The 56,335-nt window shown below is 61.5% G+C and carries 54 protein-coding genes (1 of these 54 cut by a window edge); 11 read left to right on the top strand and 43 right to left on the bottom strand.

What is annotated here, in order from left to right:
* The 32 genes from ABJF10_RS01530 to ABJF10_RS01375 form a co-directional block, all read right to left on the bottom strand.
* Positions 1–136, bottom strand: partial view of a glycosyltransferase family 2 protein gene (locus ABJF10_RS01530; protein WP_348542746.1) — the 5' portion only. 743 nt of this gene lie to the left of the window's left edge; only the first 136 of its 879 coding nucleotides appear in the window; its start codon is at positions 134–136; its stop codon lies beyond the left edge, outside the window.
* Positions 133–1,278: a glycosyltransferase gene (locus ABJF10_RS01525; protein ID WP_348542745.1), complete on the bottom strand. Its 1,146-nt coding sequence runs from the start codon at positions 1,276–1,278 to the stop codon at positions 133–135. The genes ABJF10_RS01530 and ABJF10_RS01525 overlap by 4 nt, the downstream gene beginning before the upstream one ends.
* Before the next feature lie 10 nt (positions 1,279–1,288).
* Positions 1,289–2,212, bottom strand: coding sequence for an NAD-dependent epimerase/dehydratase family protein (locus ABJF10_RS01520; RefSeq protein ID WP_348542744.1), 924 nt, complete (start codon positions 2,210–2,212; stop codon positions 1,289–1,291).
* 1 nt (position 2,213) lies between these two features.
* Positions 2,214–2,942, bottom strand: coding sequence for an acyltransferase (locus tag ABJF10_RS01515; RefSeq protein WP_348542743.1), 729 nt, complete (start codon positions 2,940–2,942; stop codon positions 2,214–2,216).
* A gap of 5 nt (positions 2,943–2,947) precedes the next feature.
* Entirely contained in the window at positions 2,948–4,486 is a 1,539-nt protein-coding gene (locus ABJF10_RS01510; protein ID WP_348542742.1) for a hypothetical protein, read from the bottom strand.
* Entirely contained in the window at positions 4,483–5,127 is a 645-nt protein-coding gene (locus tag ABJF10_RS01505; RefSeq protein ID WP_348542741.1) for a serine O-acetyltransferase, read from the bottom strand. The genes ABJF10_RS01510 and ABJF10_RS01505 overlap by 4 nt, the downstream gene beginning before the upstream one ends.
* An 11-nt stretch (positions 5,128–5,138) precedes the next feature.
* Entirely contained in the window at positions 5,139–6,200 is a 1,062-nt protein-coding gene (locus tag ABJF10_RS01500; RefSeq protein ID WP_348542740.1) for a GNAT family N-acetyltransferase, read from the bottom strand.
* Entirely contained in the window at positions 6,197–7,378 is a 1,182-nt protein-coding gene (neuC, locus tag ABJF10_RS01495; RefSeq protein ID WP_348542739.1) for a UDP-N-acetylglucosamine 2-epimerase, read from the bottom strand. The genes ABJF10_RS01500 and neuC (ABJF10_RS01495) overlap by 4 nt, the downstream gene beginning before the upstream one ends.
* A 52-nt stretch (positions 7,379–7,430) precedes the next feature.
* Complete coding sequence (locus tag ABJF10_RS01490; RefSeq protein WP_348542738.1) at positions 7,431–8,105, bottom strand: class I SAM-dependent methyltransferase; 675 nt, start codon at positions 8,103–8,105, stop codon at positions 7,431–7,433.
* A 107-nt stretch (positions 8,106–8,212) separates the two neighbouring features.
* Complete coding sequence (locus tag ABJF10_RS01485; RefSeq protein ID WP_348542737.1) at positions 8,213–9,331, bottom strand: DegT/DnrJ/EryC1/StrS family aminotransferase; 1,119 nt, start codon at positions 9,329–9,331, stop codon at positions 8,213–8,215.
* A gap of 40 nt (positions 9,332–9,371) precedes the next feature.
* Complete coding sequence (locus tag ABJF10_RS01480) at positions 9,372–10,076, bottom strand: acylneuraminate cytidylyltransferase family protein (protein WP_348542736.1); 705 nt, start codon at positions 10,074–10,076, stop codon at positions 9,372–9,374.
* 8 nt (positions 10,077–10,084) lie between these two features.
* Positions 10,085–11,155, bottom strand: a complete 1,071-nt coding sequence (neuB, locus tag ABJF10_RS01475; protein WP_348542735.1) for an N-acetylneuraminate synthase — start codon at positions 11,153–11,155, stop codon at positions 10,085–10,087.
* A complete protein-coding gene (locus tag ABJF10_RS01470; RefSeq protein WP_348542734.1) occupies positions 11,152–12,339 on the bottom strand; it encodes a LegC family aminotransferase in 1,188 nt (395 codons plus the stop codon). The genes neuB (ABJF10_RS01475) and ABJF10_RS01470 overlap by 4 nt, the downstream gene beginning before the upstream one ends.
* Positions 12,329–13,315: a GDP-mannose 4,6-dehydratase gene (locus ABJF10_RS01465; RefSeq protein WP_348542733.1), complete on the bottom strand. Its 987-nt coding sequence runs from the start codon at positions 13,313–13,315 to the stop codon at positions 12,329–12,331. The genes ABJF10_RS01470 and ABJF10_RS01465 overlap by 11 nt, the downstream gene beginning before the upstream one ends.
* Positions 13,316–13,331: 16 nt before the next feature.
* The gene (locus tag ABJF10_RS01460; RefSeq protein WP_348542732.1) at positions 13,332–14,402 is read right to left on the bottom strand and encodes a nucleotidyltransferase family protein; all 1,071 of its coding nucleotides are present in this window, start codon (positions 14,400–14,402) and stop codon (positions 13,332–13,334) included.
* 13 nt (positions 14,403–14,415) lie between these two features.
* Entirely contained in the window at positions 14,416–15,084 is a 669-nt protein-coding gene (locus ABJF10_RS01455; protein ID WP_348542731.1) for a formyltransferase family protein, read from the bottom strand.
* 24 nt (positions 15,085–15,108) lie between these two features.
* Complete coding sequence (locus tag ABJF10_RS01450; RefSeq protein WP_348542730.1) at positions 15,109–15,777, bottom strand: PIG-L deacetylase family protein; 669 nt, start codon at positions 15,775–15,777, stop codon at positions 15,109–15,111.
* A gap of 1 nt (position 15,778) precedes the next feature.
* The gene (gene neuC / locus ABJF10_RS01445) at positions 15,779–16,948 is read right to left on the bottom strand and encodes a UDP-N-acetylglucosamine 2-epimerase (RefSeq protein WP_348542729.1); all 1,170 of its coding nucleotides are present in this window, start codon (positions 16,946–16,948) and stop codon (positions 15,779–15,781) included.
* A 1-nt stretch (position 16,949) separates the two neighbouring features.
* Entirely contained in the window at positions 16,950–17,603 is a 654-nt protein-coding gene (locus ABJF10_RS01440; RefSeq protein ID WP_348542728.1) for a class I SAM-dependent methyltransferase, read from the bottom strand.
* 17 nt (positions 17,604–17,620) lie between these two features.
* Positions 17,621–18,307: a WbqC family protein gene (locus ABJF10_RS01435; protein ID WP_348542727.1), complete on the bottom strand. Its 687-nt coding sequence runs from the start codon at positions 18,305–18,307 to the stop codon at positions 17,621–17,623.
* On the bottom strand, positions 18,304–19,377 hold the full coding sequence (gene neuB / locus ABJF10_RS01430; protein WP_348542726.1) for an N-acetylneuraminate synthase: 1,074 nt from the start codon (positions 19,375–19,377) through the stop codon (positions 18,304–18,306). The genes ABJF10_RS01435 and neuB (ABJF10_RS01430) overlap by 4 nt, the downstream gene beginning before the upstream one ends.
* A 23-nt stretch (positions 19,378–19,400) precedes the next feature.
* Positions 19,401–20,201 (bottom strand): SDR family oxidoreductase, encoded by an 801-nt coding sequence (locus ABJF10_RS01425; RefSeq protein WP_348542725.1) that lies wholly within the window; start codon positions 20,199–20,201, stop codon positions 19,401–19,403.
* The gene (locus ABJF10_RS01420; protein ID WP_348542724.1) at positions 20,198–20,926 is read right to left on the bottom strand and encodes an acylneuraminate cytidylyltransferase family protein; all 729 of its coding nucleotides are present in this window, start codon (positions 20,924–20,926) and stop codon (positions 20,198–20,200) included. Before ABJF10_RS01420 ends, ABJF10_RS01425 begins: the two co-directional genes overlap by 4 nt.
* Positions 20,923–21,894 (bottom strand): Gfo/Idh/MocA family oxidoreductase, encoded by a 972-nt coding sequence (locus ABJF10_RS01415; RefSeq protein ID WP_348542723.1) that lies wholly within the window; start codon positions 21,892–21,894, stop codon positions 20,923–20,925. Before ABJF10_RS01415 ends, ABJF10_RS01420 begins: the two co-directional genes overlap by 4 nt.
* Before the next feature lie 17 nt (positions 21,895–21,911).
* Complete coding sequence (locus ABJF10_RS01410) at positions 21,912–23,573, bottom strand: hypothetical protein (protein ID WP_348542722.1); 1,662 nt, start codon at positions 23,571–23,573, stop codon at positions 21,912–21,914.
* A gap of 18 nt (positions 23,574–23,591) precedes the next feature.
* Positions 23,592–24,509: a sulfotransferase gene (locus tag ABJF10_RS01405; RefSeq protein ID WP_348542721.1), complete on the bottom strand. Its 918-nt coding sequence runs from the start codon at positions 24,507–24,509 to the stop codon at positions 23,592–23,594.
* Positions 24,510–24,604: 95 nt separating this feature from the next.
* Positions 24,605–25,555 (bottom strand): hypothetical protein, encoded by a 951-nt coding sequence (locus ABJF10_RS01400; RefSeq protein ID WP_348542720.1) that lies wholly within the window; start codon positions 25,553–25,555, stop codon positions 24,605–24,607.
* Between the two features lie 37 nt (positions 25,556–25,592).
* Positions 25,593–26,945 (bottom strand): ABC transporter ATP-binding protein, encoded by a 1,353-nt coding sequence (locus ABJF10_RS01395; RefSeq protein ID WP_348542719.1) that lies wholly within the window; start codon positions 26,943–26,945, stop codon positions 25,593–25,595.
* Between the two features lie 4 nt (positions 26,946–26,949).
* Positions 26,950–27,813 carry an ABC transporter permease gene (locus ABJF10_RS01390; protein ID WP_348542718.1) on the bottom strand — a complete coding sequence of 288 codons (864 nt, stop codon included), beginning with the start codon at positions 27,811–27,813 and terminating at the stop codon, positions 26,950–26,952.
* 91 nt (positions 27,814–27,904) lie between these two features.
* Positions 27,905–28,801 carry a hypothetical protein gene (locus ABJF10_RS01385; RefSeq protein WP_348542717.1) on the bottom strand — a complete coding sequence of 299 codons (897 nt, stop codon included), beginning with the start codon at positions 28,799–28,801 and terminating at the stop codon, positions 27,905–27,907.
* A gap of 238 nt (positions 28,802–29,039) precedes the next feature.
* Positions 29,040–29,594: a transcription termination/antitermination NusG family protein gene (locus tag ABJF10_RS01380; protein ID WP_348542716.1), complete on the bottom strand. Its 555-nt coding sequence runs from the start codon at positions 29,592–29,594 to the stop codon at positions 29,040–29,042.
* Positions 29,594–30,208 carry a hypothetical protein gene (locus tag ABJF10_RS01375; RefSeq protein ID WP_348542715.1) on the bottom strand — a complete coding sequence of 205 codons (615 nt, stop codon included), beginning with the start codon at positions 30,206–30,208 and terminating at the stop codon, positions 29,594–29,596. Before ABJF10_RS01375 ends, ABJF10_RS01380 begins: the two co-directional genes overlap by 1 nt.
* A gap of 140 nt (positions 30,209–30,348) precedes the next feature.
* Here ABJF10_RS01375 and ABJF10_RS01370 point away from each other — a divergent pair, with 140 nt between their 5' ends.
* Both ABJF10_RS01370 and ABJF10_RS01365 read left to right on the top strand, forming a co-directional pair.
* Positions 30,349–31,680 carry a hypothetical protein gene (locus ABJF10_RS01370; protein WP_348542714.1) on the top strand — a complete coding sequence of 444 codons (1,332 nt, stop codon included), beginning with the start codon at positions 30,349–30,351 and terminating at the stop codon, positions 31,678–31,680.
* A gap of 93 nt (positions 31,681–31,773) precedes the next feature.
* Positions 31,774–32,754, top strand: coding sequence for a glycosyltransferase family 2 protein (locus tag ABJF10_RS01365; protein ID WP_348542713.1), 981 nt, complete (start codon positions 31,774–31,776; stop codon positions 32,752–32,754).
* A 314-nt stretch (positions 32,755–33,068) separates the two neighbouring features.
* Here ABJF10_RS01365 and cysC read toward each other — a convergent pair whose 3' ends face one another.
* Complete coding sequence (gene cysC / locus ABJF10_RS01360) at positions 33,069–33,680, bottom strand: adenylyl-sulfate kinase (RefSeq protein ID WP_348542712.1); 612 nt, start codon at positions 33,678–33,680, stop codon at positions 33,069–33,071.
* Between the two features lie 173 nt (positions 33,681–33,853).
* Here cysC and asnB point away from each other — a divergent pair, with 173 nt between their 5' ends.
* Positions 33,854–35,752, top strand: a complete 1,899-nt coding sequence (gene asnB, locus ABJF10_RS01355) for an asparagine synthase (glutamine-hydrolyzing) (RefSeq protein WP_348542711.1) — start codon at positions 33,854–33,856, stop codon at positions 35,750–35,752.
* Positions 35,753–36,059: 307 nt separating this feature from the next.
* Positions 36,060–37,214 (top strand): glycosyltransferase family 4 protein, encoded by a 1,155-nt coding sequence (locus ABJF10_RS01350; protein WP_348542710.1) that lies wholly within the window; start codon positions 36,060–36,062, stop codon positions 37,212–37,214.
* 122 nt (positions 37,215–37,336) lie between these two features.
* Here ABJF10_RS01350 and ABJF10_RS01345 read toward each other — a convergent pair whose 3' ends face one another.
* Positions 37,337–39,661 (bottom strand): autotransporter domain-containing protein, encoded by a 2,325-nt coding sequence (locus ABJF10_RS01345; RefSeq protein ID WP_348542709.1) that lies wholly within the window; start codon positions 39,659–39,661, stop codon positions 37,337–37,339.
* 368 nt (positions 39,662–40,029) lie between these two features.
* Between ABJF10_RS01345 and ABJF10_RS01340 the strand changes: the two genes are divergently transcribed.
* Complete coding sequence (locus ABJF10_RS01340; protein ID WP_348542748.1) at positions 40,030–41,175, top strand: vitamin K epoxide reductase family protein; 1,146 nt, start codon at positions 40,030–40,032, stop codon at positions 41,173–41,175.
* Between the two features lie 35 nt (positions 41,176–41,210).
* On the opposite strand, the gene ABJF10_RS01335 is transcribed toward ABJF10_RS01340, so the two are convergent.
* The 3 genes from ABJF10_RS01335 to ABJF10_RS01325 all read right to left on the bottom strand — a co-directional run bounded on the left by ABJF10_RS01335 (position 41,211) and on the right by ABJF10_RS01325 (position 44,747).
* Entirely contained in the window at positions 41,211–43,121 is a 1,911-nt protein-coding gene (locus tag ABJF10_RS01335) for an O-antigen ligase family protein (protein ID WP_348542708.1), read from the bottom strand.
* A 95-nt stretch (positions 43,122–43,216) separates the two neighbouring features.
* The gene (locus tag ABJF10_RS01330) at positions 43,217–43,474 is read right to left on the bottom strand and encodes a hypothetical protein (protein WP_348542707.1); all 258 of its coding nucleotides are present in this window, start codon (positions 43,472–43,474) and stop codon (positions 43,217–43,219) included.
* Between the two features lie 244 nt (positions 43,475–43,718).
* On the bottom strand, positions 43,719–44,747 hold the full coding sequence (locus ABJF10_RS01325; RefSeq protein WP_348542706.1) for an NAD-dependent epimerase/dehydratase family protein: 1,029 nt from the start codon (positions 44,745–44,747) through the stop codon (positions 43,719–43,721).
* 104 nt (positions 44,748–44,851) lie between these two features.
* On the opposite strand from ABJF10_RS01325, the gene ABJF10_RS01320 reads away from it, so the two are divergent.
* Positions 44,852–45,910, top strand: coding sequence for a glycosyltransferase family 4 protein (locus ABJF10_RS01320; RefSeq protein ID WP_348542705.1), 1,059 nt, complete (start codon positions 44,852–44,854; stop codon positions 45,908–45,910).
* 144 nt (positions 45,911–46,054) lie between these two features.
* On the opposite strand, the gene ABJF10_RS01315 is transcribed toward ABJF10_RS01320, so the two are convergent.
* Entirely contained in the window at positions 46,055–46,645 is a 591-nt protein-coding gene (locus tag ABJF10_RS01315) for a riboflavin synthase (protein WP_348542704.1), read from the bottom strand.
* Between the two features lie 26 nt (positions 46,646–46,671).
* Entirely contained in the window at positions 46,672–47,433 is a 762-nt protein-coding gene (locus tag ABJF10_RS01310; RefSeq protein ID WP_348542703.1) for a hypothetical protein, read from the bottom strand.
* Positions 47,434–47,641: 208 nt separating this feature from the next.
* Between ABJF10_RS01310 and ABJF10_RS01305 the strand changes: the two genes are divergently transcribed.
* Both ABJF10_RS01305 and ABJF10_RS01300 read left to right on the top strand, forming a co-directional pair.
* Complete coding sequence (locus tag ABJF10_RS01305; protein WP_348542702.1) at positions 47,642–48,028, top strand: hypothetical protein; 387 nt, start codon at positions 47,642–47,644, stop codon at positions 48,026–48,028.
* Complete coding sequence (locus tag ABJF10_RS01300; RefSeq protein WP_348542701.1) at positions 48,025–48,369, top strand: EamA family transporter; 345 nt, start codon at positions 48,025–48,027, stop codon at positions 48,367–48,369. The genes ABJF10_RS01305 and ABJF10_RS01300 overlap by 4 nt, the downstream gene beginning before the upstream one ends.
* A 206-nt stretch (positions 48,370–48,575) precedes the next feature.
* On the opposite strand, the gene ABJF10_RS01295 is transcribed toward ABJF10_RS01300, so the two are convergent.
* Genes ABJF10_RS01295 through ABJF10_RS01280 form a run of 4 tightly spaced genes read right to left on the bottom strand, consistent with a single transcriptional unit; the run spans position 48,576 to position 53,632 of the window.
* On the bottom strand, positions 48,576–49,997 hold the full coding sequence (locus tag ABJF10_RS01295; protein WP_348542700.1) for an aspartate aminotransferase family protein: 1,422 nt from the start codon (positions 49,995–49,997) through the stop codon (positions 48,576–48,578).
* Positions 49,998–50,041: 44 nt separating this feature from the next.
* Positions 50,042–50,530: a hypothetical protein gene (locus tag ABJF10_RS01290; protein ID WP_348542699.1), complete on the bottom strand. Its 489-nt coding sequence runs from the start codon at positions 50,528–50,530 to the stop codon at positions 50,042–50,044.
* A gap of 37 nt (positions 50,531–50,567) precedes the next feature.
* The gene (locus ABJF10_RS01285; protein ID WP_348542698.1) at positions 50,568–51,308 is read right to left on the bottom strand and encodes a hypothetical protein; all 741 of its coding nucleotides are present in this window, start codon (positions 51,306–51,308) and stop codon (positions 50,568–50,570) included.
* 2 nt (positions 51,309–51,310) lie between these two features.
* A complete protein-coding gene (locus ABJF10_RS01280) occupies positions 51,311–53,632 on the bottom strand; it encodes a hypothetical protein (RefSeq protein ID WP_348542697.1) in 2,322 nt (773 codons plus the stop codon).
* A gap of 132 nt (positions 53,633–53,764) precedes the next feature.
* Here ABJF10_RS01280 and ABJF10_RS01275 point away from each other — a divergent pair, with 132 nt between their 5' ends.
* The 3 genes from ABJF10_RS01275 (at position 53,765) to ABJF10_RS01265 (ending at position 56,284) form a co-directional block, all read left to right on the top strand.
* Complete coding sequence (locus ABJF10_RS01275) at positions 53,765–54,376, top strand: hypothetical protein (protein ID WP_348542696.1); 612 nt, start codon at positions 53,765–53,767, stop codon at positions 54,374–54,376.
* Positions 54,377–54,490: 114 nt separating this feature from the next.
* Positions 54,491–55,171, top strand: coding sequence for a hypothetical protein (locus tag ABJF10_RS01270; protein WP_348542695.1), 681 nt, complete (start codon positions 54,491–54,493; stop codon positions 55,169–55,171).
* A gap of 618 nt (positions 55,172–55,789) precedes the next feature.
* Positions 55,790–56,284 (top strand): hypothetical protein, encoded by a 495-nt coding sequence (locus ABJF10_RS01265; RefSeq protein ID WP_348542694.1) that lies wholly within the window; start codon positions 55,790–55,792, stop codon positions 56,282–56,284.
* The last annotated feature ends 51 nt before the right edge of the window (positions 56,285–56,335 follow it).

The raw sequence follows: 56,335 nt of genomic DNA, 5'->3' as shown, positions 1-56,335 counted from the left end.
CCGTGCTACCACCGTCGATCACGATGTATTCGAGGTTATCGTAGACCTGGCCAAGCACGCTGAGGATCGTCTGCTCGAGAAACGCTCCCTGATTGTAGGAAGGCGTGACGACGGTAATTTTCGGGAGCGGCGTCATCCGATGGCCTCGCAGCAAATCTTTTCCAACTGCCGGCCGTAGGCGCTGGCAAATTCGGACTCCGCGGCCAGCGCTTCGCGCTCCCGTGCCGGATCGGGCCGCCCTGGCAAACTCGACCAGCAACCGGCGATCACCTCCGCCAGCGCGGCGGCATCGTCCGGCGGGAAAAAACCCAAAGCCTTGGGGCATTGCTCGCGATGGACAGCGAGATCCGACACGATGACCGGGCAACCGATCGCCTTGGCATCCTGCAACGTGGTGTTCCAGCCCTCAAAACGCGAGGGCTGCACCACGGCGGCCGCCGTTTGGAGCAGAGCGGCCAAATCCTCGCGGGGCACTTTGCCGAGGATGAAACACTGCGGCCAAACATTCCCCCGTGTCGCCGCCTGCAGGGTTTCGGTCAGGGCGTCGTTGTGACGATCGCGGTAATCGGCGGGCAGGCCGGCCATGACCACCGGCACCGGCAATCCGCGCGACTTCAAAATCGCCAGGGCCTCCGGCACGATGCGGTGATTCTTGTGACGCCAGAATTGGTTGATCACCAAAAGGAAGCGCTCCGGCAGATGGTATTTCTCGCGAACGTCAACGGGGACACTCGGTGGCGGCTCGAAGGCGAACAAGGAGGGGAACGAAGCCACGCGCGCCGTTTCGGCCAAGGCAGGAAAGGCCTCCCCAAAATCCCGGCGGCAATCCTGGCTGGAAAACAGCATGCGCGCGGAGCGGCTGGCCAGCTTTTGAAAAGCCCGGTTCAACAAAGTTTTCTGCTCGTTGCTGTAAAGATTGCCAAGATGCAGATGCTGGAAATCCGGGATCCACCCGACCGCGCGGAGCGACGAAGATCCCAGAGCTTCGACGTCGGGCAGGATGACATCGACGCCCGCAAGCCGTGCGCCGACCGAAGTCATGCTGGTCTTTTTCCAGCCGGTCAGCTTTCGCAATGTCCATTCGCCGGGCAGGTGCGTCGGCTGCGGCGGTTGAAAACTTTGGAGGCACGCGGGCGCGCTCTCGGGATGCGCGGTCAGGAACACCACATTGGCGCCGATGGAATGGAGCGAGAGGGCCATCGTGCGGGAGACCACGCCTCCCGCCGCCCAACCACTCATCGCGAGATCCACCACGCCAATCAAAGGTTTGTCCTTCATCACACGCAGCTCACGATCCGGCGATCACCGCCCTGGCCCAAGTGGTCACCGCATCGATTCCGGATTCGAACGGAACGGTCGGTGCGAAGCCCAATGCGGCGATCTTCGTAATATCCGCGCGCCAACGCAGCGGGTTGCCCGGGGTCGCTCGTCCGTCAAAAGAAGGTTTGGCGGACGAGCCGAGCCTGGCGACCAAAAGGCCAGCCAGTTCGGCGATGGTTACCTCGCGACCACTGGAGAGGTTATAGATCTCACCTTCACACGGCGCGTTTTGGGTCAGGATGTGCAGGCCATGCGCGATATCGGTGGCATGAATGAAATCACGGCTCTCCGCGCCCGTGCCCCGCAACGCGAGCTTCCCCAGGGAGAGCACCTTTTCGCAGATATCCCACACCACTTGCCGGCGCAGACCGGGACCGTAAGCCGAGAAGATCCGGGCGCTGGCCGTCGGCAAACCATGGATGCGGGAAAATTCCTCGCAGAGTAATTCCGCCTGCCGCTTGTGGTAGCCGTAGGGCGAAAGAGGGCGAACGTCGTGTTTTTCGGTGACGGGCAGCGTTGCCGGGTCGCCGTAGACCGCGGCGCTGGACAAGAGCAGGAAGCGGCAGCGCGGAGCATGGCGGCGCAGGGCTTCGAGCACTTCAAAAACCAAGGCGACATTCCCGCGAAAATCCGCGGCGGGGTCGTCCATCGACAGCCCAACCGAAGCGCAACCCGCGCAATGAATGCAGGCTTGCGGCTCTTCAGCACGGAGCACTTCCGCCAGGCGGCTGTCGGGCAGCGCGACCTGGTGATAGGTGAGGTCGCTGATCCGCACCTTTTCCGGTGGGACTTCATCGATTCCGACCACGCGCCATCCTTCGCGAGCGAATAGCTGGGCGACATGCCGGCCCAGAAACCCCGCCACGCCGGTGATGATGACAGTCTTTCCCATATCAGAAATCTCCGAACGCTTTTCCGCTGGCCGCGCGCGCGCCTTTGATCGCAGGATGACGGCTGCGCAGATCGGCGAGATACTCCGCCTCCGTCGGCAGGAGACTGTCTCCATCGGCGGGATATTCCTCCGCCTTTACCCACGCCTTCCGCCGCAGATCGAAGCGTTTGATGATGCGGGCGGGCGAACCCACCATCATGCTGAAGGGCGGGCAATCGCGCGTCACCAGCGCACCGGCGCCAAGGATGCTGCCAAAGCCGATACGCACGTTCTTCAGCACGATGACGGAACTGCCAAACCAGCAATTCGCGCCGACTTCGATCACCCCATTCGCGGGAACACCGCTGATCGAAAACGGAGTGAATGGGGAACTCGAGTCATGATCCGCCCCTAGAAAATGGCAATCCGGTCCGGTGAGACAATAATCGCCGATCGTAATGCTCACGCCGGCAGTCAGAAAATTCCGGCGTCCGATGAAACAGTTGTCACCGATGGTCACCGCCGGGTCTGCCTGGTCGCGCTGGTTGACATTGATCCAGGTACCCTCGGCAATGATCGTATGGTGGCCGATGCGCACTTGCTGCCAGCCGAGCACGTGCACGGTTTCATCGATCAAGCTGCCTTCGCCCACATGCTGCCGGCGGTAATCGTTCGCGCGGCGCAGTTCGCGCCGGCGATTCCACCAGCGCTTCACACGCCGCACGTAGTCATAGGCGGTAGGCCGGGGCATGGATGTTATGGGGCTTCCAAAAGGCTCTCGTAGCGCAGCAGCGGGAGCCGGCGGCGGCTGACCAACGCCTCGCGCACGGTCAGCAAAGCCGGCTGACTCCAGAGCTCCTCGGGCGGGATCTCAACCCAGCGGGCAAACTCCGCCGGGGTCGGCGTGAAGTCGGTGCGCAGTTCCAGGCAGCGCTCGACGATATGATAAGCGAGGGCCGCGGAGTCGCGCTGCTCGGGAGTGACTTGCAACTGGCCGGCGAGCGCCTGGTCGATCAGCGCGAAATACTCTTCGGCAGAAGAAGCGTTCCACGTGAACCCGCAGGATTCGTAGTAGCAATGCGTCGAGAGAATGGCCGGCTTGCCGAGCAACGCCGCCTCGATGCCGACGCGCGAGGTATAGGGCAGGACGACCGCGGCGCAGCGGAGGAGGTCGTAGGTATTCACCGTGTCCTCCGCGAGGACGAGGGTCACCTGGTCGCGCACCGCGGGAAAGCGCGCGATCAACTGATCCCAATGGTCGTGGCCCTTGAACTCCTCGATCCGCTCGCAGGGATGCTGGCGAATGGAAAGGGTAACGCCGGGCCGCGTTTCCAGCCAGCCCAGGAGTGCTTCCAGCCAGGCGGTAATGGAAGGGAAAATTCGCTGCCGGCAGAGCGCCGCAGTGTCCGCGCGATAGTTCAGGGGCACGAGGATATCGCACCGATGCTGGACGGAAGCGGAAGCGGGTTGCGGTTGGAGGCGGTATTCGTCCCGCCCTTCCATGCGCACTTGCAAATTCTCCTTGGCGAGGCGGATCACTTCGTCGCGTTCGGCGGGGGCGCGGTCGAGGCGTTCCTTGATATCGCGGAAGGCGCCCGGTACATCGCCGAGATGCGCCGCCACTCCATCGTGCGCGAGATACATCGCCCCGGGCCCGCAGTCGAAGGTGGTGTAGGAAACGCCCAAATTTTCCGCGATCTGCACGTACAACCCGCTCGCGGCCCACACTCCGCCCGGGATGAGCACCCACGAGTAATCTCCTTCTTCGAGAACCTTCCGAACGCGGCCCGCGTGCTCGTACATCTCCACCGTGCGCTCCGGATTCGCGGCGAGAAAGGCGGGAGCACCGCCTTCGCTGCGAATCTGGCGGACCGCATTTTCGTAAAGCAAGAGGTCGAGAGCGTCGGTCCGCGGGGCGGAAGGCGCGGTGATCGCGGAGACATCCACATGATGGAAGGCAGCCGGGAGCCCCTTGAGGACCCGCTCGACCGCCTCGATTTCGCGGCCCCGCGCCGCGTTGAAAAAGACATTGCTGCGGTCCCACAGGAGCGTGACGTCGAACCCCTCGCGCCGGAGCATCCACGCGCATTCCAGACTAAAGAAGGGCACGGGCGTGCACATCCACGGCGTGATCAAGACGGCGACCTTGCCCGGACGTGAAACCGGCGGGAAGGGCGCGCTGAATTCGCGCATCCGCCGACTGAAGCGATCCGCCATTTCACCGAAGCCATCGGGTCTGGCGGGCTTGCCGCCAAGGCCCCGCCAAACTTTGCGCAAGATCGTCGTGGGGTTCATGGCTGATGCACTTTCACTTTCACCGCGGGCACGCCGGCGTAGGTCGAATACGCCTCCGCGTCGGTGAGCAGCACCGCATTCGCCGCCACACGCACGTGATCGCCGAGCGTGATTGTCCCGAACAATTTCGCGCCGGAAAAGACCGTGCAGTGATCGCCGATCACCATTTTCTCATCGGGCGAGTTGACGCGGCGCTGGCCGAGCGTGACGCCCTGGTAGATCGTAAAATCGCTGCCGATGCGGTGCCGCGGGCCGACGACGATACCCATGCCGTGCTCGACGTTCAGGCGTGGGCCGATGTCCGCGCTGTAATAAATCTCCGCGCCCGTCTTGGCCCGCATGAGATAGGCGAGATACGGCAGGAAGGGATGGGTGGCATCGTGGAGATAAAGTCCGCGCGCGATGCGGTAGAACAGCGTTGCCTGGACCCGCGCGTCGATTTCGATGACCTCGGCGACGACTTCGTCGAAGTCGCTCCGCGCGACCGTGGCCGGGTAACGGCTATGGACGTCGGTAGCGATTAATTCCTTTTCCTGCTCATAAAGCTCGAGCGCACGTCGCACCACTCCTTCCGGCGGGCGGGTAAAATGCGTCTCGAAGCTTTTGGCCAAAAACGCTTCCAGACCTTCTCTGCCGTTCATCGGTGCGGGGTTCAAGAGGACTGCCGGTAGGAGAGGAACCAGACGGGTTTCGAATCCGGGTGTTGTGTGCACCATTCGCTGACCAGGGTGTCGTATTGAGCGGGATCGACGACGAGGCGCGCGGTATGAAAGCGCTGCTCGAGGTTGCCGATCCTCTTCTTGAACGCGAACAGGCTGTCGTCCGGAGCCGGAGTACGGCCACCGCCGAGATGCAACGCCACGAGACCGCGCCGCGCCGCTTCTTCCGCCACGGAATGCAGGAGGAGATGGGAGGTGTTGCGATTGCCCTCCGTGACGCTGCGGGCGGCGAGATGGTAATGCGCCCAGCGTGGCCCCCAAAAAATCAGCGCGGCGCTGAGGGTCTCTCCGACATTGGTATCGCGCACCTCGGCGATGGAGATGTCGTAGGCAAACCGTTCGGCCAGCGTCTTGAAATAGATGCGAGAGAAAAAGTAATCCGACCCCGCTTCGAGCCGGGTCATCGTATCCCAATACATCCGGGCAAATTGATCGAGCAAGTCGGGCGTGCAGGGCAGCAAGGCCGTAACGAGTCCGCTGCGACGCGCCTGGGCGGCGTCGCGGCGGTGATTGCGCTGATGCGCCCCGGCAAAGGCCGCCTCCAAGCCACCACTCAAGTCCACCGACATCGTCGGGCGATCGAAGACGACGTCCCATGACGAATCAAAGAAGACTTCGTTGCCGAGCATCGGATGACTGCGAATGAACGCGGCCACGACCGATTGCTCCCGCCAGCAATCGCGAATGAGATTCCAGGCGGCACTCAAGAATTCCGGATGGGGATTCTTGAGGAGCGGTCCACCGTAGCCGTAGGCGCCCTGGATATCGAACAGACCCGGATGCTCCGGAATGGGATACACCAGATAGGGGAGCAGCATGACGGAATCACCGTCGCGCACGATGACGCACTGCACCTTTCCATCCGCCCGCGCTTCGTAGGCAGCCAGATAATCCGGCGAGAAATAAATATCGTCGTGCGGAGCGAACTCCGCCAAGGCCTCGCGCCAGCCGGCCTGGTTGACGAGATCACCGCGCTGCAATTCCACTTTGCTCATGAGGTCGTTTTCCCTGCGGAGATGCGCAAAGGACTTTCCTTGATCAAGAGTTCCGATCCCAAGGCCGTTGATTTCAAAATATTCACGATCCGGCCTGCGGCGTGGCCGTCCCCGTAGGGATTGGGCTGTGCCTTGAGTTTCACCCTCCAGGCAGGATCGAGGGTCCTAGTCACGGCCGCGCGGATTTCCGCGACGTCCCCACTCGTATCGATCACATTCCCCGCGCGCATGCGACCGCGCTGGCGATCACCCACATTGACCACGGGAAGTTGGAAAGAAGGCGCCTCCCAGATGCCGCTCGAGGAGTTTCCGATCATCAGGTCCGCGTGGCGCATTAAAGAGTAGAAGCGGAGCTGCCCGAGGCATTCGCGCAGAATCGAACCGGGACGTTCCTGGACGAATGTCTCGAGACGCCCGCGAAGAACCTGATGGCCGGCATCGCTGTTTGGCGCGGTGGCGATCACGGTTCCGGGTGTTTCTTTTAGCACCGCCAGGATTCCCTCGAGTTCGAGAAGCGCGGCCCCGGGATCGCGCGTGCTCGGGTGGTGCGTCAGTACGATGACCGGCGGCGTGAGGTCGATCTCAAGCTGGGTGGCGAGTTCCTCGCGCGACAGCAATTCCCGGCGATGAATGGCATCCAGCGCCGGATCCCCAGTGACATGAATGCGCCCCGGTGATTCGCCCATGGCGCGGAGCATGTCGGACTGCTCCTGGCTGGCGACGAAATGGAGATGGCTCATTTTCGATACCGCGTGGCGGACGACGTCGTCGATCGCACCTTCCGTCACCTCCCCGCCGGAGACATGGGCGATCGGGATATTGAACGCCGTGGCGGCCGACGCGGCCGCGAGCAACTCGAAGCGGTCACCGACGAGCAGCAGGATATCGGGCCGCTGGCGCGTGAAGACCTCGGCGAGCGCGGACGCGGCCACGGAGTTGCCTTTCACGATGGCCTCCGGCGAATCGGAGCTGATCAAAAAATCGATGCGCTCACTAGTCGGAAAGCCATCTTTTTCGATTTGCTCAATGCTACGGCCCGCCGTGAGGTGCGAGCCGCCGACGATCAATTGCAATTCGAGCGAAGGATCTGCGGTGATCGCCCACAGCACGGGCAGAATGCTGCCATACTCTGATCTAGCGAAAGTGCAGATTCCGATTTTTTTGGCGAATTGATTCATCGCGAGGACGAAGACCGCAGCCACCCGACCGTGCCCACAGGGGGATTCACGGTTAAGGCTTCCGCGCTTCGACGATCCATAATTCCACGAGCTTCTGTAGCGAGTCCGCGGTCCACGAGGCCTTTTCGACCGAAACATCCGTAAAGCGGCGGTAAAGCGCATCGATCTGCGCCTGGCCGAAGAAGAGCGAAAAGCCGCGCGCCTGCAATGGGCCCTCGGGAATATTGATAAAGCCGTTCTCCTCGACTTGCTCCCCCAAGCCGTAACCCCAGGTGCGGTCGGAAAAATTGGCGGATTGAAAATGGCCACCGGGTTTCAGCACCCGAAAGACCTCGTCGCAAACGAGCTGACAGTCGGCGTAGCGATTGGAGTAAAGGGAGGCATTGTCGATCACCGCGTCGAAATAGTCGTCGGGCCACGGGAGCTTCACGAAGTCGCCGGTGCGCAGGTCGGCGCTGACGCCCTCTCGCGAGAGATACTCCGCAGCTTTGCGGAGGCCGCTGGGCGAACCGTCGATGCCGGAAACGGCGAAGCCTTCCCGGGCCATAAACCAGGTACAAGCCCCGGGGCCGCAGCCGAGATCCAAAAGGCGGACCGCCGAGCGATCGGGCGCTTTGTAAAAGCGGCGCGCCACGAAACGGATGACATGCTCCGGAGGATATTTTCCCCAATCCTGGCGCTGAAAAATCTCCTCCCAGACGGGGTCCCAACTCGTCGTTGTGTTCATGTTAGACAATTATCGGCAGATTGCCGGACAGCACCATTCTTCAGTACGTCACGCGGGTCGTAAAAGCCCGCGGCGCTCCGCGCCGAGCATCGTGAAGGTCATCCTGGTCAGGCAAGCTTGGCAAGGCGGCGCACGATTTCGCCCATCTGAGCTGAGCCGTAGCGTTGATCGAGAGGCAGGCTGAGGATTCTCGACGATAATTCGTGCGTCTCGGCAAATTGCCCCGCATGCACCTCGCTGGGAAGCCGCCAATGCACCGCGCAGAAAAGCCGCAGCTCACGAAGCGCCGCTTGCACATAATCCCGGCGCCCCTCCTTGACCAAAATCGGGAATGAGAAGGGAGAAACCCCTTCCGGCAATTTCTGAAGGAGCGGCGCAGCCAGCTTGCGCAGGCGCTGGTTGCCGGCGAACGCCTCACGCAGAAAGCGGAAATTAGCCCTCCGGCGCGCGATGACCTCGCGCAAGTTGAGCCGCCGCGCGAACTGGCGGGAGAATGCGGAGCAAGCCGAGCTCTCCGTTTCTTTCTCAATCATGCCTTCGGCGGACGCAAAGAGTTTCACATAAGACTCCTCCAAGTCGTGATCTTCCCGGCCCGCTTCCAAAAAAGATCCTTTCAACAGAGCGGCCACCGAACGCAAGGCCGCTGGCGCCTCGGCCACGGGACCAGGTTTAGGGAGGTGAAGGTTTCCTTTGTTGATGACGATGCAGCCATCCGACAACGGAAGGTATTTTCGCAAGCTGGAGAAAACCAGTTGTCCGATCGACCCGACGGCGGGACGGGCACTTTCCAAGAGAGAGCCGTGCGTGCAATCCTCTATGACGACATGGCGTTTCGCAATGGCGCGCAAGCGCTTCCGAGCGGACAACCGGGGAGCAAATCCGAAATAGTTGATGAAGAGCATGGCGGCCATGGCGGCACCACCCAACTGGGTAATGACGGGGTCGAGATCGATTTGCAAATCGAGGTCTACCGGAAAAAACTGAATGTCGAACCCCAGCAGTGAGAAAGGTGCAACCACACTTTCGCAGATGAAGGCCGGGAGAAAGACCGATCGACAGCCCTGGCTGAAGAGCGCTTTGGCCATGAGGTGCAACGCCCCGCGCCCGGTAGCGGGCGCGTCGACCGGAAGCGGTACCCCGGCGCCAGCAGGTTGGCCAAGCAACGAGGCCGGCTCGACCGGAAGTTCACCTCCCAACACTTCGGTAGTTTCGGCTAATTTATTCAAAAGGGGGGTGACTTGATTGCAACTCCGGGGCAAGGGACGTTCAGTTTTCGGTATGACGCAAAAGCACATCGACGATCCGCATTTCCCACGGGCTGTCAATGTCCAGTGAACGTTCCACAGGCATGATATAACCAAGAGCGCCAGGGGGTTGGAAACTGCGCGTCGCCCGGAGGGAGGCCGGGCGATTGAGGTAGATCGCGCCGTTGAGAACGTAGGCCGGCGGATATTGCTGCCGGGGCAGATGCTCATCCACGTCGCCAAAGAAGCTACCTATTTTTCCATCCGGGCTGAGCCCGCAGGTAAGCCAGGGATGGGGTGTCGCCTCGCAAATACCGAGCACCGCATCGGCCTGTCGCTCGATGGCCAGGCGGGCGGCACCGTCAATGTCCGCACTGGTCCGCAGCGGGCTGGTCGGCTGGAGGAGCAGCAAATAATCCGGCTCACCACCCTGCGCCGCCAGCCAATCCAGCGCGTGCAAGACGACGCCCAGGCTGCCCGCTGCGTCGGTCGCCAGCTCCGCAGGCCGCATGAACGGGACCTCGGCTCCGTAACGCGTTGCCACTTCGGCGATCTCGTCGTTATCGGTCGAGACGATCACTTTGCTGAGATTGGCACTGCGCAGGGCCGCTTCGATTGTCCACGCGATGAGCGGTTTGCCGGCGACGGGCAGGACGTTCTTTCGAGGCACGGCTTTCGATCCTCCGCGGGCGGGAATCAAGGCGACGATGTCCGGGGAGCCGTGCATTTCAGTTACTATTCCAGGAAACCCAGCTCGAACAATTGGTCGTAGGCCACAGCGACGCGCAACTTGCGGCCGACGAGGTGGCTGAGGAGTTCGGGCTTCAGGCCGGAACCGGGGCGCTTGATGGCGATCAGGTCGCGGGTCAGCACCGTGCCGGCAGGGAGATCGCGGCTCGCCACCAAACTGCGCCGGGCCACCCGCGCCACCGCATCTTCGCTCGCCACCCGGCGCTTGATGGGGTCGCCGAGGGCGGCCTCGACGACACGAATGCCGCGCACCATGGCGGTCAATTCGTCCGGCTCGAGCGACGCCTGGTGATCGGGACCCGGCAGGGTGCGATCGAGGGTGAAATGCTTTTCGATGACGCACGCGCCGAGCGCCACGGCCGCCTGCGCGACCGCGATCCCGATGGTGTGATCCGAGTAACCGACGGGAAAGCCGAACGCCGCACCGAGAGTCTGCATCGCGCGCAAGTTCACGTCCTCGGGACGCGTGGGATAATTTGAAGTGCAGTGGAGCAGGACGAGATCCTCGCAGTCGGCGCCCTGGAGCAAGCGCACCGCTTCATCGACCTCGCCGAGGAAGCACATGCCGGTGGAAACGATGAGCGGCTTGCCCTTGCGGGCGACGTACTCGAGGAAAGGCAGGTTGGTCACTTCTCCCGAGGAAATCTTGAAAAGCGGGACGTTCATCTCCGCGAGCAGATCCGCGCTGCCGAAATCGAAGGGAGTGGCGAGGAAGAGGATGCCGCGCTCGGTGCAGTAGGCTTGCAGCTCGCGGAACGCCGCGCCCGAAAGCTCGAGCTTGCGCACCATGTCGAGTTGCGATTCGCCGCCGCCCGAGGTGGCGACTTGATACTCCGCCTTGGCAGCGCCCACGCTGACGACATCCTCGGCTTTGAACGCCTGAAACTTTACCGCATCAGCGCCGGCATCGATGGCGGCATCGACCAAGCGCCGGGCCATCTGCAAATCGCCGTTATGATTCACGCCCGCTTCCGCGATGATGAACACGGGACGATCGGGCCCGATCTCGCGATCTTTGAGGCGGAGAATGCTCGGGGGTTTTTGCGGCGAAGTCATGAGTTCGTTTTGCCGGCGGTGAGAATTGTCGTGATCACCCGCTCCTGATCTTCGGGGCGCAGACCGACGGAACAGGGCAACGAGAGGGCCCGCGCATAGAGCGATTCCGCCACGGGGCAAAGGCCGGGGGCCGGCTGGTGGGCAGGCGAAAGGTGCAGCGGCTGCCAGAGCGGGCGCGCCTGGATTTTGTGAGTTTGCAGATGGCACAATAGCCCGCGCGAGGAGAGGGCAAAGGGCGGCTCGACGAGCGTGGTGAACATCCAGAAAGTGTTGCGGGCCCACGCTGCTTCCGGCATGGGCGCAAGGCCGGGGACATCGCGGAAGGCCTCAACATAGCGGGCGGCGATGCGCCGCTTGGCCGCTACGTAGTCATTCAATTGTTCCATCTGCGCGCAGCCGATGGCGGCCTGGACATTGGTGAGCCGGTAGTTATAGCCGATCTCACCGTGAATGTACTCGAGAGGGTCGTCCTTGGCCTGGGTGGTCAAATAGCGGGCTTTGGTCATCCATTCCTCATTGTCGGTGACGATCATGCCGCCCCCGCCGGTGGTGAGGATCTTGTTGCCATTGAAACTGAAACAGGCAGCCGCGCTTCCGGAGCCGACTTTTTTCCCGCGATAGTCGGCGCCAAGGCTTTCGGTCGCGTCCTCGATGACCTCGAGTTCGAACCGGCGGGCCAGAGCGCGAATGGCATCGCGATCCGCGGGGTGGCCGAGAATATCCACAGCGAGGATCGCCTTGACCCGGCGGCCGGTAGTGCTGTTGCGCAAAGCACCGTCCTGCACGCGGCATCCCTGCTCGAGGAACGCGGTCGCTTTCTGCACATCGAATTGCCAGTACTCCGGTTCGGCGTCGATGAAGACCGGCCAGGCGCCGGCGTAGCGAATGGCATTGGCGGACGCGATGAAAGTGAGCGCGGAAACGAGGACTTCATCTTCCGGTTGCACGCCGGCGACGAGCAAAGCGATGTGGAGAGCGGCGGTGCCGTTGACCGTGGCCACCGCATATTTGGCCCCGACATAATCGGCGACCATGCGCTCGAAGCGATCGACATAGGAGCCGACCGAGGACACCCAACCCGTATCGAGACACTCCTTCACGTAGGTCCATTCATTCCCGCGAATCTCGGGAATGCACAGGGGAACAAACCCCGCTTCAACCGGCGCGCCAGGCTCAGATCGCATAAGTATCGGGGCGATAGCGGTGCAGGTTGTCGCGCAGCCAGTCGATGGTCTTTTGCAAGCCTTCCTCCAGCGACACGGCGGGCTCCCATTCAAGAATTTCCTTGGCCAGCCGATTGTCCGCAAGCAGACGCTCAACCTCACTCTTTTCCGGGCGGAGACGCGCGGCTTCGCTTTCAATTGTCGCCGAGGAGCCGGTGAGTTTAATGATCATCTGCGCGAGTTCGCCAATGGGAATCTCGCGGTTCGAGCCCAGATTGATGGTGCGACCGACTGCGGCGGGATGGGAGGCGGCGGCGAGGAAGCCTTCCACGGTGTTACCGACGTAATTCATATCCCGCGTGGGATGTAAGCTGCCGAGGCGGATGACGGGCCTACCGGCGAGGCACTGCGCGATGACGGTAGGAATGACCGCGCGCGCGGACTGGCGCGGCCCGAAAGTATTGAACGGTCGCACGGTCACGACCGGGACTTCGAAGGAAAGCTGGAAGGACTCGGCCATCTTATCCGCACCGATCTTGCTGGCGGAATAGGGTGACTGGCCCTGGAGGGGATGGGCCTCATCGATCGGAACATAACGCGCCGTGCCGTAGCATTCGCTCGTGGAGGTATGAATGACCCGCGCGGTTTTCAGTTCGCGCGCGGCTTGCAGCACATTGAGCGTGCCCTCGATATTCGTGCGCACATAGGAACCGGGCGCCCGATAGGAGTAGGGGATGGCGATGAGCGCGGCGAGGTGGAAAACGACCTCGACGTCCTGCATCGATGAGCGGACGCTGTCGCGATCGCAGATGTCACCGGCGATGACTTCGATATCACTGTGAACGGAGGATTCATCGAGCCACCCATGACGACCGAGCGCATTGTAGTGGACGAGCGCGCGCACTTTGGCGCCCAATGCGACGAGGCGCTCGACGAGGTGGCTGCCGATGAAGCCACCACCGCCAGTGACGAGAACGGTCTTGTTTTTCCAATTCATGTTAGAGATTCCGAAGTTAGGACGGCGTATTCCACGCTTTCACGTCCTCCTGCGCCTTCGCATAGTCGGCGTGCTGGCCGATATCGAGCCAATATTCCACGATGGGGAAGCTGGCCACGAGATGGCCTTCCTTGAGCAGGATCTTGATGAGGTCGGTCATGTCGAAATGCTGGCCGGAGGGGATGAACTGGTGCACTGCGGGCTCCAGCAGGTAGATGCCAGCATTGACGAAAAAGTTGAGCACCGGCTTCTCCCGTAAGCCCGTGACAGCAAAGCCGTCACTCTCGATCACACCGTAGGGGACTTGCAGATCGTATTGCCGAACGCCGACCGTCACGACCGCCTTATGCTCACGATGAAAGCTGAGCATCGCGCGGAAATCGACCTGGGTGAGGATGTCGCCATTGATGACGAGGAGCGGTTCGGTCTTTTCATCCATCAGGCTCAATGCGCCCGCCGTGCCGAGCGGCGAATCCTCGGAGACATAGTTCAGGTCGACGCCGAAGGCGCGGCCGTCCCCGAAGTAGTCGTGGATCTTCTCGGGCTCGTAGTGCGTCGTCACGTTGACCTTGCGGATGCCGAATTCGCGGAGTTGGCCGATGATCAATTCCATGACCGGTTTGTCGCCGACGGGAAGCATCGGCTTGGGCATCTTCTCGGTGAGCGGGCGCAAGCGTTGGCCGAATCCACCAGCCATGATGACTGCTTGCAAAGGGATCACTTCGCCGGGCAGCAGATCCTCGAGGGTCACGAGGTCGGCGACCCGGTCGTCGGCGTCGAGCAGCGGGATCTGCCGGACGTTGTTGTCGTGGAGGAGGGCCATAAGCGTGGCGTATTCGGCGTCCAAACGAGCGCAGACGGGTTTTTGATCCTTGATCAAGAGCGCGATCGTCGTCGTGAGGTCCATCCCGGCGAGCAAGGCGCGGCGCACGTCACCGTCCGTGAGCGTGCCGAGCAATTTCCGGTCGGGGTCCACCACGGCGACGATGCCGGTTTGGTTGAGGGTGATCGCCGCGAGGGCGTCACGCAAATTGGACTCCGGCGAGACGCAGCACTCGGCGGGATTTCTATTCGGGCGGTTCCACATAGCAGTTATGAATTCAGGCCTCGATGCGCCCATCGGGCTGCAACGGATGGCGCTGGCCACCAGACTCGAGATAGGGGCCGGGGTAACCCGGGTAATAAGTGGCGCGCACGCGGCGGGCGACTTCCTCGGGCGGCATATCGGGGGTGACGCGGCAGAGGGCGTCGAGTTCGCGCCGTGTGTACGGCTGGCGCTGCCAGGTTTCCTGGCTTTCCGGAAGCGGCTGGCCAGTGAGCAGTCGTCCGATCACTTGATAATAGAGGGTCAGCAAGGCGGCCATCGAGCGGTCCTTCAACAGTCCCACGGAGTCCTGGGGCAACATTGGGAAACGCAGCACGTCGATAATCCGGCCGGTATCGACCCGCGACGCCATATGATGGCAGGTAACTCCGTATTCCTTCCGTTCCTGGTATATGGCGAAGTTATAGCAACCAATGCCCGGATGTTCGGGAGGGCCGGGATGGAAATTGATGGCGGCAATGCGGGCACGGGTCAGCACGGCTTCGGGCAACACCCAGGCGCAGAGAAAGGAGATCACATAATCGCCCGACCACTCACGCACCACATCGGGAAGCGGGTCATGGCGTTCACCATGAGCGACGGTGATGGGCAGGCCGCTGGCGCGGATAAACCGCTCCGCAGCCTGGCACCAAGGGGTGGTCTTGGAAACGAAGAGGATCGACATGGTATTACGGTAAACGAAGGACGATCAGGAAACCTCGCGGATCAGCATAAAGGCTTCCGCGTAATCCGTGGCGATGGTGGCGCCGCGATACCGGGCGAGCGCGCGAATCGCCCCGGGGCCGCGCGGGAGCGGATCGGCATGTAGTTCTGAGGTATAAAGATTCATGATCTCGATCTTGCGTTCGAGATAAGGACTGACATCGATGAAAACATTCGGCGCAAAGTGCCGGTGCAGGAGCGCCGGCGCGGCTTCGGTGGAGGAAAGAGTTTCGTAGCTCAAGACCCGCCGCACGCCGAGCTTCTGCATGTAAAAGGGTTTCAGCACGGACAACGCGGCGGTGAAGATGGCGTGATGGTCGGTGTGGATATCGCCACCATGGATGAGGTAGATGACTTCCGGACAAACGCGGGCCACGAAATTGCGGATGCCATTGATCATCCGGTCGAGCGGCAGGGCATCGAGTTGGGTGGTCGGCAGGCCGAGCTTGTGAAATTCGCGGACGCCATAGGCGGCGGCCACAGTTTCCACTTCGGTCGCCTTGGCGGCGATGGTGGCCTTGTCCCATTGAGGCTCGTGGGTTTGCGTGGCGATAAACCAGTAAAGTTCGTCACCGGAGGCGACGTGTTTCAGCATGGTGCCGCCACAGCCGAGCGTTTCGTCGTCGGGGTGGACAGAAATGACGAGGACTTTCATGTTAGTAAGGCATCATCTTGAGGAGCAGCTCGTGCTTCAGCTCGATCGTGGTGAGGATATCCGCGATGCGTGGCGAAGCATGGCCATCACCGTAGGGGCTGATCCCCGCGTGGACCGCCGCGAGATACTCGCGGTCTTCGAAAACGCGCCGGCAGGCAGCGGCGATCTCGTCCTTGGTGAAATCGACGCGCATCACATTCTGTCCACGATCGCGCAGATCCTGCCGCGGTCCGACGAGGATGGCGGGCTTTTTGAGATAGCCGGACTCGATGACTAGGGATGACGAATTTCCGATGATCGCCGAGCAGCGCCGATAGAGAGCGACGAAGCGGTCGCGGGCAAGATTGTGATAAACGTGCAGGCGTTCGTTTTGCGCGCGCACGCGGTCGATGGCGGTGCGGATGCCGACGTTGCCCGGATCGATATTGGGGTAACTGCACAGCACTGGATGCCCCAGTGCGAGCACGCCCTCGAGCAGAGCGGTCATCTCCTGCTCATCGTGGCCCGACTTCTCGAACATCGTCGAGGGATGCTGGATGATGAGAAAGAAAGGCTGGTCGGGATCGAAGCCAAACTCCGCCGCCAATTGCGGTGACGGCACATCCGGCGTAGTGCGCAGACGGTCGAGGCCCGGCGCGCCGCAAGCCCAGATGTAGGCCGGATCTTCACCCATGCGGATGAGGCGTTCACGGTGGCTTTCACTGGCCGGAAAGTGCAAATGGGAGAGCTTGGAGATGGGCGCGCGCATCACTTCGTCGAGCTCGGAAGCGATGCAACGGTCGCCGCCGTGGAGATGGGCGACATGCAAGCGGAGGCAGTTCGCCACGACGGCGGCGGCGAGGTGTTCCTCGCGGTCCCCGGCTACGAAGAGAATGTCCGGCCGGTTGGTCGCAAGCTGGCGCGTGAGGGCCTCGGCGAGATGAGCGAAGGAGAGCGAACGGCCGACCCACGATTCCGAGGCAAGGAGTGTTTCGAGCCGACCGACGATGGGCACGCCATCCTCTTCGATCTGCCGGATCGCCCCGCCGTGGAAAGGTGAAAGTTGGGCGGAGCCGGCAATCACGCCTACGTCCACCTGCTGGCGCGAGCGCAACTCGCCGATCACCGGAGCGATCAGGTCGTAATCCGATCGCGCGGCACTGAAGAAATGAATGGAACGGCGCTTTCCCATGTCAGCCGAGAACGAGGTGAGGGTGCGTGTCGATGAGCGGTTCGCGGTAGAGCGTCACACTCAGGGCATTGGGCAGGAAATCGTGACGCAGGACGACATAAGGAGTGATGGCCAGCGCCATGGTGAGGATTTCCTCGGCGCGCCACGGCTGGATGTGCGGATCAAATTTCTCGTAGCGATCGGTGAGCAAATCCACATGGGCCGCGCGACGGCAGAGTTCGAATTGGCGGCGCGTGACACCTTCCATCAGCTCCCGCCCTCCGGGCATGCGCACGTTATGAATGGAAAAGGCCAGCGTGTAATCCCAGCGCTGCTCCGTGGACCATTCCAGGACGTTGCGGCACTCGAAGTGGCCACCAAGGAAGCGCGACCGGCAGTGCTCGACCATCTCGGGTGTCAGGTCGACGCCGAAGTATTCGCCGGCAAAACCGCGCTGCGACAGATGATCGAAGAACCCCCCTGCTCCACAACCAATATCGAGCAGGCTCGCGCTGGCAAAATCATGATGCACCAGGAAATTCTCGAAGCGCATGCGTTGCGCGCGCGAACTCATTTCGATCCGCGCGCAATCATCCCCCGCCGCAGTGGCTTTCTTTTCCCAATAAGCGCGCGTGCCGGCGAGGCCGGCGGCGAGCAATTCGTTTGGATCCGTCACAAGGAGAGGAATGAGGCTTACCCGCGCCGTCCGGCGAGCATGAATTCACGGGCTTGCGGGCCGGTGTTCAGCAGTAGATCGAGCGCGGAAAGATCCGGCGTGAACTCCGCCGGCGAGCACTGCGGATAGGGTTCGTTTTGGTAATCCTGATAGCGGAGCTTGAGGCCGTGGGACGCAAAATTCTCCTCGGTCTGGTAGCTCCTGGCACCACCACCGGAGAGGTATTCCGTGGCGCCGAGAGCTTGGCAAATGGCGATGACGAGATCCTCTTTCGCGCCCGTGATCGCCAGTTCTGAGGCGCACACGCGGTGGCAGCGGAGGCCGAGTCGCTCAAACATCCATTCGGTCACCGCGATGTTCAAGGCGGCGAGAGACGGCCACTCCTGCTCGAGCAAAGCGCGCAGCTTGGCATCGAAATCGGCGGCAAAGGGTGCACGGCGGTACTCCTGCTCGATGGTGCGAATGTGTTTGCGCGGCCACACCCGGTCGGCAATCGGCGTCTCGCGAATCGTCAGGTCGAGACTGGCGCGCACCGGCACGGTCAAGTAGCGCGGTCCCTGCGCGGTGAGGATCTGGTTGCGATTCTGCACGCCGTTTTTTTGAAACTGGACGTTGTCGAGATAGACGAAGACGTCGCATTGGTCGGCCTTGTCGCAATACGGAATCCACGGCAGGTACTGCGGCTGGTGAATGGCCACGATCATACGGCGAAATCCTCGTCGCGCACGAGAGCGCCGGCGGTCACGGGGGCGGCGGTGCGCCGTCCAAGCAGGGAGCGTAAACGCGCCGGCGAAACTCCACTCCCGGGACGCAGGGCGATGAAATCCCCTGCGCTCACGGTCCGACCGGCTTCTGCGGCGATGCGCCAGTGCAGACTCTTGCGGCTGATGGGAATGTTCACGATCTCGCCGCCGCGCGGTTGTTTCACCCCGTCACCGAGGGCGGCTTCCGTCTCGCGGATGGCGGCGATCATCTGCTTGAGTTCCGCCGGTTCGAGCGAGGCGCGATGGTCCGGACCGGGCAGCGTGCGGTCGAGCGTGAGGTGTTTCTCGATGCACGAAGCCCCGCGCGCTACGGCGGCGACGGGAATGTGGATACCGAGCGTGTGATCGGAAAAGCCGATGGGCACTTGGAAAGAAGTCGATAGCGTATCCATGGCGCGCAAGTTCACGTCCGCGGGATTCGTCGGATAATCCGTTACGCAATGGAGAATGATGACGGCGTGTCCCCCAGCACCGGCCATGGCGTGCATGGCTTCCTCGACCTCGGTGAGATAGGCCATGCCGGTGGAAAAAATCACCGGGAGACCGAGGCGCGCCAGGTGTTCCAGAAAAGGGATATTATTGACGTCGCCCGAGCTGGTCTTGAACGCCGCCACGCCCAACTGGGCGAGCATGGACGCACTGTCTTCATCAAACGGTGTGGAGAGGAAAAGGATGTCTCGCTCCGCGCAGTACTTCATCAGCCCATGATGATCTTCCTCGCGCAACTCGAGGCGCCGGATCATCTCGGCCTGCGATTCCTCGTGATCGGTGGTCTTTAATTGGTAATCCGCCTTGGGCGCGATCGGGCTCACAAGCCGCTCACTCTTGAAGGTTTGGAACTTCACCGCGTCGGCGCCGGCGGCGACCGCGGCGTCGATGAGCGCGCGGGCCATGGCCATGTCACCGTTGTGATTCACCCCGGCCTCGGCAATGATGAAAGCCGGTCGGCCGGGTCCGATTTCACGCTGCTGAATCCGGACGATGGAGTCGAAGCTAGTCGAGGGGGTCATGGGATGATGGCGAGAGATCGATGTTACCAGACGGTCCAACCGCCATCGACCATCAGGTTTTGCCCAGTCACATATTGGGAAAGATCGCTGGCGAGAAAGGCGATCGCACCTTTGATGTCCTCCTCCACACCCATGCGCCCGAGAGGCGTGCGCGCACTGTAGTTCTTGATGAAGCCTGCCGGTTGCTCCGCCAGAATGCCACCGGGGCTGATCGCATTGACCCGCACGTGCGGGGCGAGAACGGTGGAGAGCCAGCGTGTCATTTGCAGCATGCCTCCCTTGGTCGTGCTGTATGCGGCCGAGTTGCCCATTTCCATGCCCTCGTAAATGCGCAGGTCCGGCGCGGACACGCCGTAGATGGAGAGGAAATTGATGATCGAGCCATGACCGGATTGGCGCAGCAGATCCGCGCAACGCTGCACGAGAAGAAAGGGCGCCGTGAGATTCACCGCGCAGGCACGTTGGAACAGGTCGCCGGACTGCTGGCCGAAGGCGCCGGCCCATTCCACGCCACTGGCACCGGCCATGGCGGCGGCATTGACGAGGATGTCGAGTTTTTGGAAGCGCTCCTCCACCGCGTCGCAAGCGGCGTTCACTTCAGGCGCATGCTCAAGATTCACGACCAATGGCCAGGTCTCGACGCCGTGACGCTCGGCGAGCGAGCGGGCGACTTCCTCACAGCGCTCGCGCTGCATATCGAGCACGATGATCGTGGCTCCCAATTCCGCAAGCGTCTCACACACGATGGGACCAAGCTGGCCAGCCCCGCCGGTGACGAGGGCCACGCGACCGCGCAAATTCATGAGTTCAGCGACGGATTTCATTTCGAGTGGGCTCCACTTTGACCGGCTTGGGTGCGGCGTTGGAGAAGAAACTCCGCCATCGCCAGGTCGTCTTCGGTATCGATGTCAATCGACCGGGAGGCCGGGACTTCGACGGCTTTGATCCGACCCGCAAAGAAATTGGGTGAGCTCAGAATGTAGTCGAGACCCGCCACGTCGGCGACGGTGGTGACATCGAAAATCGGCGGGACATCCTGGCGGCGGGTCGGTCCGCCCGCTTGCGCCATGACCATGTGCGCGTAGCCGTCGGGAGCGATGCGCACCATGTTGAAGTAAGGATTGCGCTGGGCTTCGCGCACGGTGATCACTGCGTCGGTGGTAACTGGATCGAAGGCACGAATCGCCGCGTCCACATCCTCCGCAATACGCAGGGGAGAAGTGGTCGGCACACTGACGAGGGCACCGATCTCCGCGCCACCGGGTTCGGCGCGCAGGAATTGCACGGCGTGTTTCCAAGCCATCCATTCCGACGCCTGGTCGGTGGCCAATTCCGCCGGGCGCATAAACGGGATTTCGGCGCCGAATTGGCGCGCCACCTCGGCGATCTCCGCGTCATCGGTGGAAACGATCACCCGGTCGACCAAGGTCGCGGCCTGCGCCGCTTCGATCGCGCGGCCGATCAAGGGCTTGCCTCCGAGCAGCCGGATATTTTTTCGCGGAACTCCCTTGGAGCCGCCACGGGCGAAAATGCAGGCGACAACCTTCATGAATCGAACGGGCAAACGGGCTCTTCGCACCGCGAGACCGAGGAGGCTCGCGCGGCGTCGCAAACGGCGACGGCCCACAGCGCGTCGTCGAGAGTAGCGAGATGGGGATCATCCATGGCACCGAGAAACGCAAGATCCTGGGCGAGGACCATTTCATCGCGCGCCTGGGTGGAGATGAATTCCTCGGATTCCGTCGGAGTCGCGAGGGCCACGCGGCTGCGTATCCCATCCCACTCGAGCGTGCCGAGTTCGCCACGGGCGATCATGCGCCGGCAGGGCGGACGGCTGATGTAATCCAGCCGGAGCGACACGGAAACACCACTAGGGGTGATCCAGAAAAGATCCGCTGCTTCCTCGGCGGCGATTTCCAATCGACCGAGGTTGCTCAGCGTCGCCTGCACTTTCGCGGGCCAGCCGAAAATCCAGCCTGCGTAATCGATCTCGTGAATGACATCGCGGAGGACACCGCCTTCATCTGCCCGGGCGGAATAGGATTCGCGGTAGGGACGGTTCGGCCGCCAATCCGGCAAGTACGACTGGGCCTCGATGCGCACGGAATGCACCGCGCCGATCCGGGGCAGCCACGAGCGAAACTGGCGCAGTGATTCAGAAAAACGCAGCGTGCAGCCAACAAAAACGCGGTTCCGGCCGGCGTTGGCCGCGACCCGGATGCGCCGCGCTTCGGCGAGGGTAGAGGTCAGCGGCTTTTCCACGAGCGCATCCATGCCGCATTGCAAGGTGGCGAGAGTATCTGCCTCGTGAAGTCGCGTGTCGCTGGCCACGATAGCACGCGTCGCACCGTCGCGAGCGGCGTCGGCGAGTGAATCGGAGACGATGAACCCGAGGCCGCGCAGCTCGGCGCCGCGCTCGGCCCGCTTGGGCACGGCGGCCACGGCCTGTCCATCGTTCCGGAGGACGGAAAGATGACGGAAGCCGATGCTACCGGTGCCGATGACGACGGATTTCAAATTCGGAGTGGTCAAACCTAGACGCTGCCGGGCACCTCACCGCGCAGATAGCTGTCGTAATACGCTTCGATCTCCGCTTCGCGTTTTGGCTCGGGCTCGTGGATGAGCCGATCGTAACCGGTCGGCACAGAGGTCAACGCTTCAAAATCCACATCCTCGTAAAACGAGAGCGGCAGCGGGTTGGCGCCGGAGCTGTGCTGGTCGCCATGGTAGAAGTAGTTCATGTAGACGTACTCCGCGAAGTCATCCGGCTTCGGGGTAATCGTCAGGCGGTCCGCACGGGCGATGAGGTCGGTATATTCCTCCACCGTTTTCGGGTGATGGTTGAAGTCGTAGGCGATGTGCCGGTTGTCGCCGGCATTGACCACCGGAATCCCCATTCGAGCGAACTCGTGCCCGGCGGTGCCATACATGGTGAACATGGCGTTGATCCCCTCCTTGACGATCTGGCGGTTGGAAGTACTGGGCGGGAGGAAGGTGATCTTCGGGAAACGCTCCTGCAGTTTCTGGAACGTCGCGAGATTGTTGACGTTCAGCATCGACCGGGCGGGATCCCAGGAGGCGGGATGCGGCTTCACGTACCACTCGAACGGTGTCTCGGAGGCGCGCTCGAAGAGGAAGCAGGCCCACTCATAGAAGTCGGGAAAGAGCATCCAACGAAAGCCGTGCGGAGCATCGAAGAAATCGTGCATGAGCACTAGGATGCGCGGCTTGCCGGTGTCGGCGAAAAGTTTCCCACTCGACTCGCCGAAGGCGGTGTTCGAGCCGAGAGTGAAGCGATCCGGTTCGCCGGCCAGCTTCTTTTCGAGGTGCAACCGGCCCTTCTCGCGGCAGCGAATCTGTTCCTCCTCCGGCATGCTGCGAAACAGCTCGCGGTATTCCGGGTACGGCCAGTGGAGCCGGGAGTTCTGCTCCTCCGCCCCGGGTTCGCGATGCAGGCGATAGAGAAAAAAGTCCGGGCCGAAGCTGACGAGATGCACCGGCACCCCTGCACGCACCATGACGCGTGTGATCACTCCGCACTCATGATAGCTATAATCGTCGGTGATAAAGCCGGCGACTTTCTTTGCCTTGATATAGTTGGCCGTGGCGACGAAGACCATCAGCGCCTTGAGGATGATCTCGCGCAGTCGCGGGTCGGTGAGAATCACCGTCGGCTCCACGTGGTAGCGCAGATAACTATCGTAGACGAGATCGCCGATCTTCAGGCCTTCGTAGTGCAGGTCCACGAGGTCCCACTTTGTCTTCAGGCTGGCAAACATCTCGTCGGCCTGCTTCTCGAGTTGCGGGCGGACATCGCCGATGAAGGAAGCATCGAGCCCCACGCGCGCTCCGCCCGCGGCGTAGACCTCCTGGACCAACTTGCTGCACCGGGTGGTGATTTTGAAGGTCTCGATGCTCGAGCCCGTGCGGCGGGCCAGATACTGCGCGAAGTGCAGATTGCAGTAGGTGGCGATCTTGTGCGGGAACAGCCCAAGCAAGACGACGGAATCGTTCTTCGCCACCGGCTTCTGCGGCCATTTGCGCCGGCAGAATTTCATGAACCGGCGGGCGGATAATTCGCCTTCCGAAGTATGCAGCTTTTTCTTCAGCCAGGCACGGCCGCGGGACAGGAATTGCGAAGCGTTTTCCAATGCTCCGGCAGGTAGCGTCGGAGAGTTATCCTGGGCAGTCTTCATTTCGTGGGGAGCAGCCATTTAGATCGCGAGGCGGGCGCACCGACGGTGGATTTCGAGCGCCTCTTCGCGGATGTCCTTGGAGACGCCTTCCGGGACGATGTTGCGCGGGCTGCGCTCGCGGATCTGGCCGATGATTTCCGCGGTCTTCACCCCAAACTCGAGGCCGAGACGTTCGGCGAGCAGCGTGGTGATTTCCGTCGGACGTTCCATGAGGGATTCGTAATTGATGATGAGGGCATTCGGCAGCGCGAGTAGGGCCTCGTACTCGCAACGATAGAAGTCGTAGCAGCGATCGAAGCGCGACAACTTCAGCCAGCGCTCCACGGCGCTATCGGGAAGCTCCACGGGCACCAGTTCGCCATCCACCTCGCGCAGCATACGGCTGTCGCGATGGTTCAAAGTGCCAGCGTACCAGCCTTTGCGATCCATCGAAATGGCCACCGGGTCCGGCTGGCGCAACATCACGACCACGCGGGTGTCGGGATACAATTTCTGCAGGAGCGGGATGCGCGAGATGATATTGGGCAGCTTGTAAGCGATCGTGCCGTTCAGGCCCGCGTCGAACATCTCGGCGAAACGACCCGATTTTTCAAAGCGCCCGAAGACCTCTGCGAAAGGCTTGGCCTTCAAGATCGATGAATCGTCGTGCGGATTGAGATTCATGAACCGGCCGGCAAGGCCGTTGAGCATGAGTTCCTCGAAAGCGTACGACTCGTAGAGGAGCTTCGCCGCTTCGTCCGGCAGGCGGTCGAGCAGCAGGAAGAGCATGAAGAGCGTCGCAGGCTCGAAGCCGTACTCCACCCCGCGCATGGAATGGAGCAAGGTGCCGACCAGGGTCGTGCCGGTGCGCACGGTGCCAGTCAAGCAGACGGCACGACCGACCATTTCGCGTGCGCGAGGGTCGGTGAGCGGCATCGAGGAAGTAGGCGAAGTCATAGAGCGAATGCGGCCGCGAGGAGCGGCGCCTCAACGGGGTCAGTTCGACGCGCGATGGCGAAGTCGGATCCCGGAACATTTCCGGGCCATTGAAATCAGGCCGGGATATGAGAGACGACCATCTTCTGCGGATTCTCGAGTGGAGTCGTGACCTTGACGAATTCATCAATGTCCGCCGCCTTGTAGAAGGGGAAGATGCCAACCACGCGTTTTTCTCCCTCATGCACGCGGCTGCCCATGTGATAGCATCGGTGGGTGCTGACGAGGAAGACCGTCATCTTCGGCCCGAAAATGGGTTGAACGTCCTTGGCCAGTTCGGATTGTTCGATCTGCTCGTCCTCGATGCGGCCGGGGAAGAAGGTGTTCTTCACCTTGCGCGAAGCCTCGACGGGCAGGATCGTGAGCGGCCCCTGCGCCACCGTAGGCACATCCGTAAAATAGACCCACGCCGAGACGGCCTCATCGCCGCCGGTGGTGTAGTCGAGATGCCACTGTTGCGACGCGCGCAGGGCTTTCTTTTCGATCTTCACGTGCCGCGATTCCTGGATGCCCATGGGGTTGAGGAAGGGCACGGAGCCGAAGTGAGCGCTCACCGCCTTGATGATGCTTTCCTGCAAGACGAAGCGCAGGAGGATGTGATCGGTTTTGTAATCGGCATCATCCATGAGCGAGAAGAAAAACGGATGAGACGGGGAGGCCGTGGCCACTTCGCTGCGCTTGGTGAGCGTCTCGTCGTAAAAACTCTTCAGCTCGGCGAGTAATTGCGGGTCGACCTCCTCGGTGAAGTAGGCGAAGCCGTTCTTCCTGAGTTCCTTGACCCGCGCGGCGATCGATGGCTTCAGGTCCTTGGTATATTCCTGGGCGGCTTTGCGGCGGATCATCACGTCGCCCAAGTTCTTCACCTTGTAAGCGATCTTGCGGACGTGGCGCATGGGGCCGCCGTACCCATTGATATCGTTGACCAGCATCTGCATGCGATAGTGCGCCTTTCCGAGGGGATAGCCCATACGGCGATGCAGGTCCTTGGCAAGTTGAACAGGGGTCATAGTCATCAGGTGGTTGGGTGGGCGGTGATATAGGGGCTCAAATTGACAATTTTTCAACTGGATCGGTCTTCCCGAGGATCGGCGTGACTGGGTCCGGAGTCGCATCGGTTTCCAAGCGCCACTGGCCCTCCACGAGACAAGATCCATCATGGATGGAGGGAACGCGGCCAGTCCCATAGAAGTCTCCGCCGTCGACGTGCAAATCGACGGCCGCCTCGAGCTGGTCGAGCAGGATCGAGCGATGCGCTTGCGTGCGGATGAGGTAATCGAGGCGATACGAGCCGGCGGGCAATGGCAGCCTTTTCAGCCGGCAGACCAAGGCCCCGCGAGAAGGCAACCCGGAGCCGAAGCTATCGTCGGTATAAAGGTTGCCGTGCCGGAACAAGGGGATGTCGAATTGATTTTTGATGTCGATATACACCTTCAACTCGGGCCACGACTGGCCGGTATGGTTTTCAAAATGGAGGAAGATATCGACGTCCTGTCCGGTGGCGACGGTGGTGATGCGTTCCCCATCGGGCTTGCGCATCTCGATCGCTACCACCCGCAGGTCTCCGCTTCCCTTCCGGCCCTTGCGGTCCCGAAGGTCACCGGTGAAGTGCCCGAAGCTGTCCGCATAATGGCCCAAGGCTTCCGTTTGTGTCCCTTGGAAGACCACATGCCCGCCATCCAGCACCACCCCGCGCGTGCAGAGGTTTTCCACGGCAGCAGCCTGGTGACTGACGAACAGAATCGTGCGACCTTCGCGCGCCACTTCACTGACTTTCCCGAGACATTTCTTTTGGAACGCCGCATCGCCGACCGCGAGCACCTCGTCGATGATGAGGATCTCCGGTTCAATATGTGCGGCCACGGCAAAGGCCAGGCGGACCATCATGCCGCTGGAATAACGCTTCACCGGTGTGTCGATGAATTTCTCCACGCCCGAGAAGTCCACGATCTCGTCGAACTTCCGGTCAACCTCGGTCTTGCTCATCCCCAGGATCGCCGCGTTCATGTAGACATTGTCCCGGCCGGTCAGTTCCGCGTGAAATCCGGTGCCGACTTCGAGCAGGCTGGCAATGCGACCCTTGATCAAAGCGCGCCCTTCGGTCGGCGCGGTAATTTTCGAGAGGATCTTGAGGACGGTGGATTTGCCGGAGCCATTTCGCCCGATGATGCCCACGACATCGCCGTCGCGGATTTCCAGATCCACGTTTTTCAGCGCCCAGATTTCACCGGACTCCGTGGCGTGCGCGGTTTTCACGGGATCTCCCACCGTCGCGAAGGGATCCGGCTTACCGCGCGCGCGGGCCCAAAAGCGCTGCAGGTCCTCATAGAGCATGCGGCGGTTGATGTCGCCGAGCCGGTAACGCTTCCCCAGATTCTCCAGTTTGATGACAACAGACATGTGACTAGACGGTATCCATGAAGGTTTTCTCCGCGCGGGTGAACATGACGAGCCCCACAAAGAGCAGGACCGCAGTGACTCCCGCACTGATGGCCAGTTGCCAGATCTCGACCATGCCGCCGCCCAGAAACGAGAAGCGCAGGGCTTCGATGATCGGCACCATCGGATTGAGAATGAAGATCCACCGGTATTCCGGGGAGATCGTCGAAAGCGGATAGACGACGCAACTGGCGTACATCCAGAGCTGCGTGCCAAAGGAAATCATGTAGGCGAAATCGCGGAAGCGGGTCGTGAGGGCGCAGACGATGCAGCCGATGCCGAGGCCGAGAGCCGCCATCTGGACGAGGAGGATCGGGAGGATGATCACGCGCCAGTTGGGATGCACATCCGCCCCTTGCCACCAGTAGAAGCCAAAGAGCACCAGAAAAACGCCGAACTGGATGGCGAAGGTCAACAGGTTGTTGAGGATCGTGGCGAGCGGCAGAATGAGTCGCGGGAAGTAAACCTTGCCGAAGATGCCGGTATTGCCCGAAAACGTGAGTGCCGATTTACTGAGGCAGGTGCCGAAGTAGTTCCACGCCGTGACGCCCAGCATGAAGAACAGAAAGGTCGGCTGGCCGTTGGTGGAAATCCGCCCGATGCGGCCGAAGACCACGGTGAAGATGAGCGTGGTCATGACCGGTGGGATCACAAACCAGAGCGGGCCGAGCACTGTCTGCTTGTAGCTCGCCACGAAATCGCGGCGGAAGAAGCGCAGGATCAGGTCGCGATAGCGCCACAGTTCGCCGAGCCGGAAATCCAGCCAGCCCCGATCGGGCAAGAGGACTTCCGTCCATTCACTGACGTTTTCTTTTACAGGAGTGTCCATTTTACGCGTTCAGTTTTCGGGGGACGAAGCCGGGCGATCACGCCGGGGCGCGTTGCCGATCAAGTTTGACTGACCGTCTTCCGCGACGGTCCTAAATACCGAGAACCAGCTTCTCTACTTCGGAAAGCTGCCCGGTACCATTGATCCCATTGATGCCATTGTCGCAGGGAAAGAGACTATTGCGGGTGAGGAAGGTCGCCACATAGGTCACGCGCCGATGCCCGGTCGCGAGCCTGCTGCCGCAATGGTAGCACGCCCGGGTGTCGATATAAAAGGCGCTGCCGCGCTTGCCGAAAATCTGTTTCACTTCGCCAGGCTCGAGGCACTCGGCGATCGTCTCGTCCTTCACCCGACCAGGAAAGAACGTGTTCTTGATCTTGGCCGAGGGGCCGGGCTCCACGTAGGTCAGGGGCCCGTCCTCCGGGGTGTTGACGTCCGTCAGATAGACCCAGAGCTTGATGGTGCGGTGGTCGGCGTAATCGCGGTGCCAAAGCTGGGAGGTTTCGTAGGCTGGCTTGCCGGTGCTGAACGAGACGGAGATGTCGACATCCGCGAGGTATGGCACCTGGCCGAAGTAGGCTGCCGCCAGCTTTAAAACCGGCTCCTGCAACGCAAACCGCACGAGAATACCATCGATTGTTTTGTCCTCTGGCGTCGTCAGATTTGCCCAATAGGCGATCATCCGGCTTTGCAGGTCGGGGTTCTGGGCGAGCTTGCCTTGGCAATACGTGTCGAGTTCGGCCAAAAGCGCGGGGTCCAATTCCGTCAGGGCGTCGGCGTAACCCTTCTCATTGAGGGTATCCAATTTGGATTGGAGTTCCGTCGGGAAGCTGCGCGTGACCGCACTGGCCCGGGTCACCCGGCGCAGAGTATCGATCGGCCGGCTCAGGTTGAGAAAACCTTTGCGCAGGTAGCGGAAAGGGCTGCCCGGGGCGGTAATGTTGCGGCGCAGGCCACGCGCTTTCTTCAGGAGTTCGTTTGGATTCATAGACTTAAGACATAACGGGTATGCCGGGTTGGTCTAATCAGTGGTTGTACTTACTCCCCTATCCTAATGCGCCTGTTTACCGCAACCCCATTTAACGATCCGGCCAAGCTGCCGCCCTTGGTCGTTCGCGGGATTTTTTGTCCCACGAGACTTTCGATCTGCTTCTTTTTGGAAGCGGGTTTTCACTTTTTTTTCTGGCAGCAAGCAGCGACACTGCGCCGGGCTCACCGCGGCCAAATCAAATCAACAGCGGAGCTTCTTTGAAGATCGCCGTGAGGGGAAGGTTCACTTCCGTAGCACCGCCTAATACTTCGAGAAGGATTTTGACCCGCTCGCGGGCTGGGAGCAGGTGCTTGACCACGCCGGTCTGCCCGCGGAAGGGTCCTTCGACGATCTCCACGTCGTCGCCTTCCACGATGCTGAACGACACCGTCTTCAACTCGCTGTCCTGCATGTAAGCCCGCAGATCGTCCAGGGCGCGGTCCGGTATCGCCGGCACATCGTCGCCAAAGCGCACGATGCCGCTCACCCCCTGGCAGGAGCGGACGCGGGCGTGCCAGCGCGTCATGGCAAAGCGGGCAAACAGATAATTCGGAAAGAGGGCTTCTGTGAACCAAACCAGGCCACGCCGGGTCGAACGCTGGATCTTCACCCGGGGACAGAACACTTCGATCTCCTCGTATTGCCGCAGATGCGCCGCGGCGATATGCTCGTGCTTGGGCTGCGAGCGGAGGCAGTACCATCTTTCCTCCAAGGACGAAGATTCCACCGTGATGGGAGATTCCGAACGCATCAGACGACGAGGAACTTCAGCAGCCACGGCAGCATGGCCTGACCTTTTTCATGCCAGTGGCGCAGGCGCGCCAGCCGGTTCGCGGCAATTTCCCGTTCTTCGGGAGAGAATTTCGTGACCAGTTGTTCCATCCGATCCAGGCGGCGGACGCCGCTGTCGAGATGGGGCTGCAATTCGCCCTTGATGAAATTGGTGGCGAAACGGCTCAAGTCCATTTCGGCTACGTAGTGATCGCGGCGATCCGCCGGGGCGTAGACGGTTTTGACGGCGCCAAAGGAACGGAGGAGCTTCAAGCCTTGGCTGGCCGATCCTTTGCTCATGTTGAGCCGATCCATGAGCGTTTCCATGGGCAAGGCCACGGGAGAAACGAACAGGAGCCCGTAGAGTTCGCCGACAGATTTGGGCATTCCCAAGAGCCGGATCAGGCCGATGAACAGGTCAATCGCCTCGATTTCCAGTTCAGAAAGCGCTGGCGCACCTGCACTTGCAGGGGCATGGACCGGCGAATCGAGTTCGGTTTCAGCAGGCATGAGCGGGGATGGAAACCAATTTCGATCAAACTGTCCAGAAAAAAATGAACAAACCATCCGGCCTGTCTGCCGATCCGGCGACACAAACTCGCTGGGTTGATGAAGATCAGACGATCAGGCCTTTTCGCGCCAACCAAATTCTATTGAGGGGGTACCCCGATGTCGCTATTCGTGAACTCCCTTACGGGAGCTTTCACAGGGATCTCTCGCAAAAGGCATAAACCATGGCCAAGCCCACCGTTCATATTGTTCACCACATCGATACCGAAGGACCGATGTGTGAACCCTTGGATGAATTGTTCGAGAGAATCGGGAGCATCCTCGGGCATCCCCTGAACCTAGAGCCGAACAAGGAGAACCTGAAGAAGCTGCAATCACCGGGCTTCGTCTTCGTGGATGCCAAGACGGATGCCCTGCTGAAAAGGATCGTCGATCCTCAGTTGTTGAATTTCAAAAAGGACCGGGAGGAGGTGGAGGAAATGCTCGACCGGATTATGACCCCGGAATACCGGAGTCGGTTCCAGGACAGCTTCGGCCAGGGTTGGGTCTACAACTGGCATGTGCTCGACCATGTAGGTTTTGAAGCCAATCCGCGCTCCCGAATCCTGGGGTATGGCGCGATCTTCGATATCTACCAGAAACGGCTAACCGACCGGGATTCGCTGCAATGGCACTTTCACCCGGTTCATTTCGATCGAGCCGCCCATATCAGCGCGATTTCCTACCTGAACTGCGCTTATGAACTGCAGCAGGTGATGTGCAGGCGGTTGATCGACCACCACTGGTTCCCGGTGGTGAGCCGGGCCGGCTTTCATACCGTCCGGCCCGATAGCAATTGGTGGCTGGAACAATGGCTGCCCTTCGACGCCAGCAATCAAGCGATGGCGGGCGACAACACCAACTTCAAAGACAACATCGATGGCCGCTTTGGGGATTGGAGAGGTGCCCCGGACGACTGGAGCCTCTACCATCCGGATTGGAAGGACTGGCGTAAGAAAGGCACCATGAACCGCACCATCTCACGGTGCCTGAACATGAACACGCGCCTCCGGAACATCGACAGCCATGAACTGACGCGCGCGTTTCACCTGGCGGAAACGACCGGGAGGGATGTGTACGTCGGGATCACCAACCACGACTTCCGGGAGATGTCGGTGGAGATCGAAGATTTCTACGCAATGCTGCAAGCCGTTGCCGCCCAGAAGCAGAATGTCGATTTTGCTTTCTCGAAAACGGTGGACGCTTTCCGGAAATGCTGCGGCTTCGCCGAGGGCGAAATCCAGAAGAACAAAATCGAGTTCAGCCTGCACTTAACGGACAATGCCCTGAAAGTGCAGCTCACCAACGGCGCGCTCTTCGGTCCCCAGCCTTTCATCGCCCTTCTGACCAACGATGGAAGATATCTCACCGATAATTTCAACTTCGGCGAAATCGGCAGTAATGCGTTTTACTATACTTTCGATCATCTCACGGTGCCGCTCGAAAATGTGAAAACCATTGCGGTCGCTTCCAATGACCGGTACGGCAATACCTGCATCCAGCGGATCGATTTCTAATGCCCCGCCCGGCGGGCCGTGGGTCGGAACGCGTATTCGCCTCTTGCCCATCCTGCCCCACCTCCATTTAATGCCGCCCTTTCCTGCGTGCTGATGATCTCGGTCACCGTCCCAGTTTACAACGAAGCCGAAGCGCTCCCCATCCTCGCCGAACGTGTCACCACGGTCCTGGGCCAGATCGGCCAGCCTTGGGAACTCATTTTCATCAATGACGGCAGCCTGGACGGCAGCGAAGAAGTCCTCGACGGTCTCGCCGAAAAGAACCCCGCGATCAAGGTCGTCCACTTTCGTCGCAATTACGGCCAGACCGCCGCCATGATGGCCGGCTTCGACTTCGCACAGGGCGACGTCATCATCCCCATGGATGGCGACCTGCAAAATGACCCCAGCGACATCCCTCGCATGCTCGCCAAGCTCGACGAAGGCTTCGACGTCTGCTCCGGCTGGCGCAAGGACCGTCAGGACAACGCCCTCCAGCGCAATATCCCGAGCATCATGGCGAACCGCCTCATTTCGTTCGTCTCCGGGGTCGAGTTGCACGACTTCGGCTGCTCGCTCAAGGCCTACCGTGCCGACGTCATCAAATCCGTCCGCCTCTACGGCGAGATGCACCGCTTTCTACCCATCTACGCTTATTGGCACGGCGCGAAGATCACGGAAGTCACGGTGAATCACTTCGCGCGCACCACCGGCCACTCCAAGTACGGCCTGGAGCGCGTGCTCAAGGTGCTGGCCGATCTGCTCGTCGTGAAGTTCCTCGATAGCTACGCCGAGAAGCCCATGTACGTCTTCGGCGCCGTCGGGCTGCTCTCGTTTTTCGTCAGCTTCATGGCCGGCGGTTCCGCGGTCTACCTCAAGCTCTTCGCGCACAAGTCCTTCATCGAGACTCCCCTGCCCCTCCTCTGCGTCATGAGCGCCCTCACCGGCATCATGTGCTTTCTCATGGGTCTCCTCGCCGAGATGATCATGCGCACCTTCTACGAGAGTCAGGGCAAGAACGTCTACTCTGTGCGGTCGATGCGCAATATCGAACCCGCCGCAGTCAAGCCCGAACGAGTGGCCGCTGCCTACTAGGAGGTCGCCCTTTTGGGCGTGCGGGCCAAATTTTCCGCAATGGAGCCAATGGAACCAACGGAGCGATGCACTTTTTGCGGCGTGTCATGGCATACTTCCCCGCATGAACATCGACGATTCCCATGACGCCCGCCACCGCAGGGTCGCCCACTTCCCGGCGGCCATTCGCCAGGAACTTAATGAATGTCCTCGCCGAGAGTGGCGAAGAAAAAGGAGCCGATTTAAGGTGCCTTAAGCCCAGTTAAGGCGATTTAAGGTGCGAGATTTTTAAAATGGCAGCCGTGACCGCCAATCCGACTGGTACCAGCGAGCGGTCAAGACGGATCGAGACGCAGGCGCGGGACCAGGCTCTCGAGCATCAAGGCCAGGCAGGCTTCGATGCTCAGTTCGCCCGTGCGGACCCGGATTTCCGGATTCTCCGGCGCCTCGTACGGGGCATCGATCCCGGTAAAGTCACGGATTTCCCCGGCGCGGGCCCGCCGGTAGAGGTCTTTCCGGTCGCGCTGCTCGCAAACATTCAACGGTGCATCCACGAAAATTTCCACGAATTCGCAGCCCCCGGCGCGGGCCACTTCGCGAGCCACCTGCCGGTCCTGTCGATACGGCGAAATCAAGGCGATGATCGCCACGTGACCGGCGCTCGCCAGCAGGCAACCCACCTCGGAAGCACGCCGGATGTTTTCCGTCCGGTCCTCATGCGAAAAACCGAGATTCGAGTTCAGCCCGTGCCGCAAATTATCCCCGTCCAACACGAAAGCATGCAAGCCGCTGGCAAAGAGCTCACGCTCCAGCCCCCGCGAAAGCGTCGATTTTCCCGAGCCCGAAAGGCCGGTCAGCCACACGACGCAGCCCTTGTGGCCCATGCGGGCCCACCGTTGTTGCTGCGTGACCTGGCCTTCCGACCAGAAGATGTTTTCGTGTGTCATGGGAAAAAAGCGGCCTGATTTGCGTCATCCTGCGCCGCTTTGGCAAGAAACAATCCCCGCCGGCAACCCGCCGCAAATGTCACCCTTTACTTCCCGATTCTGATTCCCAGATACTCATTTCGAATGCCCGCCGCTTTGCTTCCAACCCGCCGCATTTTCGCTCGCCCGATGCCATGTGCGGCATAGCCGGCTTCGTCGGCGTTGGCGACCGCGCCGTGCTCCAGCGGATGACCGACGCCATTCGCTATCGCGGCCCCGACGCCGAAGGCCACTGGACGGAAGAGAGCAACGGTGTTTACCTCGGCCACCGCCGACTCGCCATCGTCGATCTCAGCGGCGGCGCGCAGCCGATGTGGACCACCGACGGCAGCGTTGGTGTCATCTTCAATGGCGAGATCTACAACCACGCCGAGCTACGAACCGCGCTCAAGGCCGCCGGATGCCAGTTCGTCACCGACCATAGCGACACCGAAGTCCTGCTCCACGGCTACCGCCAGTGGGGCGACGCCTTCGTCGAGCGACTCAATGGCATGTGGGCCTTCGTCATTTACGATCGCGAAAAGAAACGCCTCTTCGGCTCGCGCGATCGCTTCGGCAAAAAGCCTCTCTACTATTTTCACGAAGGCAACAGCTTCGCCTGGGCCAGCGAACTCCCCGCCCTGCTCGCGCATCCGCAGTGCCCGCGCGACCTCTCCGCGCTCTCGCTCAAGAAATACTTCGCCTACGCCTACATCCCCGCCCCGCGCAGCATCTACGAGCGCGTGTGGAAACTCCCCGGCGGCCATTCCTTTTCCTACGACCTGCGCAGCGGGGAATTGAAGACGTGGCGGTATTGGGAGTTTGTTTTGGAGAATCAGGAAAGCAGGAAAGCAGGAAAAGAATCGTCTGATTTCCTGCTTTCCTCATCTTCTGATTCGTCTCTCGATGCGTTGTGCGAAGAGATCCGCGACACGTTGGAGCGTGCGGTCAAACGCCGCCTCATGTCCGACGTCCCACTCGGCGTCTTCCTCAGTGGCGGCATCGATAGCTCCGCCATCGCCGCGCTCGCCGCGAAGCACGTCCCCGCAGGACAGCTCAACACTTTCGCCATCGGCTTCAACGAACCCAGCTTCGACGAAAGCGCACACGCCCGTTTCGTCGCCGAGCGCCTTGGCACCAAGCACCGCGAAGAAATCCTCGATCTCGATAAATCCGTCGCCCTGCTCCCCGACATCATCGCGAAACTCGACGAACCCCTCGGCGACGGCTCGCTGCTTCCCACCTACCTGCTCTCCCGCTTCACCCGCCAGCACGTCACCGTCGCGCTCGGCGGCGACGGCGGCGATGAACTCTTCGCCGGCTACGATCCCTTCCGCGCCCTGCAAAAAGCCGAACTCTATTCCAAGCTCGTCCCGCATCCCGTCCACGAGGCCATCCGTCTCGTCGCCGCGCGCCTCCCGGTCTCGCATCAAAACATGAGCCTGGATTTCAAGATCAAGCGCACGTTGATGGGCCTGAGCTATCCGGCACCGCTCTGGAATGCGGTGTGGATGAGCGCCCTCGAGCCACGCGAGCTCGCGCAGCTCTTTCGCGAACCGACCGACGAGGAAGAAGTCTATAGCGAAGCCATCGAGGCTTGGGACCGCTGCGCGCAACCCAATATCGTCGACCGCGCCCTGCAATTCTGGACCAACCTGTATCTCCAGGATGGCATCATGGCCAAGGTCGACCGCGCCAGCATGATGAACTCCCTCGAGGCTCGCTCCCCGTTCCTCGACATTGAATTCGTCGAACTCGCCCGCCGTATCCCCTGGCAACTCAAGCTCCGCGATGGCCAGACCAAATGGATCTTGAAAAAAGCCCTTGCCGGCCTGGTCCCGCCCGAGATCATTGAGCGCCCCAAGAAAGGTTTCGGCATGCCCATCGGCCGCTGGCTGCGCGAAGGCCGTTTCGAGTTCGACCACGCCCGCACTTTCCCTCACCTCGACGTCGCTTTCGCCGAGCGCAAGCACGCCGCCCACATGTCCGGCCAGAGCGACGAGCGCCTCTTCCTCTGGAGCTACTGGCTCCTTTCGCAATGGATGAAGAAGTGAGGCTGCGGAAATACACGAAAAGACAGGGATGAAATCGGCAAGGGCCGCCACTGCGGAATCGCCATCCCTCTCGATCGAAAGAATTCTACCCTCCTCGTTCAACCCTCTTTTTGAACGAGGAAAATAAATAAGAGAAGCAAGAGCAGGCAAGTCAAAAGACGCGTACGCAAAGTTAACTCTCTTTCTCGACCCCGACCCAGCAAGGACCCAGAGAATGGGATCGCCTTTTTTGCGATCCGGTCGCTAAGCCTTCCGCACCCCAGCATCACTGCGTTAGTTTCATCCTTCATCCTTCTTCCTTCTCTTCATGCGCATCCTCGTCCTCTGCTACGAATACCCGCCCCTCGGCGGCGGTGGCGGGCGCGTCGCGCAAAGCATCGCCGTACAAATGGCCGCGCGCGGCCACGAAGTCCGCGTGCAGACCGCCGCTCTCGGCTGGCACTCCACCATCGAGCAAGACCACGGCGTCGCCGTCCATCGGGCCGCCAGCGGACGCCGCGCCCCCGACACCTGCTCGGTTCCCGAGATGGGCCTCTACTGCGCCACCAGTTTCCTTCCCGCGCTACGCCACATTCGCGAGTGGAAGCCCGACGTCATCCACGCGCACTTCGCCGTCCCGACAGGCGCCCTCGCCTGCGCCGTGCATCGCCTCACCGGCGTCCCTTACGTCCTCACCGCCCATCTCGGCGATGTCCCCGGCGGAGTCCCCGACCAGACCGACACCCTCTTCAAGCTCATCGCTCCCATCGCCCGGCAGATCTGGAGTGACGCCGCCGCCGCCACCGCCGTGAGTACCTTCGTGCAAGAACTCGCGGTCACCGCCTACCATCGCCCCGTCGTGCGCATCCTCAACGGCATCGATCTCCACGACACCCCTCCCCCACCTGCCGCGATTCGCCACACGCGCCACCTCGTCTTTGTCGGTCGCTTCAATCCGCAGAAAAATCTCCCGCTGCTCATCAATGCGCTCGCCCGCCTCAGCGAAACGAACTGGCGCGCCACGATCGTCGGCGACGGCCCTGATCGCGCCACCGTCGAGGCGCTCATCGACCAGCATCAGTTGCGCGACCGCATCACCCTGCCCGGTTGGCAATCCGCCGCGCAGGTCGCGGCCATCCTCAATGATGCCGACATCCTCTGCATGCCCTCCGCCAGCGAAGGTATGCCCGTCGCCGCCGTCGAAGCGCTCAAGCACGGCCTCGCCATCGTCGCCAGTGATATCCCCGGCGTCCGCGATGTCGTCGAGCACGGCGTCAACGGCTACCGCCTGCGCCTCGACGATTCCTATGCCCACAAATTGAGCTGGCTCCTCGAGAGCGACGAAACCCTGCAGGCGATGAAACACGCGAGCTGGGAAAAAGCCCGCGCCTTCGACATCACCGCCATCGCCGACCAGTACGAACAAGTCCTGCGCGAGGCGGCGGCCAGCCATCCCGCCGCAAACCATCTACCTCACTCGTAGAACAGAAATCGCTCGGAAGGTGTGCAGTAAAACACCTTCAGCCGTTTGGGCACAAAGAAGAGGACAACCAATCGCCCTCGTTACAAATTTCTGCGCCTCCGCGTCTCCGCGGTTCAACAAATTTAGAACGAGACGCGCACGCCGCCCGAGACGTTGTTCGCCTCGTAGCGTTCGCGGCCGAGTTCGCCGTCGTAGTAGACGTAGGTCGAGACGCGTTCGTTCCAGATGACCGCGAATCCGGCGCCGAGCAGCAGGCTGTCGCGGCCGATGTTCGGTCCGTTCACCGAGAACAAATTGCCGCCGCCCCCTTGGAAGCTGGAATCGAGCTGGTAGGCGGTATCGCCGTACTCGTGCTGCCAGGAGGCGCGCACTTCGGGCCGGATAACCACGCCGCCGACCTTCCAATCGTAGGCGGCCTTCATGCCCAGCGCCGTGCGCACCGAGTCCTGATGCTGCGAGCGGAACGAAAGCGGAGCCAGAGAGCCGTGCTCGGTGAAATCGCCGATGCCCAGATAGGTGTACTGGAAGCTCGCCGTCGGGCCGACGGTGAAATTGCCCAGTTTCCAGTCGTAGCCCGTACCGAAGAGGACGTTCAATTCACCGCCATCGGTGTCCCCGCGGGCCGTTCCCTTGAGCCCAGCGCGGTGCGTGTCGTAGCTGTTGTAGCCGCCGCTGACTGCCGTATCGACGTAGAAGCCGCCGGTAAAGTAGGTCGCGTAGAGGCCCAGCTTGCCGCCATTGACGTTGACGCGGCCGCCATCGGTGAGATCGCTGCCTGTGCCGGCATAGCCCGCGCTGATACCCACGGCGAAATTGGGAGTCACTTTGTAATCCGCACCCACAGTGAAGCCGCCGGTGGTGATATCGTAGCCACGGGCATTGCCGTCGCCGCTCACGTTCACCCATTCACCGACACCGGTGATGAACACGCCGAGGCGATCGTCTGGTGGAACGACATTCTTCATTTCCTTGCTATCCTTGCCATCGTTGCCATTCGGACCGGCGACGCCACCGCTGTAGAGCGGGCCGCTGCCGGCGGCGGCAAACCCGGAGGCACTGAAGCCATGCGAACCGTAACGGATATCGTCCGTGCGACGCTGCAAGTTCGTCGTCTGCACTTTGGCCAGTGCTACGCCGATCGTATACATGGACGTGAGTTCCTCCGGCGCGATCCGGTCGAGATCGCCGGGCAGTTTCGAGAGCGGCTCGCTATCGAGGAAGTTGATGAGCTTGGGTTCCTTGTTGTGGAAGGCGACCTTGTCGAGCCCGCGGCCCACGGAACGCTGGTTGGGCGTGAGCCCGTCGAGATTGGCAAACGAGCCCTGTGCGCCCTCGATGGCAACGGAATTGGAATGATAAATCACTTTGGTGGCCACGATGGTGTTGCCTTGGTCGAGCCCATTGTAAACGTGAGAGAATTCCCCTTCGACTCCCTGGCCCGCCGTGAGGAAGGTAATCTTCTGCCCCACTTTGAGCCGCGCCCCACTGCCGACTTTCACGATGCGCAAGGTGCCGCCATCAAGCTTGGCATGGCCCTGCACGGCGAGCAGATCGTGTTGGCTGTCGCCCTTGCCGGCGACTTCGATCGTCAAGGTGCCGCCACTACCTTGGTAGTAGTTGCCCTTCACGGTGAGCGTGCCGGGTGAATCGCCGGGAGCCACGTTGCCGAGGTTGATCAGGTTGCCCCCGATCGTCCCGCGACCACCGAGGGTGCCGAGTGCGTTGACCAAAGTGGTGCGGCTCGCCGTCGAGCTGTCGACCTGAAGCAGGCCGCCATTGACCACCGTGTCACCGATAAAGCTGGCTTTGCCGGTCAGGAAAAGCGTGCCCGTTCCATTCTTGACGAGCCGGCCCGCGCCACCGGCGATGTCGTTAATGTATCCGCTGAAAGTGGTGTTGTGCGGACCGGTTACGGTCAACGACACTCCCGAATCGACGAACGACATATTCGAGGTGACCAGGATGTCTCCCTGCGCCGCGTCGAAGGTGACGTAGGGCATCAATGCGCCACCGGCATTGAAATTAAAACCTTCCAGTCGGATGCCACCGATCCCTGCCGCCTGATCGGCAAAGCTCAGAACCTGAAGGCTCCGCGAATTGTTCGTGACGGCAGTTCCGCCCGCGACGAAAAGGGCCACACCGGTCAGATTGAAGCTCGCCGCCGCGCTTCCGAAAGTAATCGAATTGAGCTCCGAACCGCCGGCATTATTATTGATGGAAGTTGTATTCGAAGCGTTGTTGAAGACGAGATCTGAGTCAAACGGATCACTGCCGGGAGTGAGGCCGGCGGTGGGGGTGCTCACCCAATCGGCCGCTGTTTCCCACAGGGCACCCGCTCCCGTCCAGGTCAGGGTATTGGCCTTGACCGGTGCCGGCATCGAAACCAGCAAGGTAAGAAGAGCGGCAGCGGAAGTACGGAGAATGGGGGGACGTTTGGCGGCTTTCATCACTTGGTGGGAGAATTGTTGCGGTAAGGGCAATCTTTCAACGTTGGTGCGTCAATTTATCAGGGATTTCGTCAGCTCACTCTTCGTGGAAGTACTCGAAAAAGATTTCACTTGTACTCTTCTGGAAACGAGAATAAGAAGTCGCTCAGTTTTGCGGAGTATGCTGGGGCAAGGGAGGGAGGCAAGCTTTTTGGAGGGGGATTTGTGAATTTTACGTGTCGATAAGATCCCCGCCTTCAACGGCATGACGCTATTGTCTTCACCGCATCCGGGAGGGGTCACGACTGGTGATACAGCAACTTTTGCGCGACATCCGCGACTTATTGTGCGTGGATCGAGATCGCCCGACGCATCTCCGAACGCTTCCCATGGGGTTCCCAGAGCCATCCCGACCGCCCAACGCCGATCTCCACGCCCCGACCGGTCGGGGGTCGGCTCCCGTCCCGGTGTGGCTGGGCAGTGTGCTGGCCTGGCTAGGGGTTTGCCTTTGCTTTGTGCTCCTTCAGCGGGAGACGGGGCTGCGTTCTTTCTTATGTCCGGCTCGAGGCGCCTGTGAGGCGGTCCTCAGCAGCCAGTACGCACAACTGCGGGGGATCCCCCTGGCCTGGCTGGGGGCGCTGTTCTATCTGGGGCTCCTCGCTCTTTGGCTGGCGGTGCTGGCCGTCAGTTCCTCCCGGATGCGGCTGCGGCTCCTCGATGCCATTCTCTGGCTGGTCGTCATCGGACTGACCTTTTCAGTGGGGCTGATGTACCTGCAAGTCGCGGTGATCCATGCGTTTTGCCCGTTGTGCACGCTGTCCGCAACAACGGTGGCGGCTTTGCTGGCCGTGGGAATGCGGGCTCGGCGGGCGGTGGCCAGCGGCCCGGCAGGCGCATCCCCGATGGCGGCTTGGACGATCGCCATCTTCGCGACCTTTCCCGTGCTGATCCTGGCTACGGAAAGCGTTGGGGAGAGAAATACGACAAGCCGCCTCTGGGCGGTCGATCTTTCCACCGCTCATCGCCTGGGCCCCGTGGTTGCGCCGGTGCAACTGGTGGTCTTCTCGGATTTTCAGTGTGGCTTTTGCCGGCAGTTGGCACCCGTCCTGAAGCAGCTTCACGGTGAGTTCCCGCAGGACGTATCCATCGTCTTTCGTCATTTTCCGCTGGAGGGGCATCCGCGCGCCTTCCCATCCGCTATCGCTGCGGAATGCGCGGCAGAGCAGGGTCACTTCTGGGAATATCACGATAAGCTTTTTGCAGAGGGCGGCAACTTGAGTGACGCCAAGCTGCTCGATCTGGCGTTGTCGCTGGGCCTGGATCAGCCGCGTTTCACAGCGTGCCTGCAGTCCGACCGGCCACGCAAGGTGGTGGAAGCGAATCGGCGCGACGCGCAACAGCTTGACCTGCCCGGAGCACCCGCGGTCTTCCTCAATGGCCGGCGTCTCGAAGGGCCGTTGACTTACGAGAACCTGGCCAGACGAATCAAGGAGGCGTTGCCCGCGCCGCCTCGCGACACTCCGGCGCGAAACTGATCGGGCCTGAGAATCTTACCAGCGCCGCACCACCATCAGTTTGGTTTCGGGGTGGTGGATGGAGTGGGAGTTCCGCCTCCTTTCGCCTTCTTTTCCTCCTCGATGTAATTCATGCCGGCCTGCGCCCCGAGCGCCGCTCCGTATTGCTTGCCCAGGCGAAACTGGGCTTCGGCCTCGGCGAACTTGCCCTCCATGACAAAATGAAACCCTACCGAAATGTGGGTCGCGCCCCCGCGAGGGTCGAGTTCCAGGGCCCGCGCGCAGAGGGGCTCGGATTCGGAAAAGCGTCCCAATTCATCCAGCGCCAATGCCACCGTGAGTACGGTGCGCACATCGCCCGGCGCATAGGCCAGCGCCGCCATGTAGCTTTCGGCGGCTTCGGTGAAGAGCTTTTCCTTCGTCTGTGGATCGGTCGCCAACTCGCCCATGGCCGATTTTGCCTCCCCAATGGCAAAGTGCAGATCGGGGTTGTGCGGATCTGCCGTCAGCCCGCGCCGGGCCAGCGCGATCATCTCCTCATCGGGTTCGGGGCTGACCGAGCGATGCGGGTCCGACAGGATGAGGCGCGTGCGCTGGGCATAATACTCCGCCGGCGCCTTCGGCAGGATCAACCCGAAGATCAGCAGGCCCAAGGCCGGCAGCGCGAGCCGCAGAAATGGGGGGTAGCCCCCGTCGCGTTCCGAATCCGCCGCCGCGTCTGGACCTTCGCCTGGGGTGGCGAGCAGCCCGAAAATCACCGCCGCCGTCAGCAAGTTGGCGGGCATATGAAGATTGTAGTCGAGCAGGCAATGGACGAGACAAGCCGCTGCTGCACTGAGCCCCCCGACGGTCAAGGCGAGGGAATTGCTCGCCATTCCTGTGCCCTGCGAAATCCGTCTGGTAAAGGAGTTCCAACCACAGCGCAGATGCGTCTCCAGAAAAATAACGGCCGCGATGATGCCGAGGATCCCGTATTCCGCGAGCACCTCGAAATAGTCGTTGTGAGCGTGGACCGGATCCGTTTGCAGTCCAGGACTGCGGAATTGGCGTCCATAATAAAGATAGGTGCCGCTGCCGGTGCCGACCACCGGTTGCAAGCGAAACTGCTTCCACGCGGCCTGCCACAACCGCATGCGGCTGGCATCGACCGTGAGAGTTTCCTCCGCGCGCGACTGAAGGAAAAAGCTCTTCGACACCACCTGCTTCAGCCCCCAGGCACCGCCTCCGATGAGCAGCATGCCGGCGAGAATCAAGCCAATGACACGGCCCGGGGCCAACTTGCCGACCAACGCCAAGCTCAAAGCGGCAAAAACCGTCAAACCGATCGTCGTGCTGATGTAGCCGCCGCGGCTCCCCGTAACGACGATCGTGAGGAGGCACATCCCACAAATATAAGCAGTGAGCATCTTGGCCCAAGAGGGCCAACGGCTCCAGAAAGTCATGCTCAAGCCCAACATGAGGGCCATCTCGAGGAATCCGGCGAGAAGGTTCGGGTAGCCGTAGAATCCGCTGGCCCGCCAACCGTAATTTGAGCGGGGGAGAAACGGGAACGGCATGAAATTCTGCCCCTTGAAAAACTGCACCGCCCCGATGGCGCAATTGGCCAGGGCCAGGGCCAGGATTCCACCCACCAGCAGCAGGCGCAGGCGGGAGGCGGTGACATTGAGCGCGATGAGAAGATAGAGCGCCATGGCGGCGAGCGCCGCGAAGAGATCGTTCCGCGCGAGGAATGCTTCTGGCGAAAAGAGCGCGCGGATTGAAACGTAGGTGCAGAAAAGCACCGCGGCGCCCAGGCACTCCAGCGCCCCCTTGGGAATGGGGGTGCGGCGTCGCGGCCACCAACTGAGGAACGCCGCCATCGCCAGCAAACCATATCCGGGGAGGCACAAGAATACTTGCCGGCCGCCGGCCAGCATTTGCGTGACCGCCACGGCTAAAAATACCAGTATCAACAGAAAGACGCTCATCCAGGAATCGCAGGTGGGTTCGGGGCAAAAAAAAACCTGTGCGGTTCAATGCACAGGGCTTTTCAAAATGGGAAGCAGATCTTCGGAAAAAACGCTTAGGGCGGGCTCGTGTTGCAGGCGCCGCAGTACGTGTTTGGCTTGCCGCTGTTCAAGTATTGGCTTTGCGTCGTAGGGTCAACATTGCTCACCGTGCCTCCGTTATAGCACATCGTGACGTTGTTGTTCGCGTCGCAGTAGGGCCCGCCGCCGACGGTGCGGGCATGCACCTGAGCCGACCAAAACAGGCCGAACGCGAAGGCGCCGAGGGCGACCGCGGCAGCGAACGAAAGGGAATGTTTGATCGATCGTTTCATGATGGAATGAGGTTGCGGGTTAAAGTGGGGGGACGGGAGGCGAAATTCCAAATTAACTATCGCCCGGGGCGCCGGGCTGTCAAGTGGGAGCGGAATTCTTTTCGAGAACGTCACATTGCCGCGTCGGATAAGGCGTCCTCTCCGCGGCATTCAGGGCAACAATGGCCAAAAATGGGGAGAAAAGGGGCGTTTTCGGCAATGGAGCCAATGGAGCCAATGGAGCCGCGTATCTGGAAACGGGACGTCAGGGCCCCCTTTGGGCCGCATACCAGCGCACCGTTTCCTCCAGCGCGGCGGCGATGTTCGAACTGGGCTCGAACCCGAGCGCCTGGCGGATGGCGGTGACGTCTGCGGCCGAATGGAGGATGTCGCCCTCGCGGGGCGGGCCGTAGCGAATGGGCAGCGGCTTCGCCAGGCCGAGCGAGGCCGTGGCGCCGGCCAGCAGGGCGTGAAGCTGATCGAGGGTGGTGCTGCCACCGAGCGCCACGTTGAAGACCGGCGCGGCCTTCGCCGGAAGCACGCTCGTCGCGGCGAGCAGATTCGCCTGCACGACATCGGCCACCGGACAGAAGTCGCGCGTGATCCCGCCGTCGCCGTGAATCACACACTCCTCGCCGCGCAGCAGCTGGCCGATCCATTGCGGGATGACCGCCGCATAGCCACCGCTGGGATTCTGCCGCGGACCGAAGATATTGAAATAGCGCAGCCCCACCGACTCCACGCCAAACGAATCCGCGAAAAGCCGCGCGTAAATTTCCGCCATGCGTTTCGAAGCGCCGTAGGGCGAAAGCGCGCGGCCGATCTCCGCTTCGACCTTGGTCTGCCGCGTATCGTCGCCATAGACCGCGCTGCTGCTGGCATAGACCACGCGCCGCACCCCCGCCCCGCGTGCCGCGTCCAGGACATGCAGCGTCCCGGTCACATTCGTCGCGTGACAGGCCAGCGGATTTTCCAGCGACAGCGGCACAGACACGAAGCCCGCCTGGTGCAGCACATAATCCACTCCCCCGCAGGCCGCGCGGCAGGCGGCGAAGTCGGTCACCGATTCGTCACGAAAGGCGAAGCGCGCCCATTTGGCATCGCCCACCCGCGAGCGCACTTCATCGAGATTGCGCCACGCGCCGGAAGAAAAATCATCCAGCCCCACCACGTCCTGATCGAACGCGAGGAGCGCCTCGAGCAAATGCGAACCGATAAAGCCAGCCACGCCGGTAATGAGCCAGCGGTGTGGCTCCTTCGCGAGACGGCGGCGCAACTCTTCGTAGTGGGACATGGGGTGCGGGGGAGAAACCACGAAGCAGCCGATCCTTGCGAGCAGAATCCGCGTTACGTTTCCGCGGCTTGTGCGACGGGGAAAAACAGGCAACCTCGCGCGGCATGCATGTTGAAACCGCCACCGCTCCTTCCCCGGTCGGTGGGCCTGTGCTGTTTATCAATCTCTGGGCGACGAGTGGGATGAAGCATTACTCGGAGTCGCTCATGCATGCGCTGGCGCCGGGTGGGGAGATCATCTACGTGCGCAATTATGAGAGCTGCGTGGAGAGCAAGGCTTTGCGGGTGAAACTCGATCCTGTGCGGTTGGGGTGGGCGGGGGAGGTGTGGAAGATTGTGCGGACGATCTTCGAGCGGCGGCCGCGGGTGATTCATTTGAATAGCGAGTTGCCGGTGTTGCTGCCGCTGTTTCCGTTGTTCGCGTTTTTTAATTCCGTGATCACGCTGCACGATGCGGTGCCGCATGAGGGGGAGAGCCTGGCGAAGCGGGTGTTCATGCGGGTGCATCTGTGGCTGGTGTTTTTGTTCATCGGCAAGGTGATCGTGCATTCGGAGGCGATCCGGGGGCAGTTGCCGGGGTATCTGAGGGGAAGGGCGCATGTATTGCCGCATGTGAATTATCAGCTCTGGGCGCGGGCCAGGCAGGCGCCGCCGGCGGAGGGGCCGTTGGTGGTGCTCTTCTTTGGGCGGCTGCTGCCCTACAAGGGGCTGGATTATTTGCTGGAATCGTTTCGGCAGCTCGACCCGGCGAAATTCACGCTGCTCATCGCGGGCGAAGGGGATTTGCCGGCGGAGGTCTTCCAGACGCCGAATATCCGGGTCATTCACCGATTCATCGGGGATGAGGATTTGCCGGGGGTGTTCAACCAGGCGCACGTGGTGGCGCTGCCCTATGTGGCGGCTTCGCAGAGCGGAGTGGCCTATATGGCGTTTGCTTTCGAGCGGCCGGTGGTGGCGACGCGCGTGGGTGGGCTCGGGGATGTGGTGGTCGATGACTTCAACGGCTTCCTCGTCGAGCCGCGGTCGGCGGAGCAACTGGCGGCGGCGCTGGAGAAGATGGTGGAGCCGGCGACGCGCGCGCGGCTGGTGGACAATGTGCGCGGGCAGAATGTGAGCGGCGACGAGGAGATCCGGGCGCGGCTGCTGGAAGTGTATCGCGCGTAACCTCGCAGCTTGGGCTGATCGAGAATTTTACCACGAAGGCACGAAGACACAAAGGGGTTGGCCTTTCGTTCGTGTCTTCGAGCCTTCGTGGTTTATTTCCTCCGCGTCCTATCTTTTTCCGGGGCGCTCGCTGGACGCTTCCGCCTACCGCGTGGCGAGGATGCGCTCGACGTACTTCGCGAGTAAGTCGAATTCGAGATTGACCGCGTCGCCGGCCTTTTTCGTGTGCAGGTTTGTGACAGCGAGGGTGTGCGGGATGATCCAGACGACAAAGCTCGCGGCGCGCACCTCCGCGACGGTGAGGCTGATGCCGTCGATGGCGATGGAGCCCTTGAAGGCAACGTAGTGGGCGAATTCCCGGGGCAAGGCGATCTCGAGGCGGTAATCGGCCTTCACCTGCTCGAAGGACAGCACGCTGCTCGTCGTGTCGATGTGGCCCTGCACGAAGTGTCCGCCGAGACGCGCGTGGGCGGCGAGGGCGCGCTCGAGATTGACCGGCGTGCCGGGTGTGAGGGCGCCGAGATTGGTGCGGCTGAGCGTTTCGTCGAGCAGATCGAAAGCGAGCGTCTCGCCTTCATGCGCGGTGACGGTGAGGCAGCAGCCATTGACCGCGACGCTGTCGCCCAAGGCGATCCCCTGCACGACCAGCGGCGCACACACGGTGAGCCGCGCGCCGGCGGCCGAGCGCGCGAGCGAGAGGAGGGTGCCTGTTTCTTCGACCAAGCCGGTGAACATATACGGTCTCGACGGTAGCCGCGCGATCAGTGCAACGGCGAGATAAAGACGCGCATGACGTTGACGCGTCCGCCGGGGAAATACCAGCGGGGCTCGTACTCGAAGCTGCGCTCGCTGGCGCGATAGAAGACCCAGCTCGATTGGTTGGGATAGTTCGGATCGTAAACCGTGAACGTCATGTTGCCCTGCGCCTCGCGACGCACGGCGTAAACGACGACGACGTGGTTCATGTGCGGGAAGCGGGCGAGGTAGATGGCGCGGAGTTGTCCGCGGTCGATCGATTCCGCCAGCCACTGCGCCGCGGAGGCCTGGCCGACCCGGAGGTGGCCCATGATCATGCGCCAGTTGCCGAGGCGCAGGTAGCTGGGCAGCCAGTTGCCGAGGTTGTCTTTGAGCAGCCCTTCGTAGGCCACCGAGAAGGCGTGCAGATCCGGATAGCCAGGGATGACGATTTTCTCCTTCGGTCCATCGGCCCAGACCGCGATGCGGCAGACTTCCTTGATTCGCTGGCGATATTCCTCGCGAGAGAGGCGCGGCTGCTTCGGCTCGAAGCGGGCGAACTGGTGAAACTGGATGACGGCCCGGGAGAGGACGAAGCAGCGGTGGGCAAACTCGACCGGTTTGTCGCGATGGCTGATGTGCAGGACGCCCTGTTCGTCCACGCCGTACTGCCACATGGTGTCGTTGGAAAAGGCGAAGGTATCGCGATGGAGATCGAATTGCGTGACGGCGTGCGCGGTGGAAGCGAGGCCGAGGAGGAAGAGGAGAAGACGGAGGCAGTGTTTCACGAAAGGATCACGAGTCGATGCGATGGGGGCGATTTGTCAACGGTGGAGCGTGGGAGGGCGGGGAATGGAAAATGGAACATGGAACATAGCAAAGGGAACGCCCAACGCCCAACGCCCACTGGCGCGAGCGCAGGCGAGGGCGTGCTCTTCATTCGATGTTGGATGTTGGGCGTTGGATGTTGGATGTTCTGCCTTTTCCCGCCCTCCCTTGTCCCGCCTGCTCAACCCCTACCTGCAGCTCTTCCTGACCGTCGCGCTGGTCACGATCGCCGAGATTTTCCTCAAGCAAGGCGCCATGGAAGCCGTGCCCGCAGGGGTGGATTGGCTGGGGCTTTCGTCGCTGCCCTCGCGGCGCGTGTGGTGGGGTGCGGGATTGCTCATACTGAGTAGCGTTACCTGGATTCTCGTGCTGCGGGTGATGCCGCTCTATCTGGCTTTTACGCTGAGCAGTGTGGTGCACGTGACCATTCCCATCTGTTCCTGGCTGGTGCTGGGAGAACAAATTCACGCGGGCCGCTGGAGTGGGATCGCGCTGGTGCTGGCGGGCATCTGGATCATCGCCCGGCCCGCGAGCCGCGTGGAGGCACAGCCATGAGCGCCACGTTGCTGGCCTTGCTCATCGGTTGCCAGGTGCTGCTGGTGGTGAGTCAGCTTTTCTTGAAGCACGCCATGAATCTGGCGGGACGCACGCCGCCGGCGTGGCCGGGCGTGGTCGTGTTCGGTGGGCTCTTTGTCGCGGCGATGACGTTGTGGTTTCTGCTGTGGCTGGGGTTCTTGCAAGTGATGCCGCTGAGCCAGGTGCTGCCTTGGGAGGGGCTCAGTCCGGTGTTGCTGGTCATTGGGGCGGCGGTGTTTCTGCGGGAGAAGATTTCGCGGGAGGCGTGGATTGGGATCTCGCTGATTTCGGCGGGGGTGGTGTTGGTGTCGGTGAGTTGAAGCGCTCGGAGTGGGATGGCGCGTGCCCTCTACCCGCCGTCATTCTGAGCCTGCGAAGAACCTCTGAAATCTGCCTTTCTTCAACAGTTCAGCTAGAGATGGCGGCAAGCTCGCACGGTCAACCACGCGTCAGATGCCAGAGCGAAATCAGCGGTCCTTCGCAAGCTCAGGATGACGGGCCGGGGGCGCGCCGCGCGGCGCTTGCCTTAACTCCCCGCGCTGGCCAGCTCGACCGTCGAGCGGGAGAGCGAGTGCTTGATGAAATTGGCGCCGAGGTTCCAGATCGGCCCGGGGAAGCTGCGGCAATCGGCGAGCACGGCGTCGAGAGCGGTGACGAAGCGGTCGATCTCGCGGTCGCCGATGATGAGGGGCGGCAGGATCTTGATGACGTCCATCGAATGCCCGGCGAGCTGGGTGAGGATGCGGTGCTGCTGGAAGAGCGAGGTGACGAGCATTTGCGCGAAGAGTTCGCGCTCGACGCGATGCAGGAGCTTCCAGCCCATGCGGGCGGAGAGTTCGCTCGGCTCGTGAAACTCGATGGCGACCATCATGCCCATGCCGCGCACTTGCTTGATGAGGGAGTGCTTCTTCTTCAACTCCTCGATGCGGGCGACGAGTTTCGCGCCGTTGACCCGGGCACGCTCGACGAGATCCTCATCGTCGATCACTTGCAGAGTGGCGAGGCCGCAGGCCATGGCAAGGTTGTTGCGCCCGAAGGTGGAGGAGTGCACCACACAGCGGTCCAGGCGGCTGAAGGTCTTCTGGTAAATGGCGCGCCGGGCGACGATCGCGGCGCAGGGCACGTAGCCGCCGCTCAGCGATTTCGCCACGGTGATGATATCCGGCTCAAGGTCCCAGTGCTCGAAACCCCACCAGCGGCCGGTGCGGCCGAGGCCGGTCTGCACTTCATCGCAGACGAGCAGCGTGCCGTGCTCGCGGCAGAGGCGCTGGGCTTCGCGATAGTAATCGCCGGTCGGAAAATTGACGCCCTTGCCCTGCACGGGCTCGATGATGAAAGCGGCCACGTCCTTGCGCTTGAGGTGCATCTCGAGTTCCTCGAGGTCGCCCATCTTCACTCGCGCGCAATTTTCCAGCAACGGCCCGAAGCCTTCGCGGAAATGCTCGTCGCCCATGACGGAGAGCGCGCCGTGCGACAGCCCGTGGAAGGAGCCGTGCAGCGAAAGGAGGCCGGAGCGCCCGGTGGCGGCGCGGGCAAACTTGATGGCGCCTTCATTCGCTTCCGCGCCGGAGTTGCAGAAAAAGACGGCGTCGAGGTGCGGCGGCAGCTTTTTCAGCAGGGCCTCGGCGAGGAGGCCGCTAAGCAGCGAGCAATCCATCTGGACCATGTTCGGCAGGTCCATTTCGAGCACATCGGTGATGGCGCGTTGCACGGCGGGATGATTGCGGCCGATATTGAAGACGCTGTAGCCGCTGAGGAAATCGAGGTAGTCGCGCTCGTCGAGGTCGTAGAGATACGCGCCTTCGGCCCGGGCGTACACCTGGTCAAAGCCGATGATGCGTTGCACCCGCACCAGAGTAGGATTGAGGTGCCGCTCGTGCAGCTTGTAGTTTTCGCCGAGGCGAGCGGTGATGAGGCTCTTCAAGTCGAGCGGCATGTCGGCGCGCACAATACGCGGTGTTTTTCGAATGGCGAGCGAAAGTAGGCGGCGGGTTATGGTTTGAGCTCGTTGGCCCCGTCACTGGGCGTTTCCCAGAGATCCACAAGATCGCCAAATTCACGCTGAAAACTGGTGTGAAATTCCTCGGCCAGGGCCAGAAAACCCGGGATGGGATAGGAACGGCGCAAGACGTTGATGCGGATTTGGCCATATTGTTGGGCCTGCGGGATCGGAGGGATATCGAACAGCATCGTGGCGATGAGCACGTCTTGGTTCGCATAGATGCGAGGGGTCTCGCGCCCGGTAGTGCTGAAAGCGCGGACGGGCGACAAGGGAATCTGGTGGGCGGCGGCGAATCGAGCCACGGCGTCGGTCAATCGCTTGTTGTCACCGGGCTGCGGCAGCCGAACGCGGATCATGCAGGTCGGGCCGTCCTTCATCTCCAGGTCGAAATCATCGGCTTCACTCGTCTGCCCGGCCGGTTTGCAGGACGTGAGGGCGGCAAACGCGAGCAAGGCAAAGATCAGGCGGATACCGTTCATGGACTGAAATGAGGAAAGACCGACGACTTCCGCGGGGTCACTTCGCCGGGGGCGGCGGTGGGAGGGCGGCTTTGTTTTTCGCCCAATCGGGGTTGGGCAGCGCCTCCCAGACGCGCAGGTGGCGCACACTGCCCTCCACGCCGGAGACGAACATGACGCTCTTCTTGTCCTCCGCGATGAGCGGGTGTTGCCCGGTGAGGCTGTGGCCATTGAGCGTGCCGACCATCTCGTCGCCGAGGATCTCAAAGGTGACCTTCTGCCATTCGCCAAGCTTGATCGGCGCGGCGAGGGCGCCGAGCGGCACGGCGACGTCGGGACCGCCGTGGTCGTTGTCGTCCTTCTGGATGCGCATGCCCGCTTCGTTCAGGAAGATGCTGCAGACGTAGTCCTTGGTGTCGCAGGTGCGCACGCCAAAGAAGCGTGTTTTGCGGCCTTCGAGGGGCACGTCGAGCAGGCGCACTTCGCAAGTGATGATCACGTTCTTGAAATCGAAGCCGATGGAAGCGGTCGCCGGGTGATGCATCTCGGGATTTTCCGCGCCCTTGAAGGTACCGTCGACGGCTTCCCAGTGGCCGCCACGCGGGACGACATTGCAGCGCCAGCCCTTGAAGCCGCTGGCAAAGAGCGCCGTGCTGCCCTCGGGCGGCGGTGGCTGCTGGGCGAAGTCTTCGCTGGCGAGGAGCTTGCCGGGCTTGGTCATGAGGGTGGCGGGGAGGTCTTCGGCGCGAGCGAGGATCGCGAAGAGGGCGGTCGATAAGAGAAGGAGGGTGCATTTCATGATTATTTCGAGGGTTCGGGCCAGTTCAGGTGTTTGTGCAGGAACGCAAAGGTCCCCTGCCCGTTGATGGTGTGTCCGCCGTTGAAGAACTCGATCGCGGTGCGGTCGCCGAGGCCGAATTGATCGTAGAACCAGCGCGTCTTCGCATACTCGGAGGCGACCCATTCGTCCGGCGCGACCTGGTCGTGATGCCCGCGCTCGACCATGAAGGGGCGCGGGAACATGAGGTAGGTGAGCTCGGCGTAGCTGAAGGTATTGCCCATGTTGAAGTAGGGCATCTCCCATTCGTTGGTGAACATGAAGCTGTGTTTGTCGTCGGTGGAGGCGACCTTGCGCGTCCAGTCATTGAAATCGCCCGAGCAGATCGAGAGGCAGTAGCCATCGAGCAACGGCGGGATGCGCACCGCGGATTCACCACCGTAGCTCAGGCCGTAAAAGCCGATGCGCTGCTCATCCACGAAGGGCAGCGAGCCGAGCCAGTTCAGCCACTGCTCGTGATGCCGGATGATGACCGAGAACATCGACAGGCCCACCGTGTTGCCCTTGCGCGAGAGCGTGCGGTAATACTCTTCTTTCTGATACAGGTTGTGCGGCGCAAACGTGATGAATCCTTGCTCCGCGAGCCGCGCGGCGAAATTGCGGTAGGCCGGTTTATCGCCGGTGATGACCTCCTGCGGCAACCCGTGGCGCCCGTGCTGGCACACCACGACGGGCCGCTTCTCGCCGGGCTTCAGATCCTTGGGCACGCACAAAATGCCCCACGCAAATCCCTCGCCGCCCACGTCGACCACCACCTCGTATCCCGTCCACTTCGGCTCGTCGTAAATCTTCCGTGTGCGCGCATTCGGCGGAGGCAGGGGGTCGTTGATCCTGCCGATGATCCCGGACCAAAATCGCTTCCGTCCGTCTTTGACCAAGGCCGCGACCTTCTCCGGCTCCAGCTTCGGAAATTCCGCCGCCAGGGTCCACACCTCGTTCACGTATTCCGGGAGCATGCGATCGAGGAAATCCTTCTTCCGCGCCTGGGCGGAATACTGGACCAGTTTCTGAATGTCCGTTTCCAGTTCCTGCACCTGCCGCCACTGCCGGGGTTCGGGATGGAAATTTACCCGCCGGTCTTTCGGCATCTCCCTGGAGAGTTCCATTTTTGACGGCACGCCCATCATCTTCGCAAACTCCACCAAGGCTGGCTGGCTGCAGAAAGGAACAGTCTTGCCGTCCGGTCCCGCGATGAGCTTCCGCGGTTGTTCCGCCGCGATGGGAATCGTATCGATCCTTTTGAATTCCGCTTCCACTTCCGCGAAGGGTGGCGTCCAGAGCTTGCCTGGCGCCGCGCAGTTTTTGCGACCCTCCTTCGCCTCCGGCGGGCCGTCGACCACCGGCTCGGCGCTATATTCCACCACCAAGCCACCGGGCTTGATCATGGATGCGATCTCCGCATCGCCATGCTGGCGCAGCAATCCCCAGACGTTGCGATAGATCGGCTCCCGCCAGGTGTCCTGTCGCGACTTGAAGTAGCCGCTGACCAAGGCAGCTTTCACGGGGACGTCCGCCACGGTGGCCGTGTAAAACGCGATGAGTCCGCCTTCGCCATAGCCGACGATGCCGACGGGCAGGTTCTTCTCCGCTGCCCAAACCAGGGCGGCGTCCACCTTCTGCACTTCGTAGCCGATGATGTGCCGGCCCATCATGTAGGCCTGCCGGTAAATCCATTCGCGATGCGGCTCGTTCGTCTGCACCACCCGGGCATTCCCGGAGGAGTGATCGCTGCGATCGATGAGCACGGGAACGATGACGCCGAACCCATTTTCCGCCAGGCGCCGGGCGAATTGCGATTCCAGCGGCACTCCGGGGGCCAGCCCGGCGATCTGCTCCGGCGTCTGGTCGGCATCCGGAATGGCGACGACATAAGCGCGCGGTTTGGCGCGCGGTTCGAGCAATAAGCCTTCGCCGTACACGCCGGGATGCGTTTCCCACCGGACCTGCCACACTTGATACTTCGAAGTCTGGGCGACGAGCGCCGGATAAAAATCGTCGCCAAAGCGCTCCAGGGATTTCACCAGGATGGGCTCACGGGCGCCGATGATGTGTTCAAAATCGAGATTGGACATGACGGCGCCCGCCGCGTCCTGGTGCGCCTTCGACCGCGCCGCGAGCGAATCCGCGATGCGCTGGTCCATGTCGCGCAGCGCAGCCTCGTGCATCTGCGCGGAGAGATCGCCGGTCATGGTCAATGGCTGCGTGCCGGGGAGCGTGACGATGTCTTCGGCCAGGCCGCCGGAAAACGCCGCGAACAAGACGAGCAGGGAGACGGACAGTTTCATGGGAGGGAGTGGGGAATTGACGATTGCCAATTGGCAATTGTCGATTGCCGATTTGCACAGCGTCTTTCCCAAATCGGCATTCGCCCATCGGCAATTGGCAATAAATCCTCCGCTGGCGGGTTATCCCTGCGCATGAAATCCTTCCTCCCGCTCGCCCTCGCCCTCAGTGTCCTCGCTCTCCCGCTCCGCGCCGCAGACCCCAAGCCGCTGCTCAACAACCCCGGCAAAGTCATCAGCGCGCCCGACTTCAAACAGCCGCTCGGCGCGGAATGGTCCGTCGCCAAGGGCAAATGGGAACCGGCCGACGGTGTCCTGAGCGTCACGGACATTCCCGACCAAAAGCACATCCCCGTCCTGCACCTGGCCAGCGGGCCCACCCCGCTCATCTGGGAATGCGAATTCAAATTCAATAACGGCAAATCCTTCCTCGTCGGCTGCGATGGCCAGAAGCATATCGGCCGCGTCGTCATCGGGCCGAAGAGCTTCAAGATCGCGGAGGACACCGCCGCGCCCAGCAAAACGATCAAGGAAATCGCCGTCGACCTGAAACCCGACGCCTGGCACACCCTGCGCGTCGAGTACGCCGGCGACCAGATCGCCGCGCGCCTCGATGGCCAGGACCTCACGGCCCAGCACGAATACCTCGCCACGCCCAAAGTGCGCTGGTGGTTTGCTGCTGCCGACAGCGTGCAAATCCGCAACGTGAAGGTCACCGAAGGCCAGCCCATCGCCCCGGCGAAGTAAGCGCCGTTCCTCTACGCTTCGGGAGACGGCAAACGTGGGATCGTGTTGGCGCTCGCCCTGTTGCACTGGCGTCATTAACGTGTGCGCAGGATGAAAATTTCTGGCTCCGCATTCATGGTCAACGTGCCTTTCTTCCTCGCGCTGGGTTTGCTGCTTTGCGGCGGGCTCGCGGCGCACGCGGATGAGAGTTTCGCCGTGCTCGAGGGCGCCGAATCGCCCGACCATCGCTACGCTGTGGCGTGGGGAGTCAAGGGGGTCGCCGACCTGGACGCGCACTTGAAAGGTTCACGCGAGCCTGCGCCCTCCGATACGATCGAGAACTACCTCCTGGACGTGGCCGGGAAGAAAATCCTGGCCACGCTGAACTCCGGCTATTGGCCGTCGCAGAATCACCATTCGCTGGAAGTCGTCTGGTCGGCCGACAACAAGACGGTCGCGGTGCTCAATGGCGGCCACTGGGAGTGCGATTCCTTTGAAGCCCGGCGCGTCCTTGATGACCAGGCGGGCCCCTTTTGTGATCTGGCCAAGCCTCTCGACGCAGCACTCGACGCGTTCCTGGCGAAATCCTTCGGCGCCAAATACCGGAAGGCCCGGGAAATCAGCTTCACCTATTCCGACCTCGCCCTGGGTGATGAGGCGATTTGGCGCGTGAAGGCCACGGCGAGCAACTTATACGCAAAGACGGGCACCGATTTCCAGCAATCGGCGAAGATCCAATTCACCATCGTCAAGGACGGGGCGATGGGGCTGAAAGTGAAGATCCTCGGGAAACCGCAGAAACTCGCTTCGCCGTAACAAAAGGGGAAAACGCAGACGGAAGGCACCGCGTTTAAAATCCCCCATCCCTCTGCATCGGTCGGCCACGATCTCCTTTATTGGATGGCGCTGGCGAAAGAGCGGATCCGGCCCGACCGCCGCCCGTGGGCCTCGCCATCGGCGGCACCACTAACGCAGTCTAATGGCGTTAACGCGCCCTGAGGCGCCAAGTGCCCGGCTTGCCTTCGCCGAAAAATTTCCGCCTTTACTCGCCTTGACTGGCCTTGACCGGCCTATATTTACTCTGGGATGGCGATAAGCCAATCAAGGCCGCAAGCGGGTCGAACCCCAAGCGCACGCAGATGCTTTAATGCATATTATTTGCATCAATGGACACCGCCTTGAATATGTCAAAGAACCGCGGAATTCCATGCCCCCCACCTGACCACCCGAACTCGCGCTACACCTGTCTCTATTTGAGCGAAAAATGTAGCATTATGTGCTCGTAAAAGCAAGCAAAAAAGCACAGAGCGCGCATTTCACGGTCCCCACCCCCTCACCAAGCAATGTCCTGAATTGCATGGCCACCCCGGGACCGCTATTATCGCCGCCCGGCGGTACAATCTCGGGTTCGCTCACATTCCCATTCGATAATCCATGATTCTCACGGCATTCACGATCCTTCACGCCCTCATCAGCCTGGTCGGCATCTTCTCCGGGTTCGTTGTTCTCAGTCACCTCATCACCTCCCGGTACGTCGCCAGTTGGACCACTGTCTTCCTGTGGACGACGGTGGCCACGAGCATGACCGGGTTTTTCTTTCCGGTGCAGCACTTCATGCCTTCGCACGCCGTCGGCATCCTCTCTCTGCTCCTGCTGGCGCTGGCAATTTACGCGCTGCGGTCCCGTCAGCTCGCGGGCGGCTGGCGCAAGACCTACGTCATCACGGCGGTCATGTCGCTCTACCTGAATTTCTTCGTGTTGATCGTGCAGTCCTTCCTGAAAATCCCCGCGCTCAAGGCGCTGGCGCCGACGCAGACCGAACCGCCCTTCAAGATCGCCCAGCTCACGGCGCTCGTGCTTTTCATCGTGCTGGGCTTCCTCGCCGCGATCCGCTTCCGCGCGGAACCACCCGCAAAACTACCTGCCTAGCCCGGATATTTCACGCTTTGAAATTCTCGCGTCGGCAGCGCCGCGCGATGT

It is taken from the genome of Chthoniobacter sp. (assembly GCF_040003245.1).
Taxonomy (GTDB): domain Bacteria; phylum Verrucomicrobiota; class Verrucomicrobiia; order Chthoniobacterales; family Chthoniobacteraceae; genus Chthoniobacter.
The sequence above is the reverse complement of the archived record's forward strand: the minus strand, read 5'-3'. Positions and strand labels throughout refer to the sequence as shown.

Bases quoted from the DNA above. Each gene is read 5' to 3' on its own strand.
- ABJF10_RS01525 (WP_348542745.1), bottom strand. From the start codon at position 1,278: ATGAAGGACAAACCTTTGATTGGCGTGGTGGATCTCGCGATGAGTGGT.
- ABJF10_RS01520 (WP_348542744.1), bottom strand. From the start codon at position 2,212: ATGGGAAAGACTGTCATCATCACCGGCGTGGCGGGGTTTCTGGGCCGG.
- ABJF10_RS01515 (WP_348542743.1), bottom strand. From the start codon at position 2,942: ATGCCCCGGCCTACCGCCTATGACTACGTGCGGCGTGTGAAGCGCTGG.
- ABJF10_RS01510 (WP_348542742.1), bottom strand. From the start codon at position 4,486: ATGAACCCCACGACGATCTTGCGCAAAGTTTGGCGGGGCCTTGGCGGC.
- ABJF10_RS01505 (WP_348542741.1), bottom strand. From the start codon at position 5,127: ATGAACGGCAGAGAAGGTCTGGAAGCGTTTTTGGCCAAAAGCTTCGAG.
- ABJF10_RS01500 (WP_348542740.1), bottom strand. From the start codon at position 6,200: ATGAGCAAAGTGGAATTGCAGCGCGGTGATCTCGTCAACCAGGCCGGC.
- neuC (WP_348542739.1), bottom strand. From the start codon at position 7,378: ATGAATCAATTCGCCAAAAAAATCGGAATCTGCACTTTCGCTAGATCA.
- ABJF10_RS01490 (WP_348542738.1), bottom strand. From the start codon at position 8,105: ATGAACACAACGACGAGTTGGGACCCCGTCTGGGAGGAGATTTTTCAG.
- ABJF10_RS01480 (WP_348542736.1), bottom strand. From the start codon at position 10,076: ATGCACGGCTCCCCGGACATCGTCGCCTTGATTCCCGCCCGCGGAGGA.
- neuB (WP_348542735.1), bottom strand. From the start codon at position 11,155: ATGACTTCGCCGCAAAAACCCCCGAGCATTCTCCGCCTCAAAGATCGC.
- ABJF10_RS01470 (WP_348542734.1), bottom strand. From the start codon at position 12,339: ATGCGATCTGAGCCTGGCGCGCCGGTTGAAGCGGGGTTTGTTCCCCTG.
- ABJF10_RS01465 (WP_348542733.1), bottom strand. From the start codon at position 13,315: ATGAATTGGAAAAACAAGACCGTTCTCGTCACTGGCGGTGGTGGCTTC.
- ABJF10_RS01460 (WP_348542732.1), bottom strand. From the start codon at position 14,402: ATGTGGAACCGCCCGAATAGAAATCCCGCCGAGTGCTGCGTCTCGCCG.
- ABJF10_RS01455 (WP_348542731.1), bottom strand. From the start codon at position 15,084: ATGTCGATCCTCTTCGTTTCCAAGACCACCCCTTGGTGCCAGGCTGCG.
- ABJF10_RS01450 (WP_348542730.1), bottom strand. From the start codon at position 15,777: ATGAAAGTCCTCGTCATTTCTGTCCACCCCGACGACGAAACGCTCGGC.
- neuC (WP_348542729.1), bottom strand. From the start codon at position 16,948: ATGGGAAAGCGCCGTTCCATTCATTTCTTCAGTGCCGCGCGATCGGAT.
- ABJF10_RS01435 (WP_348542727.1), bottom strand. From the start codon at position 18,307: ATGATCGTGGCCATTCACCAGCCGCAGTACCTGCCGTGGATTCCGTAT.
- neuB (WP_348542726.1), bottom strand. From the start codon at position 19,377: ATGACCCCCTCGACTAGCTTCGACTCCATCGTCCGGATTCAGCAGCGT.
- ABJF10_RS01425 (WP_348542725.1), bottom strand. From the start codon at position 20,201: ATGAAATCCGTCGCTGAACTCATGAATTTGCGCGGTCGCGTGGCCCTC.
- ABJF10_RS01420 (WP_348542724.1), bottom strand. From the start codon at position 20,926: ATGAAGGTTGTCGCCTGCATTTTCGCCCGTGGCGGCTCCAAGGGAGTT.
- ABJF10_RS01410 (WP_348542722.1), bottom strand. From the start codon at position 23,573: ATGAAGACTGCCCAGGATAACTCTCCGACGCTACCTGCCGGAGCATTG.
- ABJF10_RS01405 (WP_348542721.1), bottom strand. From the start codon at position 24,509: ATGACTTCGCCTACTTCCTCGATGCCGCTCACCGACCCTCGCGCACGC.
- ABJF10_RS01400 (WP_348542720.1), bottom strand. From the start codon at position 25,555: ATGACCCCTGTTCAACTTGCCAAGGACCTGCATCGCCGTATGGGCTAT.
- ABJF10_RS01395 (WP_348542719.1), bottom strand. From the start codon at position 26,945: ATGTCTGTTGTCATCAAACTGGAGAATCTGGGGAAGCGTTACCGGCTC.
- ABJF10_RS01390 (WP_348542718.1), bottom strand. From the start codon at position 27,813: ATGGACACTCCTGTAAAAGAAAACGTCAGTGAATGGACGGAAGTCCTC.
- ABJF10_RS01385 (WP_348542717.1), bottom strand. From the start codon at position 28,801: ATGAATCCAAACGAACTCCTGAAGAAAGCGCGTGGCCTGCGCCGCAAC.
- ABJF10_RS01380 (WP_348542716.1), bottom strand. From the start codon at position 29,594: ATGCGTTCGGAATCTCCCATCACGGTGGAATCTTCGTCCTTGGAGGAA.
- ABJF10_RS01370 (WP_348542714.1), top strand. From the start codon at position 30,349: ATGGCCAAGCCCACCGTTCATATTGTTCACCACATCGATACCGAAGGA.
- ABJF10_RS01365 (WP_348542713.1), top strand. From the start codon at position 31,774: ATGATCTCGGTCACCGTCCCAGTTTACAACGAAGCCGAAGCGCTCCCC.
- cysC (WP_348542712.1), bottom strand. From the start codon at position 33,680: ATGACACACGAAAACATCTTCTGGTCGGAAGGCCAGGTCACGCAGCAA.
- asnB (WP_348542711.1), top strand. From the start codon at position 33,854: ATGTGCGGCATAGCCGGCTTCGTCGGCGTTGGCGACCGCGCCGTGCTC.
- ABJF10_RS01350 (WP_348542710.1), top strand. From the start codon at position 36,060: ATGCGCATCCTCGTCCTCTGCTACGAATACCCGCCCCTCGGCGGCGGT.
- ABJF10_RS01345 (WP_348542709.1), bottom strand. From the start codon at position 39,661: ATGAAAGCCGCCAAACGTCCCCCCATTCTCCGTACTTCCGCTGCCGCT.
- ABJF10_RS01340 (WP_348542748.1), top strand. From the start codon at position 40,030: ATGGGGTTCCCAGAGCCATCCCGACCGCCCAACGCCGATCTCCACGCC.
- ABJF10_RS01335 (WP_348542708.1), bottom strand. From the start codon at position 43,121: ATGAGCGTCTTTCTGTTGATACTGGTATTTTTAGCCGTGGCGGTCACG.
- ABJF10_RS01330 (WP_348542707.1), bottom strand. From the start codon at position 43,474: ATGAAACGATCGATCAAACATTCCCTTTCGTTCGCTGCCGCGGTCGCC.
- ABJF10_RS01325 (WP_348542706.1), bottom strand. From the start codon at position 44,747: ATGTCCCACTACGAAGAGTTGCGCCGCCGTCTCGCGAAGGAGCCACAC.
- ABJF10_RS01320 (WP_348542705.1), top strand. From the start codon at position 44,852: ATGCATGTTGAAACCGCCACCGCTCCTTCCCCGGTCGGTGGGCCTGTG.
- ABJF10_RS01315 (WP_348542704.1), bottom strand. From the start codon at position 46,645: ATGTTCACCGGCTTGGTCGAAGAAACAGGCACCCTCCTCTCGCTCGCG.
- ABJF10_RS01300 (WP_348542701.1), top strand. From the start codon at position 48,025: ATGAGCGCCACGTTGCTGGCCTTGCTCATCGGTTGCCAGGTGCTGCTG.
- ABJF10_RS01290 (WP_348542699.1), bottom strand. From the start codon at position 50,530: ATGAACGGTATCCGCCTGATCTTTGCCTTGCTCGCGTTTGCCGCCCTC.
- ABJF10_RS01285 (WP_348542698.1), bottom strand. From the start codon at position 51,308: ATGAAATGCACCCTCCTTCTCTTATCGACCGCCCTCTTCGCGATCCTC.
- ABJF10_RS01280 (WP_348542697.1), bottom strand. From the start codon at position 53,632: ATGAAACTGTCCGTCTCCCTGCTCGTCTTGTTCGCGGCGTTTTCCGGC.
- ABJF10_RS01275 (WP_348542696.1), top strand. From the start codon at position 53,765: ATGAAATCCTTCCTCCCGCTCGCCCTCGCCCTCAGTGTCCTCGCTCTC.
- ABJF10_RS01270 (WP_348542695.1), top strand. From the start codon at position 54,491: ATGGTCAACGTGCCTTTCTTCCTCGCGCTGGGTTTGCTGCTTTGCGGC.
- ABJF10_RS01265 (WP_348542694.1), top strand. From the start codon at position 55,790: ATGATTCTCACGGCATTCACGATCCTTCACGCCCTCATCAGCCTGGTC.